At 66.2% G+C, this 57069-nt stretch carries 54 protein-coding genes (2 of these 54 running past the window's edge); 40 read left to right on the forward strand and 14 right to left on the reverse strand.

Annotated elements, in window-relative coordinates:
- Positions 1-110: the end of a flagellar type III secretion system pore protein FliP gene (gene fliP / locus E6C48_RS09025; RefSeq protein WP_136356282.1), read on the forward strand. It extends 622 nt beyond the left edge of the window; only the last 110 of its 732 coding nucleotides appear in the window; its start codon lies beyond the left edge, outside the window; the stop codon is at positions 108-110.
- Positions 111-315: 205 nt separating this feature from the next.
- Here fliP and E6C48_RS09030 read toward each other — a convergent pair whose 3' ends face one another.
- Positions 316-1950, reverse strand: coding sequence for a tetratricopeptide repeat-containing glycosyltransferase family protein (locus E6C48_RS09030; RefSeq protein WP_136356285.1), 1635 nt, complete (start codon positions 1948-1950; stop codon positions 316-318).
- 254 nt (positions 1951-2204) lie between these two features.
- On the opposite strand from E6C48_RS09030, the gene E6C48_RS09035 reads away from it, so the two are divergent.
- The 18 genes from E6C48_RS09035 to E6C48_RS09120 all read left to right on the forward strand — a co-directional run bounded on the left by E6C48_RS09035 (position 2205) and on the right by E6C48_RS09120 (position 19893).
- Positions 2205-3140, forward strand: coding sequence for a flagellin N-terminal helical domain-containing protein (locus E6C48_RS09035; RefSeq protein WP_136356287.1), 936 nt, complete (start codon positions 2205-2207; stop codon positions 3138-3140).
- Between the two features lie 191 nt (positions 3141-3331).
- Positions 3332-4264: a flagellin N-terminal helical domain-containing protein gene (locus E6C48_RS09040; protein ID WP_136356289.1), complete on the forward strand. Its 933-nt coding sequence runs from the start codon at positions 3332-3334 to the stop codon at positions 4262-4264.
- A gap of 154 nt (positions 4265-4418) precedes the next feature.
- Complete coding sequence (gene fliF, locus E6C48_RS09045; RefSeq protein ID WP_136356291.1) at positions 4419-6062, forward strand: flagellar basal-body MS-ring/collar protein FliF; 1644 nt, start codon at positions 4419-4421, stop codon at positions 6060-6062.
- Positions 6035-6682, forward strand: coding sequence for a hypothetical protein (locus E6C48_RS09050; protein ID WP_230978703.1), 648 nt, complete (start codon positions 6035-6037; stop codon positions 6680-6682). Before fliF ends, E6C48_RS09050 begins: the two co-directional genes overlap by 28 nt.
- Positions 6679-8061: a MotB family protein gene (locus E6C48_RS09055; protein WP_136356293.1), complete on the forward strand. Its 1383-nt coding sequence runs from the start codon at positions 6679-6681 to the stop codon at positions 8059-8061. Before E6C48_RS09050 ends, E6C48_RS09055 begins: the two co-directional genes overlap by 4 nt.
- Entirely contained in the window at positions 8058-9476 is a 1419-nt protein-coding gene (locus E6C48_RS09060; protein ID WP_136356295.1) for a chemotaxis protein MotC, read from the forward strand. Before E6C48_RS09055 ends, E6C48_RS09060 begins: the two co-directional genes overlap by 4 nt.
- Positions 9473-10879 carry a flagellar hook-length control protein FliK gene (fliK, locus tag E6C48_RS09065; protein ID WP_136356297.1) on the forward strand — a complete coding sequence of 469 codons (1407 nt, stop codon included), beginning with the start codon at positions 9473-9475 and terminating at the stop codon, positions 10877-10879. The genes E6C48_RS09060 and fliK overlap by 4 nt, the downstream gene beginning before the upstream one ends.
- Complete coding sequence (locus tag E6C48_RS09070) at positions 10806-11399, forward strand: transglycosylase SLT domain-containing protein (RefSeq protein ID WP_136356299.1); 594 nt, start codon at positions 10806-10808, stop codon at positions 11397-11399. Before fliK ends, E6C48_RS09070 begins: the two co-directional genes overlap by 74 nt.
- Before the next feature lie 214 nt (positions 11400-11613).
- The gene (locus tag E6C48_RS09075; protein WP_136356301.1) at positions 11614-12282 is read left to right on the forward strand and encodes a response regulator transcription factor; all 669 of its coding nucleotides are present in this window, start codon (positions 11614-11616) and stop codon (positions 12280-12282) included.
- 100 nt (positions 12283-12382) lie between these two features.
- Positions 12383-13639: a flagellar hook protein FlgE gene (locus E6C48_RS09080; RefSeq protein ID WP_136356303.1), complete on the forward strand. Its 1257-nt coding sequence runs from the start codon at positions 12383-12385 to the stop codon at positions 13637-13639.
- Between the two features lie 40 nt (positions 13640-13679).
- Entirely contained in the window at positions 13680-15128 is a 1449-nt protein-coding gene (gene flgK, locus E6C48_RS09085) for a flagellar hook-associated protein FlgK (RefSeq protein WP_136356305.1), read from the forward strand.
- 4 nt (positions 15129-15132) lie between these two features.
- Complete coding sequence (locus E6C48_RS09090; RefSeq protein WP_136356307.1) at positions 15133-16185, forward strand: flagellar hook-associated family protein; 1053 nt, start codon at positions 15133-15135, stop codon at positions 16183-16185.
- Positions 16186-16204: 19 nt separating this feature from the next.
- Entirely contained in the window at positions 16205-16552 is a 348-nt protein-coding gene (gene flaF, locus E6C48_RS09095) for a flagellar biosynthesis regulator FlaF (RefSeq protein WP_136356309.1), read from the forward strand.
- The gene (flbT, locus tag E6C48_RS09100) at positions 16549-17001 is read left to right on the forward strand and encodes a flagellar biosynthesis repressor FlbT (RefSeq protein WP_136356311.1); all 453 of its coding nucleotides are present in this window, start codon (positions 16549-16551) and stop codon (positions 16999-17001) included. The genes flaF and flbT overlap by 4 nt, the downstream gene beginning before the upstream one ends.
- Positions 17002-17003: 2 nt before the next feature.
- Positions 17004-17411, forward strand: coding sequence for a flagellar hook assembly protein FlgD (flgD, locus tag E6C48_RS09105; RefSeq protein ID WP_136356313.1), 408 nt, complete (start codon positions 17004-17006; stop codon positions 17409-17411).
- Between the two features lie 38 nt (positions 17412-17449).
- Positions 17450-17716 carry a flagellar biosynthesis protein FliQ gene (fliQ, locus tag E6C48_RS09110; protein ID WP_136356315.1) on the forward strand — a complete coding sequence of 89 codons (267 nt, stop codon included), beginning with the start codon at positions 17450-17452 and terminating at the stop codon, positions 17714-17716.
- Between the two features lie 145 nt (positions 17717-17861).
- Positions 17862-19520, forward strand: a complete 1659-nt coding sequence (locus tag E6C48_RS09115) for an MFS transporter (protein WP_230978704.1) — start codon at positions 17862-17864, stop codon at positions 19518-19520.
- 52 nt (positions 19521-19572) lie between these two features.
- A complete protein-coding gene (locus tag E6C48_RS09120; RefSeq protein ID WP_136356317.1) occupies positions 19573-19893 on the forward strand; it encodes a hypothetical protein in 321 nt (106 codons plus the stop codon).
- A gap of 3 nt (positions 19894-19896) precedes the next feature.
- Here the strand turns inward: E6C48_RS09120 and E6C48_RS09125 are convergent, their stop codons facing one another.
- Positions 19897-21735, reverse strand: coding sequence for a chloride channel protein (locus E6C48_RS09125; protein WP_136356564.1), 1839 nt, complete (start codon positions 21733-21735; stop codon positions 19897-19899).
- A gap of 127 nt (positions 21736-21862) precedes the next feature.
- On the opposite strand from E6C48_RS09125, the gene flhA reads away from it, so the two are divergent.
- The 6 genes from flhA (at position 21863) to E6C48_RS09155 (ending at position 26720) form a co-directional block, all read left to right on the forward strand.
- Positions 21863-23950, forward strand: a complete 2088-nt coding sequence (gene flhA, locus E6C48_RS09130) for a flagellar biosynthesis protein FlhA (protein WP_136356319.1) — start codon at positions 21863-21865, stop codon at positions 23948-23950.
- A 40-nt stretch (positions 23951-23990) separates the two neighbouring features.
- Positions 23991-24752, forward strand: a complete 762-nt coding sequence (gene fliR, locus E6C48_RS09135) for a flagellar biosynthetic protein FliR (RefSeq protein ID WP_136356321.1) — start codon at positions 23991-23993, stop codon at positions 24750-24752.
- Positions 24753-24756: 4 nt separating this feature from the next.
- Positions 24757-25137 carry a hypothetical protein gene (locus E6C48_RS09140; protein WP_136356323.1) on the forward strand — a complete coding sequence of 127 codons (381 nt, stop codon included), beginning with the start codon at positions 24757-24759 and terminating at the stop codon, positions 25135-25137.
- A gap of 78 nt (positions 25138-25215) precedes the next feature.
- Positions 25216-25758 carry a rod-binding protein gene (locus tag E6C48_RS09145; protein ID WP_136356325.1) on the forward strand — a complete coding sequence of 181 codons (543 nt, stop codon included), beginning with the start codon at positions 25216-25218 and terminating at the stop codon, positions 25756-25758.
- 10 nt (positions 25759-25768) lie between these two features.
- Positions 25769-26194 (forward strand): hypothetical protein, encoded by a 426-nt coding sequence (locus E6C48_RS09150; protein ID WP_136356327.1) that lies wholly within the window; start codon positions 25769-25771, stop codon positions 26192-26194.
- Between the two features lie 7 nt (positions 26195-26201).
- Positions 26202-26720 carry a hypothetical protein gene (locus tag E6C48_RS09155; RefSeq protein WP_136356329.1) on the forward strand — a complete coding sequence of 173 codons (519 nt, stop codon included), beginning with the start codon at positions 26202-26204 and terminating at the stop codon, positions 26718-26720.
- 119 nt (positions 26721-26839) lie between these two features.
- Here the strand turns inward: E6C48_RS09155 and denD are convergent, their stop codons facing one another.
- Genes denD through E6C48_RS09175 form a run of 4 tightly spaced genes read right to left on the reverse strand, consistent with a single transcriptional unit; the run spans position 26840 to position 29816 of the window.
- Positions 26840-27805, reverse strand: a complete 966-nt coding sequence (denD, locus tag E6C48_RS09160; RefSeq protein WP_136356331.1) for a D-erythronate dehydrogenase — start codon at positions 27803-27805, stop codon at positions 26840-26842.
- A complete protein-coding gene (locus E6C48_RS09165; protein ID WP_136356333.1) occupies positions 27805-28014 on the reverse strand; it encodes a hypothetical protein in 210 nt (69 codons plus the stop codon). The genes denD and E6C48_RS09165 overlap by 1 nt, the downstream gene beginning before the upstream one ends.
- A 55-nt stretch (positions 28015-28069) precedes the next feature.
- The gene (locus tag E6C48_RS09170) at positions 28070-29101 is read right to left on the reverse strand and encodes a cation diffusion facilitator family transporter (RefSeq protein WP_136356335.1); all 1032 of its coding nucleotides are present in this window, start codon (positions 29099-29101) and stop codon (positions 28070-28072) included.
- Positions 29102-29141: 40 nt separating this feature from the next.
- Complete coding sequence (locus tag E6C48_RS09175) at positions 29142-29816, reverse strand: GNAT family N-acetyltransferase (protein ID WP_136356337.1); 675 nt, start codon at positions 29814-29816, stop codon at positions 29142-29144.
- Between the two features lie 85 nt (positions 29817-29901).
- Between E6C48_RS09175 and E6C48_RS09180 the strand changes: the two genes are divergently transcribed.
- On the forward strand, positions 29902-31083 hold the full coding sequence (locus E6C48_RS09180) for a pyridoxal phosphate-dependent aminotransferase (RefSeq protein WP_136356339.1): 1182 nt from the start codon (positions 29902-29904) through the stop codon (positions 31081-31083).
- 16 nt (positions 31084-31099) lie between these two features.
- Here E6C48_RS09180 and E6C48_RS09185 read toward each other — a convergent pair whose 3' ends face one another.
- The 4 genes from E6C48_RS09185 to trhO all read right to left on the reverse strand — a co-directional run bounded on the left by E6C48_RS09185 (position 31100) and on the right by trhO (position 34769).
- Positions 31100-31975, reverse strand: a complete 876-nt coding sequence (locus E6C48_RS09185; RefSeq protein WP_136356341.1) for a bifunctional helix-turn-helix transcriptional regulator/GNAT family N-acetyltransferase — start codon at positions 31973-31975, stop codon at positions 31100-31102.
- A gap of 79 nt (positions 31976-32054) precedes the next feature.
- Positions 32055-32810 (reverse strand): SDR family oxidoreductase, encoded by a 756-nt coding sequence (locus E6C48_RS09190; protein WP_136356343.1) that lies wholly within the window; start codon positions 32808-32810, stop codon positions 32055-32057.
- Positions 32811-33003: 193 nt separating this feature from the next.
- Positions 33004-33720: a tellurite resistance TerB family protein gene (locus E6C48_RS09195; protein WP_136356345.1), complete on the reverse strand. Its 717-nt coding sequence runs from the start codon at positions 33718-33720 to the stop codon at positions 33004-33006.
- A gap of 119 nt (positions 33721-33839) precedes the next feature.
- Positions 33840-34769: an oxygen-dependent tRNA uridine(34) hydroxylase TrhO gene (gene trhO, locus E6C48_RS09200; RefSeq protein ID WP_136356347.1), complete on the reverse strand. Its 930-nt coding sequence runs from the start codon at positions 34767-34769 to the stop codon at positions 33840-33842.
- Positions 34770-34907: 138 nt separating this feature from the next.
- Between trhO and E6C48_RS09205 the strand changes: the two genes are divergently transcribed.
- Positions 34908-35819 carry an N-acetylmuramidase domain-containing protein gene (locus E6C48_RS09205; protein WP_136356349.1) on the forward strand — a complete coding sequence of 304 codons (912 nt, stop codon included), beginning with the start codon at positions 34908-34910 and terminating at the stop codon, positions 35817-35819.
- A gap of 102 nt (positions 35820-35921) precedes the next feature.
- Positions 35922-36590: a 2-dehydro-3-deoxy-phosphogluconate aldolase gene (locus E6C48_RS09210; protein WP_136356351.1), complete on the forward strand. Its 669-nt coding sequence runs from the start codon at positions 35922-35924 to the stop codon at positions 36588-36590.
- Positions 36591-36687: 97 nt separating this feature from the next.
- Here E6C48_RS09210 and E6C48_RS09215 read toward each other — a convergent pair whose 3' ends face one another.
- Together E6C48_RS09215 and E6C48_RS09220 are read right to left on the reverse strand one after the other, a co-directional pair.
- Complete coding sequence (locus tag E6C48_RS09215) at positions 36688-38595, reverse strand: DUF882 domain-containing protein (RefSeq protein WP_230978705.1); 1908 nt, start codon at positions 38593-38595, stop codon at positions 36688-36690.
- Positions 38596-38898: 303 nt separating this feature from the next.
- The gene (locus E6C48_RS09220; RefSeq protein ID WP_136356353.1) at positions 38899-40431 is read right to left on the reverse strand and encodes a sigma-54-dependent transcriptional regulator; all 1533 of its coding nucleotides are present in this window, start codon (positions 40429-40431) and stop codon (positions 38899-38901) included.
- 144 nt (positions 40432-40575) lie between these two features.
- On the opposite strand from E6C48_RS09220, the gene E6C48_RS09225 reads away from it, so the two are divergent.
- The 10 genes from E6C48_RS09225 to E6C48_RS09270 all read left to right on the forward strand — a co-directional run bounded on the left by E6C48_RS09225 (position 40576) and on the right by E6C48_RS09270 (position 52296).
- Positions 40576-42426 carry a M3 family oligoendopeptidase gene (locus E6C48_RS09225; RefSeq protein WP_168734492.1) on the forward strand — a complete coding sequence of 617 codons (1851 nt, stop codon included), beginning with the start codon at positions 40576-40578 and terminating at the stop codon, positions 42424-42426.
- Between the two features lie 45 nt (positions 42427-42471).
- Positions 42472-43641: an aminodeoxychorismate synthase component I gene (locus E6C48_RS09230; protein ID WP_136356355.1), complete on the forward strand. Its 1170-nt coding sequence runs from the start codon at positions 42472-42474 to the stop codon at positions 43639-43641.
- Complete coding sequence (locus tag E6C48_RS09235; protein ID WP_136356357.1) at positions 43575-44249, forward strand: aminotransferase class IV family protein; 675 nt, start codon at positions 43575-43577, stop codon at positions 44247-44249. The genes E6C48_RS09230 and E6C48_RS09235 overlap by 67 nt, the downstream gene beginning before the upstream one ends.
- A 64-nt stretch (positions 44250-44313) precedes the next feature.
- Positions 44314-45237, forward strand: a complete 924-nt coding sequence (locus tag E6C48_RS09240; protein ID WP_136356359.1) for a heme-dependent oxidative N-demethylase family protein — start codon at positions 44314-44316, stop codon at positions 45235-45237.
- 119 nt (positions 45238-45356) lie between these two features.
- Positions 45357-46802 carry a homospermidine synthase gene (locus E6C48_RS09245; protein ID WP_136356361.1) on the forward strand — a complete coding sequence of 482 codons (1446 nt, stop codon included), beginning with the start codon at positions 45357-45359 and terminating at the stop codon, positions 46800-46802.
- Between the two features lie 86 nt (positions 46803-46888).
- Complete coding sequence (locus E6C48_RS09250; protein ID WP_136356363.1) at positions 46889-47266, forward strand: hypothetical protein; 378 nt, start codon at positions 46889-46891, stop codon at positions 47264-47266.
- A gap of 225 nt (positions 47267-47491) precedes the next feature.
- On the forward strand, positions 47492-49474 hold the full coding sequence (locus tag E6C48_RS09255) for a 5'-nucleotidase C-terminal domain-containing protein (protein ID WP_136356365.1): 1983 nt from the start codon (positions 47492-47494) through the stop codon (positions 49472-49474).
- Positions 49475-49613: 139 nt separating this feature from the next.
- Positions 49614-50672, forward strand: a complete 1059-nt coding sequence (gene hemH / locus E6C48_RS09260) for a ferrochelatase (protein ID WP_136356367.1) — start codon at positions 49614-49616, stop codon at positions 50670-50672.
- A gap of 187 nt (positions 50673-50859) precedes the next feature.
- Positions 50860-51813: an SPFH domain-containing protein gene (locus E6C48_RS09265; RefSeq protein ID WP_136356369.1), complete on the forward strand. Its 954-nt coding sequence runs from the start codon at positions 50860-50862 to the stop codon at positions 51811-51813.
- 15 nt (positions 51814-51828) lie between these two features.
- Positions 51829-52296 (forward strand): NfeD family protein, encoded by a 468-nt coding sequence (locus E6C48_RS09270; protein ID WP_136356371.1) that lies wholly within the window; start codon positions 51829-51831, stop codon positions 52294-52296.
- 57 nt (positions 52297-52353) lie between these two features.
- On the opposite strand, the gene E6C48_RS09275 is transcribed toward E6C48_RS09270, so the two are convergent.
- A complete protein-coding gene (locus tag E6C48_RS09275) occupies positions 52354-53355 on the reverse strand; it encodes a KpsF/GutQ family sugar-phosphate isomerase (RefSeq protein ID WP_136356374.1) in 1002 nt (333 codons plus the stop codon).
- A 383-nt stretch (positions 53356-53738) separates the two neighbouring features.
- Between E6C48_RS09275 and E6C48_RS09280 the strand changes: the two genes are divergently transcribed.
- Positions 53739-55211, forward strand: coding sequence for an outer membrane beta-barrel protein (locus E6C48_RS09280; RefSeq protein WP_330998594.1), 1473 nt, complete (start codon positions 53739-53741; stop codon positions 55209-55211).
- 54 nt (positions 55212-55265) lie between these two features.
- On the opposite strand, the gene galU is transcribed toward E6C48_RS09280, so the two are convergent.
- Complete coding sequence (gene galU / locus E6C48_RS09285) at positions 55266-56168, reverse strand: UTP--glucose-1-phosphate uridylyltransferase GalU (RefSeq protein ID WP_136356378.1); 903 nt, start codon at positions 56166-56168, stop codon at positions 55266-55268.
- Between the two features lie 202 nt (positions 56169-56370).
- On the opposite strand from galU, the gene E6C48_RS09290 reads away from it, so the two are divergent.
- On the forward strand, positions 56371-57069 hold the 5' portion of the coding sequence (locus tag E6C48_RS09290; protein ID WP_136356379.1) for a lytic murein transglycosylase. Its footprint extends 528 nt past the window's final position; 699 of the gene's 1227 nt are visible here — the first part of the coding sequence; its start codon is at positions 56371-56373; its stop codon lies off the right edge, out of view.

The raw sequence follows: 57069 nt of genomic DNA on the forward strand, positions 1-57069 counted from the left end.
TGATGATGCTGCCGCCGACAGTGGTGTCGCTGCCCTTCAAGATCCTGTTCTTCGTGCTGATCGACGGCTGGAACCTTTTGATCGGCTCGCTGGTGCGGTCGTTCAATTAGGGCGATTGGCGGCCGGGAAAAGCGTCCGGCGGCGCCCGGACACGGCCAAGGGTATGGCTCTCAGAGCCTTTTTGAAAAACCGTCAGGCCGTCGCGAAAACGGTGGCCGGCGAGCACCGGAGCGGAGCGTACATCAAGTACGTGAGCACCGGAGCACAGTCGGACGCCGTTTGCAGCCCGGCCTCACGGAATTTTCAAAAAGGCTCTCAAGCCGCCCCCGGATAGGACAGCCGCCAGTCGGTCGGCCGCCCCGACGTGCTCGCCTTCCCTGCCCATATGGCAATGGCGTTCCAGTCGAACAGGACGGATTTGGCGACACCGATCGGGTCGTCGGCGTCCAGCGGCAGGAACCGGGTCGCCGGATGCCACGGCACGCCGTCGGTGCCGAGCTGGATCTGCGATCCGCTCTGCCCGAACAGGACGGTGGGGACGCCGAGGCCCGCTGCCAGCTCCAGGGTCGCGGTGCCGGCGGTGACGACAAGGTCGCAGGCTCCCGTCAGATAGGATGCCGACACGAGGTCGTTCATCTGGTCGATGGCCGGGAAATCGTAGATGGGCAGGCCCATTTCGCGCATCGCCGCGACTTCCTCGCGGCATTCGTCATATTGCAGGCAGACGAACTTCGTCGTGCCGAGCAGCTTCAGCGGCGCGAGGAACTCCGCCTTCACATATTGCTGGTTGCGCTGCACGTTGCGGTTGGACGAGCGCCAGCACAGGCCGATGACCGGCTGATGCGGCGCGACGTTCATGTCGGCGCGCAGTCGCTGCTCGATCTCGCCGTCGCGCTTGAGCCATGGCCGGCTTTTCGCCTGCATCGCCGCTACGGTCGGTCGGAAATGGCGGGCCAACGAGCCGATCGGAACCTCGAAGTCGAAGCCCGCATAGTCTTTCGGTTTGCGCGCGTCGGGTCCCAGCTCGGGCCGCACCTCGATATCGGGGAAAGATATGCGGAAAAGCGCCGCGAGCTTCGGCGCACATTCGAAGGTGATACGGGCGCCGGTGGCGATCAGGTCCGGCAGGATGCTGGCAAAACGGATTTCATCGCCGATGCCCTGTTCGCGCCACACCAGCACCCGCTTTCCGGCGAGGGCTTCCCCTTGCCAGCGCGGTATGGCGAAGGTCCGGCGCTCCGAGGGAAAATCCGGCCAGTCCCAGCGTACCTCGTAGTTGTCGAAGGCTTCGGGCAGTTCGCCCGCCTCCAGTTGCTGGATCGCGAGATTCCACCGCGCCAGGATGTGCGACGGCTCCTTCTCGAGAACCGATTTCTGGATGGCGATCGCCTTTTGGAGATTGCCGAGCCGGGCATGGATGACGCCCGTGGCGGACATGATGGAAGCCTGGTATCTGGTGCCCCGCGCCAGCAGCGCCTCGGCTTCCCGCAGCGCCTCATGCAGGAAACCCGCCGAGGTCAGGCAGTCGATCCAGGCACGATCGACCACCACCATCTCGTCCTCGGTGGAGACGAGGGCGCGGATGCGCTGGTAGTTGTTGACGACATATTCGTAGTTGGCCGCCTTGGACGCGGCGACCAGGCGATAGCACCACAAAAGCGAGGGTGGATTGTCCAGCAGGGCGAGGCCCTCGTCGAAGAGCGCCTCCGAAGCCTTGAAACGGCGCGCGTCCAGGGCTTCGACAGCCTGTTTGAGGAGATGCCCAGCCTTCTTGATCGCCTTGCGGTCCTGCGCGGAAGCAGCCTGATCGATCGATGGCATGGACGCGGCCCCTGCCCCGCCGCCGGCCAGCGCCCGCACCAGCGCGTCCGCACCGCGCACATTGTCGGTCGCGAAAGGTTGGGCACCTGCTGGCGACTCGCTTTTGCGGGCGTTCGTTGCTGACGGCATCCACGTCTCCAATGCGCCTGTGCCCATCCGGCACCCGGACGCCATCGTAAGTCGCATGGGTTGCGCGAGGCTTTCGCCGGAAGGCGAAGTTTCACCTTCCGTTAACCATAAAGCTTAGCTCTTTTTCAGGGAGTGCCTGCCATTGTCCCGACAATGGCGGGTGGTCGCTGGATCGACCATAGGCATGATGCCGTACCGTCATACCGGTCGAGCCGGTATGCCAAAAAAATCCATATAGTAAGGTACGTGTACTCATGTCGAGCATCAACACGAACGCGTCTGCGCTCACCGCACTGCAGAGCCTGAACGCGACCAACAAGGCACTCGAGACCACGCAGTCGCGCATTTCGACCGGCTTCCGCGTTTCTTCGGCGTCCGACAACGCCGCCTACTGGTCGATCGCCACCACCATGCGCTCCGACAACAAGGCCAACTCCGTCCTCCAGGACGCCCTCGGCCTCGGCGCCGGTAAGATCGACACCGCCTATACGGCAATCAATTCGGCCATCGACGTGGTCGACCAGATCAAGGAAAAGGTCCTGCTGGCCAAGACTTCCAGCACCGACGACCGCGCCAAGATCCAGTCGGAAATCACCGCGCTGCAGGACCAGCTCAAGGACAATATCGGCGGCGCCAGCTATGCCGGCTCCAACCTGCTGAAGACGGATTCTTCGGTCGCCGGCACCAAGCTGACGGTCATGACGTCCTACAACCGCGACTCGACGGGCAAGGTCTCGACCGGCACCATCGATGTCACCAACGACAGCACCCGCCTGATCGACAGCCGCAGCACCGCGGCTTCCAGGACCGGCATCCTCGACAAGCAGTTCGCGGTCGGCGCGGCCACGGCGACCAAGTCGTCGATCCTTGACCTCAAGGTCACGGGCACCGGTTCCGCCGGTACCAGCACCGCCTTCGACAACATGCTGACCGGCATCGAAACGGCGCTCAAGGGCATGGCCACCGGTGCTGCGACCCTTGGTGCAGCCAAGGCCCGCATCGATCTCCAGAAGGACTTCGTCTCGAAGCTCTCCGACTCGATCGATCGCGGCGTCGGCCAGCTCGTCGATGCCGACATGAACAAGGAATCGACCCGCCTGCAGGCCCTCCAGGTGCAGCAGCAGCTCGGCATCCAGGCGCTGTCGATCGCCAACTCGAACACGCAGCAGATCCTGTCGCTGTTCCGCTAAGGCTGGCGCCGGCGACAGCCGGCAACATCAGGCCGAAAGGGCCGCGCTTCCCCGGGAAGCGCGGCCTTTTTCCTTTCCGCTATCGTCTCACATCCCTTTAATCGGCTGTTAACCATGACGGGCTAGTTATGGTTAACCGATCGTATCCGTCGCGCCCCGGCCCGGCGGAATGTCCGAGGAAAGGGTGGCCCGTGGCAAGCATCATGACGAACGCCTCTGCGATGACGGCATTGCAGAGCCTCAATGCGACCAACAAGCAGCTCGAACAGACGCAGAGCCGCATTTCCACCGGCTTTCGCGTCTCGACCGCGTCCGACAACGCCGCCTACTGGTCGATCGCCACCACCATGCGCTCCGACAATAAGGCGAATTCGGTCGTGCAGGATGCGCTCGGCCTCGGCGCCGGCAAGGTCGATACCGCCTATACGGCGATGAATTCCGCCATCGACGTCATCGACGACATCAAGGCCAAGGTCCTGCTGGCCAAGACCTCGAGCGCCGAGGACCGCGCCAAGATCCAGAGCGAGATAAAATCCTACCAGGACCAGCTCAGGGATTCGATCGGCGGCGCGACCTATGCCGGAGCCAACCTGCTGCAAACTGATTCGGCGTCCACCGATACGACGCTGCAGGTCATCTCCTCCTACAACCGAGACTCGACCGGCGCCGTCGTCACCGGCTCCATCGACATCGCCTACAAGAACATCCGCCTGATCGACGCCAACGCAACCGCCAGCACGGGTATCCTCGACAAGGCCGGCTCGGCGTCCAGCGTATCGTTGCTCGATATCAGCCTGTCGGCGACCGGCATGTCCGCCATCACCGGCACCGGCGACGTCGCCAAGTTCGACAACCTCCTGACCGACATCGAAAAGGTGCTGGGCAAGATGACGGCCGCGGCCTCCGAACTCGGCGCCGCCAAGTCGCGCATCGACATGCAGAAGGATTTCGTCTCCAAGCTGATGGACTCCATCGACCGCGGCGTCGGCCAGCTCGTCGACGCCGACATGAACAAGGAATCGACCAAGCTCCAGGCGCTTCAGGTGCAGCAACAGCTCGGCATCCAGGCGCTGTCCATCGCCAACACCAACTCGCAGAACATCCTCGCTTTGTTCAAGGGCTGACGCCGGCACCGGCAAACTTTCGCAAGGGCCGCGGCTTTCGCGGCCCTTTTCCTTTGCGCGGTCCCGTTCGAGCCGCGCGCCCGGCCCATAATTTTCGCACAAGCTTCGCGCCTTAGGCTGAAGGCAGGGCAATCATGCCGGGAGCAGAGCTGCCGTGCCGGAGCAGATCAAGACCATCATCGCCAACCTGCAAGGGTTCGGTACGAAACGGCTGGCCATCATGGGCGCCATCGCCGCACTGGTGATCGCCGTCGTCGGCATAGCCTCGGTCTATCTCAACCGGCCCGCCTACGAGACGCTCTATGTCGGGCTCGACCGCGCCGATGTGAACCAGATCGGCATGGTGCTCGGCGAAGCCGGCATCGCCTTCGACGTCGGCTCCGACGGCACCAGCGTGCTGGTCGCCGCCGGCAACACCGCGCAGGCGCGCATGCTGCTTGCCGAAAAGGGTCTGCCGACCAGCGCCAACGCCGGCTACGAACTTTTTGACAATGTCGGCTCGCTCGGCCTCACCTCCTTCATGCAGCAGGTCACCCGCGTGCGCGCGCTGGAGGGCGAGATCGCCCGCACCATCCAGTCGCTGCAAGGCATCAAGGCGGCGCGCGTTCACATCGTCATGTCCGAGCGCGCCAATTTCCGCCGCGACGAGCAGCAGCCGTCCGCCTCCGTCGTCATCCGCTACGCCGGCACCGACGCCACCAAGACGGCCATGTCGATCCGTCACCTGGTCGCCGCCGCCGTGCCGGCGCTGTCGGCCGACAAGGTGACGGTGCTGGATTCGACCGGCAACCTCCTGGCCGCCGGCGACGACCCGTCCAACACAAGCGCGGCCCGCTCGCTCGGCGTCGAGCAGACCGTCGAGACGCAGATCGAGGACAATATCCGCCGCGCCCTCAGCCCGTATCTCGGCCCCGACAATTTCCGCGCTTCGGTGAAGGCCGACGTCAACACCGACACGCGCCAGACCGAGGAGACGATCTACGATCCGAACTCGCGCGTCGAACGCTCCGTGCAGACGGTGAAGTCGAACGAGAACAGCAACCAGAAGCAGGCTTCCACTCCGACCACCGTCGAGCAGAACCTGCCAGAGACGCAGGCCGCCAGCACGGACGGCCCGCAGTCCAGCTCGCAGAACGACCGCAAGGAAGAGATCGCCAACTACGAGATCAGTTCCAAGAAGATCGCCACCGTCTCCAACGGCTACAGCGTCGACAAGATGTCGATCGCCGTGGTGGTCAACCAGCAGCGGCTGAAGGACATCCTCGGCAAGGACGCGACGCCCGAGCAGATCGCCCAGCGCGTCGCCGACATCCAGAAGATGGTCGCTTCCGCCACCGGCTTCGACGAAAAACGCGGCGACATCATCGACGTCTCGGCCGTCGAGTTCATCGACGGGCTCGACGGCGTGCCGCTCGAACAGCCGGGCATCATGGAGCGCATCGGCCACTACACCGGCACCCTCATCAACGCCGCAGCCTTCGTGGTCGTCGTCTTCCTGCTCGCCTTCTTCGGCCTGCGGCCGATGGCGGCGGCACTGACCGCCAGGCCCGCGGCGCTGGCCGGCCCGAGCTTCGAAGAGGTGCAGCGCTCGCTGCCGACGCCCGATCCGGCGGTCACCGGCGCCATAGCCGGCCCGGAAACCGCAGGCGCGCGTCCCGTAGTCCAGACCCCACTCGACGACCTGCGCCAGAAGCTCAGGCCCGCGCCGCAGGAGCGGCTGGCCCGCATGGTCGACCTGAATGAGGAACGCACGGCGCAGATCCTGCGCAAATGGGCCGCGCAAGAGGCGACGGCCTGATGCGCTCGGCCGCCCTGTTCGACCTTCTGCCCGACTTCGGCACGAGACCCGAACCCGCTGAAGCGGCGGCGAAACCCGTCGAGCAGCCGGCGCCCGAGGTCGTTCCCGAGCCGGACATGGGCACGATCATCGCCGAGGCGGTAGCACGGGCCGAGCAGGAAGCCGAGGCGAGGCTTGTTGCCGCCCATCAGGCGGAGCTGACAGCGCAGCTGGAGGCCAAGCAGGCGGAAACCGACGCCTTCCTGCAAACGCTGGGCGGCGACATCGGCGCCGCCGTCGCCGCTCGCATCGACCTCATGCAGGCGGCTGTCACCAACCTCGTCGCCGACCAGGTCGCGCGCGTCGTCGGCGGCCTGCTGGGCGAGGATTTGCAGAAACGGTCGCTCGCCGCGCTCGCAGGCGCCGTGCGCGAGGCGATCGGCGACACCGACGCGGTGCGCATCCGCGTCAGCGGCCCCTCCTCGCTCTACGAGATGCTGAAGGCCGCGCTCGGCGAGCGTGCGGCGAACCTCGACTTCACCGACGCTCCGGGCTTCGACCTCACCGTCGCCATCGACGACGCCGTCTTCGAGACGCGCATGGCCGAATGGTCCGCCGCATTGTCCGAGGTGTTGGCATGAGCATGGCCGGAGCGGCTGAGGAGAAGCACGAGATCATCATCGTGCGGCGCGGTCACGACGATGACGACGAGGGTCATCACGGCGGCGTCTGGAAGATCGCCTTCGCCGACTTCATGACGGCGATGATGTGCTTCTTCCTGGTCATGTGGCTCATCAACGCCGCCAACGAGCAGACCAAAGCCGCCGTCGCTTCCTATTTCAACCCGATCAAGCTGATCGACCGCAATTCCAGCCGCAAGGGACTGGAGGATCTGGGCAACGGCCCCTCCCCGGTCGGGATGACCGCGCGCAATCCCATTCCCGACGCCGACAAGAACGGCAAGAGCGGCAAGGACGGCACCGCTCCCCAGGACAACGACGAGGGGCAGAAGGAAGAAAGCAAGAAGTCCGACCAACAGCTGTTCGCCGATCCCTATGCGGTGCTGGCCGAAATCGCCTCCGACACCGGCATCATGCAGAACGTCAGCAAGAAGGGCGACGGCGGCGCGCAAGAGGCCGGCCCCGCTTCCGGCGCCGATGGCGGCCAGTCCTACCGCGATCCGTTCTCGCCCGACTTCTGGTCGCAGCAGGAAACGACACCTGCCGCCGAGGCGAGCGCCGCCCGCGCCAGGATCGACGGCGAACCGGCCAAACCCGGCGACAAGATAGCCGAGGTCGCCGTTCCCGAAGTCAAAGCGGTGGCGCCGGCAGCCCAACCTGAAAAGATGCCGGCACAGCCTTCGCAGATGACGGGGGCAGGCAAAACGGAACAGGTTGCGGCGAACGCACCGAAAGAGATCCGGCCGGCCGCCGCATCCGCCGACAGGATCGAGGCAGACAGCGGCCCGACCGCCGCCAAGCCGACCGAGAGCGGGCCGGCCAAAACCGAAGCGGCGAAACCGGACGGGAACGAGGCGCCGAAAGGTCCGTCCGCTGCCGCGCTGCGCGCAGCCGCCGAGGTCAGCCGGGAAATCGCCGATACCTTCAAGCTGAACGACAAGATGCTGAACGGCATTTCCGTCGAGGCCACCGACAAGGGCGTCGCCATCTCGATCACCGACCAGCTCGATTTCGGCATGTTCGAGATCGGTTCGGCCGTACCCAGCCGCGACCTTGTGCTGGCGATGGACAAGATCGGCCGCATCGTCAACGCGCAGAAAGGCTCAATCTCCATCGAGGGGCATACCGACGCTCGCCCCTTCCACTCGGCCACCTACGACAACTGGCGCCTGTCCACCGCGCGCGCGCATGCCGCTTATTACATGCTGGTGCGCGGCGGCGTCGACGAAGGCCGCATCTCCGAAGTGGCGGGCTTCGCCGACCGCCGGCCGAAGGACAAGGCCGACCCCTATGCTGCCGTGAACCGCCGCATCGAGATCATCCTGGAGACGGGAGGATGAGACGGATCGCGGGGCTTTGCCGCGCCGCCGGCTTCCTGCTGACAATGGCCGCGGGCACCGGTGCCGGCCACGCCACGGAGGCGCTGGCGCCCTACCAGATGGTGCGCTCGCTGCAACTGGTGCAGGACCGTATCGCCTCCGGCGACCAGGCGGCGCTGCCGATGCAGGCCAAGCTGCTCGAACTGACCGACGCGCGCCTGCGCAAGCTGAGCGCCGAGGACCTGAAGGACCCGAAGAACCTGCGCGCGCTTCTGGTCTACGGCATGAGCGGCGGCAATCCCGCGACCGTCAAGGCGGCGACCGCGCATATCGAGATGGATGCCGGCATGCAGGCGATCTCCACCGGCATCCTCGCCTATCTTGGCGGCCGCCCCGCCGATGCCATCGAGGCGCTGAAGCCGGTCGACCCGATGACGCTGCCGAGCGATCTCGGCGCCTTCGTCGCCCTGGTGAAAGGCTCGCTGCTCGCCGGCGAGGACCCGGCACAGGCGCTCCCCCTTCTCGACAGGGCGAGGTTGCTCAGCCCCGGCACTCTGGTGGAGGAAGCGGCACTCCGGCGCACGATCGGCATCACGGCGGCGAACGGCGACGCCGCCCGCTTCGCCCATGCCTCCACCCAGTATGTCCAGGGTTACCTGCATTCGCCCTATGCCAGCCAGTTCGCCGACTCTTTCGTCTCCGGCGTCATTTCCATGGACCAGGCGCTCGGCCGCGACAGGCTCGCCGACATCACCTCCATGATGGACGCCGAGCGCGCTCGGGTGATCTATCTGCGCATCGCCCGCCGCGCCGCCATCGACGGCCTGAACGACCTGTCCGCCTTCGCCGCCGCCAAGGCCGAGCAGAAGCGCGGCAAGGACACGGACAACGATCCGCGCGCGGCTCTCTATGCCAGCCTTTCGGCGGTGACGTCGGCGACGGTCGACGACCTGCGCGAGACGTTGAAGACGATCGACCGCAGCCGTCTGTCCGAGAGCGACCGCGCTTTGTTCGATGCCGCCGAGGCTGTCACCCGCGAGATCGTCGCCCCGCCTCCCGCCGGCACCACGGCGCCGGTGCCGCCACTGGCCGAGGCCGTCCCCTCGACCGCCCGGCCTGCCGCCGCCGATCTCGCGGATGCGAAAAGCCCTGCCGCGCAGGAATCGACGGACGACCTGCCGCCGGTCGAGGGCGCGGTCTCCGAACGCCCGGCCGAGCAGGCAGTGTCCGAGCAGGCCACGTCGGAGCCCGCCGGCGAACAGGCCGCCGCGCAGCAACCTGTCGCCGACGCATCCCCGCCGGCTACCGAACCTGCACCCGTGACATCGGATGCCTCCGCGGGCAGGCAACCCGCCGATGCCGCGGACGCGACCATCGCCGACGCGCGACGCAAGCTCGATCAGATCGACCAGATGCTGGGAACCTCCCCCCAATGACCGTCACCATGACCACGACCCCTCCTGGCATGGCGACCGGCCCTTCGGGCTCCGCGCCGGCACGCGAGCCAGCACCGGGCGAACCCGCCTTCCGCGACGTGCTCGACGGCAAGGATCGATCCACGGCGGATACGAAGACAACGCCGGAAAGTGCCGCCCGCATCCGCTCGGACGAGGACGGCCGGGCAGCCGGTGCGGCGCACGAAAAACATCGCCACGGCAAGCACCGGGATGACGCCGATACGGCGCAGGACACACCGCCGCTGCGCGACAGGCTGCCGCTGCTGATCAGCCTGAACCGTCTCGGCGCCGCCAAGGATGGACAGCCCGGCGCAGTGGACGACGGCAAGCGCAACGAAGCTGCCGACAAAAATGCGACCGTGGACGACGGCACGGCAATCGCCGCGTCGATGATGCTCGATGCGGCGGCCGGCAATTCCGCCAAGGCTGGCGAACGGAAGGCGGATGCCGCCTCGCCCGCCGAACGGATTGCCCAGCAGGACCCGCCTGCCGGAAAGACGGAACCCGAAGCGAAAACGCATCCCGCGACGGCGCAAGCCGCCGACGCGGCCACTCGCGCCGCAATCCATCTCCAGCCGGAACAGGCAGCGGCGGGCAAGCGCCTGGCGCTGCCTGGAGCGGCCGTTGCCGGGACCTCGGAAACAGAGGGGGTCACCGACGCGCCCCTGACGGACGCCAGCGACGCCTCGAAAGACGCTCCCCCGCCACGCATCCGCGAAGTCTCGCCGGAACGGAAAGGCGCAGACGGCGATGCGTCGCAGCAGCGCGCCGGCGAGCGCCGCCAGGACGAGACCTTGCGCACCGTCGCGGTCACTGCCAGCCAGTCCTTCGCGGCGCCCGCTTCCCACCCGATGAGCCAGACGACGGCCGCGCTTGTCGCCACCATTTCCGCCGACAACGGCTTCAGGCAGGCCGCCGCGATGCAGGCGGCCACCCCCTCTGTTGCCCTTCCGACACACGTCCTCAAGATCGAGCTCCGCCCCGCCGACCTCGGCTCCGTCACCGCCAGCCTGCGCATGACGGGACAGCAATTGACGGTTGAGCTGAAGCCCGAGACGCATGAGGCCTATCGCCGTCTGGAAGCGGAGAAGGACGACATCGCCAAGTCGCTGAAACGCCTCGGGCTCGGCGTCGACAGCGTCACCGTCCTGCAACCACAGATGGCGGCAACGCCTGCCGCACGCGCCGATGCGGCATCGTCGGCGACCGCGGCACCCTACCGCGACTCCTCGTCCTTCCAACCTGGCAATCCGAACGGCGACGGAGCGGCCGGACGGCAGGCGGGCCACCAATCGGAAAGGAACGGCAATGACGGCAGGCAGGACGCCCCGCGCAACGCGCAGGCTTCTCGCATCGGCACTGGCGGTAATCTGTTTATCTAGCTTGGCGGCCGGGCCGGCAAAGGCCGCCGCCAACCCATGCGAGGCGGAAATCCTGCGCGCTGCCGACCGCTACGGCATTCCGGCCGGCATCCTCTACGCGGTCGGCCTGACGGAAACCGGCAACAAGGGCAGCCTCCAGCCCAACGCCTTGAACATAGAAGGAAAAGCCGTCTTCCCGCGAAGCCGATCGGAAGCGCTGGCGGACTTCGAGCGGGCACGCAGCGACGGCAAGACGCTGATCGATCTCGGCTGCATGCAGATCAACCATCACTACCACGCCTCGCAGTTCCGCAGCGTGGCCGACATGCTCGATCCGCATCGCAACGTCGACTATGCAGCCCGCTTCCTGGCCAGCCTTCATGCCCGCCACCAGACATGGTCGATGGCGGTCGCCCGCTACCATGCCGGCCCCGACAACGATCCCGCGCAGAAGGTCTATGTCTGCCGCGTCATCGCCAACATGGTCGCCGTCGGCTTCGGCAAATGGACGGCCAACGCCCGCACCTTCTGCAAACCGTAAGTTGCACGATCTGCCGCGCCGAATAAAGCTGACGGCATCTCGGACGACGAACGGCAGCCACCCTGCCGACGCTTACATATTTGTCGGATAATACAACCATAGCGATTCCCGACTCCCAAGAAACTATCCGCAAGATTTGATGGTGGTCACGATTCCCGGCCGCGATTACCCATTGTTGCAACGGGGCATAAAAGTTGATTCGGAGGGCGGGCCGATGATCGTGATCGTTGACGAGCGCGAACTGGTGACGGAAGGGTATCATTCCCTTTTCGATCGCGAGGGCGTGGCGAGCGCCGGCTTCGCGCCGGGCGAATTCGGGGAATGGGTCGAGAGCGCGCCCGAAGACGACCTAAAATCGGTCAGCGCCTTCCTCATCGGCGATTGCCGCGAGGGCTCGGTCTCGCCGCGCCAGATCCGCGGCCGTACCGGCGCCCCGGTGATCGCGCTCAGCGAACAGAACTCGCTCGAAAACACGCTACGCCTGTTCGAATCCGGCGTCGACGACGTCGTGCGCAAGCCCGTCCACATCCGCGAAATCCTCGCCCGCATCGCCGCCATCAGCCGCCGCGCGCAGGACGAGGCCGCCTACACCGAAATCGGCGCCATGCGCATCTTCATGGACGGCCGCGACCCCGAGATCGACGGCGAGCCGCTGCCCCTGCCGCGCCGCGAGCGCCGCATCCTCGAATATCTCGCCGCCAACCGGGGCCGGCGCGTCACCAAGACCCAGGTCTTCAACGCCATCTACGGCATCTTCGACGAAGAGGTCGAGGAGAACGTGGTGGAAAGCCACATCAGCAAGCTGCGCAAGAAGCTGCGCGAGAAGCTTGGCCACGATCCCATCGATTCGAAGCGCTTCCTGGGCTACCGGCTGGTAGCCTGATGCGGCCTGCCCGTTCGCATCGCCCCGGCCGCGACAGCTTCGCGCAAGACAGGACGCGTATCCTGAAGGCCGCTCTTTCGCGGTACCAGGAGACGTTTCGATGAGCTTGTATGGAATGATGCGAACCGGCGTTTCCGGCATGAACGCCCAGGCCAACCGCCTGTCCACCGTCGCCGACAACATCGCCAACGCCGACACCACCGGCTACAAACGCTCCTCTACCGAATTCTCCACCCTGGTCATGCCGACCACCGGCGGCGCCTACAATTCCGGCGGCGTCACCACCACGGTGCGCTCCTCGATTTCCTCGCAAGGCGTGCTGCAATACACGACTTCAGTGTCCGACCTCGCCGTCAACGGCGACGGCTTCTTCGTCGTCCAGGACGCCAGCGGCACGCCTTACCTCACGCGCGCCGGCGCCTTCGTGCCGGATGCCGAGGGCAGGCTCGTCAACGCGGCCGGCTTCCAGCTGATGGCCTACAGCTTCGAGAACGGCGTGCCGGCGGCGACCGTGAACGGCTTTGAAGGCCTTGTGCCGGTGGTCATTTCCGAGCAGGGCATGACGGCGACGCCCAGCACCGAGGGCAGCTTCGGCGCCAACCTACCCGCCTCGGCGACGCCCGTCGCGGCGGGCGACCTGCCCTCCACCAACAGCGCGACGGCGCAGTACACGGCCAAGTCCTCGCTGGTCGCCTACGACAACCTCGGCAACAAGGTGCTCCTCGACGTCTACTTCACCAACACCGGCGCCGGCAGCTGGCAGGTTTCGGTGTTCGACCAGTCGAAGGCGACGCCCGGCACCTCCTTTCCCTATACCGGCGGCGCGCTCGGCTCGGCCAATCTGAGCTTCGACATGACCACCGGCAAGCTGACGGGCGCCACCGACAGCGTTTCCTTCACCGTGCCCAACGGCGCGGCCATGACGCTCGACCTGTCGACGCTGACCCAGCTGGGCGCCGCCTACACGCCGACCGAACCGACGGTGAACGGCAACGCTCCCGGCACCATCGACAAGGTCGAGATCAGCAAGGACGGCACCATCTACGCCCGCTACAAGGACGGCTCCTCCAAGGCGCTCTACAAGATCCCGCTGGCCGACGTCACCAGCCCGGATCAGCTCTCGGCGCTCGCCGGCAACGTCTACGCGCAGAGCTCGGAATCGGGTGCCGTCACGATCGGTTTCGCCAATCAGGGCAAGGCCGGGGCGATCATTTCGGGCGCGCTGGAGAACTCCGACGTCGACATCGCCGAGGAACTCACCTCGATGATCGCGGCGCAGCGCAGCTACACGGCCAATTCCAAGGTGTTCCAGACCGGTTCCGACCTGATGGACGTCCTCGTCAACCTCAAGAGATGAGTGGCCGCGGCGGCGCGGCGATTGAAAGACGCTAAGAAGAATGTCCCTTTCATCCGCATTGAGCATCGCTCAGTCGTCGCTGCTGACCACCTCGCGCCAGACGTCGGTGGTCTCCCGCAACGTCGCGGATGCCGCCAATCCCGATTATTCGCGCCGCACGGCGCCTGTCGTCTCGACCGACCCCGGCGCGCGCGCCGTCCAGATCCAGCGCGCCGCCAACGAGCAGCTTTTCCGCCAGAACCTTGCAGCACTGTCGGCCTGGGCGGGCCAAAGCGCGCTTTCCGGCGGCCTCGACCAGCTCGAACTGGCCGTCAACGGCGTCGACAACGCCTCCTCGGCATCGACCGCCATCGGCAAGCTGCATGAGGCGCTGCAACTTTACGCCACCTCGCCGTCGAACCAGAATGCCGGCACCGCCGTCATCGACGCCGCGCGCCAGGTCGTGCGCTCGCTGAACGAGGGCACCGAAGCCATCCAGAAATTCCGCACCGACACCGATGCTCAGATCGCCACCGCGGTCGGCGACCTGAACTCGCTGCTCTCCCAGTTCCAGGACGTCAACACGGCCATCGTCTCGGGCAGCCGTTCGGGGGCCGATGTCTCCGACGCACTCGACCAGCGCGACGCGCTTTTGAAGAAGATCGGCGAATACGTGCCGATCTCGACCTTCACGCGCGGCGACAACGACATGATTATCACCACCGGCGACGGCACGACGCTGTTCGAGACGATCCCGCGCTCGGTGTCCTTCCAGCCGCTGGCCGGCTACGCGGCCGGCACCCAGGGCAACGCCGTCTACATCGACAACGTACCCCTCAAGGCCGGAGCCGGCGGCGACACCGACGCCGGCGGCAAGCTAGCCGGGTTGATCCAGCTTCGCGACAACGTCACCGTCACCATGCAGGCCCAGCTCGACGAGATCGCGCGCGGCCTGATCGGCGCCTTCGCCGAGACGGCGCCCCCCAATCCCGACGCGGCCGGCCTGTTCATGCAGGCGGGCACCTCGTCCATTCCCAGCACGTTGACCACCGGGCTGGCTGGCCAGATCAGGGTCAACGCCGCCATGGACCCCGCCGCCGGGGGCAACGTCACCCTGCTGCGCGACGGCGGCGCCAACGGCGCGGCCTATGTCGCCAACACCTCCGGCGGCGCGTCCTATGCCGACCTGCTCATCGGTTATGCCAACCGGCTCGACCAGCCGATGGCGTTCAGCCCGGCCGCCGGCATCAACACCACCGTCAGCGTCACGACCTACTCGGCCAGCTCCATCGGCTGGTTCGAGGGCATCCGCCAGCAGGCTTCGACCGCCGCCGACGCCAAGGAGGCTCTGGCGACCCGCACCGCCGAGGCGCTGTCCAACGACACCGGCGTCAACGTCGATACCGAAATGTCGCTGCTGCTCGACCTCGAGCACACCTACCAGGCGTCGGCGCGCATCCTCAGCACCGTCAACCAGATGCTGGATTCGCTGATGGAAGCGGTGAGGTAAGATCATGAAGGCGTCAGGCGTTTCCTCCGCTGCCATCTCCAGCGCCATGCGCTACTCGCAAACGCGCATGCAGGTCGACCTCGTCAAGGCGCAGAAGGAGATGGACACCGGGCGGGTCGCCGATACCGGGCTGGCGCTCGGCACGCGCACGGCCCAGTCGGTCACCTTTGCGCGCGACCTCGACCGGCTGAACGGCATCGTCGATTCCAACGCGCTGGTGGCGTCGCGGCTGTCGTCCACCCAGGATGCGCTGGGCCAGCTCACCGACGTCGCACAGGCGCTGCTCGGCGCCATGGCGACGGCCTCCTCCGGCGACATGACCGACGCCGTCGCCCACGACAGCGGCAACGCGGCGCTGCAGTCGATGACGGCGATCCTCAACACCTCCGTCAATGGCGAATACCTGTTTGCCGGCACCAACACCGACGTCAAGCCGATCGATGATTTCACCGCCGCGGGTTCGCCGGCGAAGGCCGCGCTAGACGCCGCCTTCTTCGCCCGTTTCGGCTTTACGCAGGACGACCCGGCCGCCGCCTCCGTCACCACCGCCCAGATGGACGACTTCATCACCAACGACGTCATGCCGCAGTTCTTCGGTACGGGCTGGCAGACGAACTGGTCGAGCGCCACCGACGAGCAGATCGTCAGCCGCATCGCCCTCAACGAGAAGACCGAGACCTCGATCAGCGCCAACAACGACGGCGTGAAAAAGCTCGCCATGGCCGCCGCCATGGTGTCCGACTTCTTCTCCTCTTCAACACTGAGCGCCGAGGCGAAGAAGACGGTCGCCTCGCGCGCCCTGTCGCTGGCGGGCGAGGCGGTGAGCGATCTCGGCCAATCCCAGTCGCAGGCCGGCATCATCCAGAAGCGCGTCTCCGACGCCACCGACCGCATCAAGACGCAGGCGGACCTGTTCGAAAAGCACATCCTCGACCTCGAAGGCGTCGATCCCTACGAGGCGGCCAACCGCGTCAACGACCTGATGTCGCACATCCAGACCTCGTTCGCGCTTACCGCACGCATCCAGCAGCTGAGCCTGCTGAACTTCCTGACCTGAACCACGGACTTTGCCAGCGATGTATCAATTCTCATACGCCGACATCCAGACAGACTCCGTGGCCGACGCCAAGGAGCGCGAGCGACAGCTGCTCACCCGTTCCATCGAGATGCTGACGGCCGCCGCCGCCGCCGGCACGCAGTCGATGGAGGCGATCGAAGCGCTGCATTTCACCAATCGCGTCTGGACCAGCTTCGTCGAGGACCTTGGTTCCGACGACAACGCGCTGCCCAAGGAACTGCGTGCCAACCTGATCTCGATCGGGCTCTGGCTGCTGCGCGAAACGGAAGACATCCGCCAGGGCCGCGCCGACAATTTCGAGGGATTGATCGAGGTGTCGCAGATCATCCGGGACGGGATCCAATGACCAACACGCTGAAGCTGTCGCTCAAGCCGAACGAGAAGATCTACATCAACGGCGCCGTCGTGCGCGTCGACCGCAAGGTCAGCATCGAGCTGATGAACGACGTGCAATTCCTGCTGGAAAGCCACGTGCTTCAGCCCGAGGATGCCTCCACGCCGCTGAAGCAGCTCTATTTCATCGTCCAGGTGATGCTGATGAACCCGCAAGGGGCCGCCGACGCGCGCGACATGTTCCGCCGCTCGCTGCCACTGCTGCTCGCCAGCTACCACAACGAGCAGATCCGCTCGACGCTCAAGCACGTCGACCAGCTTGTCGGCGAGGATCATGTCTTCGAAGCGCTGAAGGCGATCCGCTCGCTTTACGGACTGGAGCGCAGGCTGGTCGCCCCGGACGCCGGGGACGGCGCGAGCGAGGATATGGCGGCACGGCCGCTGGCAGTCGGAGCACGATGACCATGAACGTCGATATGACCACCACGATACCGGCCGGCGCCAACCAGACGACGCCCAAGTCCAAAGCGTCGGTCGACTACCAATCCTTCCTGAAGCTGCTCATCGCGCAGATGAAGAACCAGGACCCGACGCAGCCGATGGATTCCACGCAATATGTCGCCCAGCTCGCGACCTTCTCGCAGGTCGAGCAGTCGGTGCAGATGAACACCAAGCTGGACAGCATCCTGCAATCGTCCGCGCTGTCGCAGGCCGACGCGCTGATCGGCCATTCGATCACCTCGGCCGACGGCAAGACGACCGGCACGGTCTCGGAGGTCCGGCTTTCTTCCTCGGGGCTGATCGCGGTGCTGGAGAACGGCACGGAAATGGCAGTCGGGCCGGGCGTGACGGTGGGACCGGCGGCGAGCTAGGATAGACGTCCGCAACAAGGCAAGCGCAGGCTGGCATCATGAACGAAGCCGATGCCCTCGACCTCGTCCAGTTCGCAGTGTGGACCGTGCTCACGGCCTCCGCGCCGGTGGTGCTCGTCGCCATGGTGGTCGGCATCGGCATCGCGCTGATCCAGGCGCTCACCCAGGTCCAGGAAATCACGCTGACCTTCGTGCCGAAGATCGTCGCCATCATGCTGGTGGTGGCGCTGACCGGCCCCTTCATCGGCGGCCAGATCTCGGCTTTCACCAACGTCATTTTCGAGCGCATCCAGACCGGCTTCTGACAGAGCGCGAAAAAATCGTGACCGGCCGTCCGCTGGACCATGATCTTTCTCGCAAAGGCGTTCGCCTTTTTCCCCGTGTCGGCTAACGTCGTGTCGGCTGGTTTCGGCCCCACGACCACCACCGAACGAATGCGACGGAGACGGCATGCCGCATCACGGCGAGGCAGTGATCGAAGACGAACCGGAGGCGGAACGCTCCGCCGCGCTGGCGCCGTTCCGCATCGGCATTTTCCGTGCCGTCTGGTCGGCCAACCTCGTCTCCAACTTCGGCGGCCTCGTCCAGGGCGTCGGCGCCGCCTGGATGATGACATCCATCGCCACCTCGTCCTACCAGGTGGCGCTGGTGCAGGCGTCCACGACGCTGCCGATCATGCTGTTTGCGCTGGTCGCCGGCGCCATCGCCGACGGCTTCGACCGGCGCAAGGTCATGCTGGTGGCGCAAGTCTTCATGCTGGTCGTGTCGGTACTGCTCACCGTCTTCACCTATCTCGACCTGATCACGCCGTGGACGCTGCTCGCCTTCACCTTCCTGATCGATTCGGGCACCGCGCTGAACAGCCCGTCCTGGCAAGCTTCCGTGGGCGACATGGTGCCGCGCGCCAAGGTGCCGGCGGCGGTGGCGCTGAACTCCATGGGCTTCAACATCACCCGCTCGGTCGGCCCCGCCATCGGCGGCATCATCGTGGCGGCTTTCGGCCCGGCGGCGGCCTTCGCCGCCAACGCGGCGAGCTATCTCGGCCTCATCACCGTCATGGCACGCTGGAAGCGCGAGGAGCAGGTCTCGCCCCTGCCGCGCGAATCGCTCGGCGCGGCGATGGGCGCCGGCCTGCGCTATGTCGCCATGTCGCCCAACATCGGCAAGGTGCTGGCCCGGGGTGCCGCCTTCGGCGCCACCAGCGGCGCCGTGCTGGCGCTGCTGCCGCTGGTGGCACGCGACGTCATCAAGGGCGACGCGCTGACCTACGGCATCATGCTCGGCGCCTTCGGCGTCGGCGCCGTCGGCGGCGCGCTGACCAGTGTCAGGCTGCGCCAGTTGCTCTCCAGCGAAACGATGGTGCGCGCCGCCTTCGCCGGCTTCGCCTTGTGTTCGCTCGTCTGTGCGTTGAGCACCCACGCCTGGGCGACGGCGCTCGGCCTCGTCGTCGGCGGCGCCTGCTGGGTGATCGCCCTGTCGCATTTCAATGTCACCGTGCAGATGTCGACGCCGCGCTGGGTGGTGGGGCGGGTGCTGTCGATCTACCAGATGGCGACTTTCGGCGGCATCGCGCTGGGAAGCTGGATCTGGGGCCTGGTGGCCGATCATCACGGCGCGCCGGTGGCGCTGATGGCGGCAGCGGTCGCCATGCTCGCCGGCGGCGCGCTCGGCCTTGTCCTGCCGCTGCCGCAGCACACGCCGCTCAACCTCGATCCGCTCAACCGCTTCCGCGAGCCGACGCTGGCGCTCGACCTGCAATCGCGCAGCGGGCCGATCGCCATCATGATCGAGTTCATCATCCGCGAGGACGACGTACCGGAATTCCTCGCCCTGATGACGGAACGCGGCCGCATCCGCCGCCGCGACGGCGCGCGCAACTGGGTGATCGCGCGCGATCTCGAACACCCGGACGTCTGGCTGGAAACCTACCATACGCCGACCTGGCTCGATTACATCCGCCACAACACCCGCATCACGCAGGCGGATGCGGCCATCACCGAACGTATCCGCGAACTGCACGCGGGCGAAGAGCGGCCGCGCGTGCGCCGCTGGATCGAGCGGCCGACCAGCACGGTCACCGGCGTGGTCAAGAAGCGGGCGCATGAATAGGGACGCCCCCTTCCGGTTTGCAACCAATCCTCGCCTTGATTATTTTGCCGCCATGAGATTGCTGCAAGCTCCGCCCGTCTCGGCGGCCGCCATGCTGGCGGTGCTGCTTACCGGTTGCGCGTCCGGATCGACCGACGGTGCGAACACGCCCTGCGCCGACATCAATGTGAGCATCGGCGAGACATCGAAGGACCTTTCGGCCGCTGCCATCAGCCGCGGCAAGATCAGCAATTTCGACGTGCCGTTCTGGGTGCCGGGCGGCGTCAAGGCCCGCTCCGCACTGGAGGATCGCCAGACCCGCAAGATCGAGGGACTGGAAACGGAGCTTGCGGCAAAACGGCAGGAACGTGCCTCACGCTGCCAGCGGCCCTGAAGCTTATTCCTCGCCGGACAGGTCGCGGCGTGCCTTGTCGAGTTCCTCGGCGTAGCGCCGCATCAGGTGCCCTTCGGTCAGCAGGCCGACCACCGCGCGCTCGGTGAAGTCCTTGACCACCGCCAGTTCCTCTGCGCCGGCGCGCTGGAAGGTTTCGGCCGCCGACTGCACGTTCATGGTCGGCACCAGCACCGAATCGCGGAACTTGGCGAGCGTCAGTACAGTGGAGCCCGGATTGCCCTGTTCGCTGTAGACCTCCGCCACGATCAGCACGCCGGCATAGCGTCCGTCCGCGTCGACGGCGACGACTCGCTGCGCGGAGCCGAGCGGGATCGCCTTGCGGAATTCATCCAGCGTGGTGGACGAATCGATGATGCGCACGTCCTTGCGCATCATCGAACCAACGGTCAGGCTGCGCATCCAGCCGACGTCGTGGGCGCTGCGGATCGTCTCGCCGCGCAGGTGGAAACGCCAGGTCGAGAAGGAGTAGCCGAACGTCTCGCGCACCAGCATGGCCGACATGATCGAGGCGGCCAGCACCACGCCGGAAAGCGTGATGTCGCGCGTCGATTCCAGCGCCATGAAGGTCATCGTCAGCGGTCCGCCGACGACGCCGACGGCCAGCGACGTCATGCCGACGACGGCGGCGACATCGGCGTCGAAACCGCTGGCCGGGAAAAAGAAGACCATGATGCCGGCGAAGATCTTGCCCATCAGCGCGCCGAGGAACAGCGAGGCGAAGAACAGGCCGCCGCGAAAGCCCGACCCCAGCGAGATCGCCGAGGCGGCGAGCTTGAGCAGGAAGACGCTGGCGATCACCGCCAGCCCGTAGCTCATGGCGAATTCCCGGTGCAGCGCGCCATGGCCACTGGACAGGACCTGCGGCGTCACCAGGCCGAGCAGGCCGACGATGCAGCCGCCGAGGAACGGCCTGAGCGAAGCGTCGATCGAAAGCCGGGCGAACAGCCGCTCGACCGACGTGACGAAGTACATGATGGCGATCGACACGCCGCCGCCGACCAGACCGAGCAGCAGGAACGGCACATAGAGGCTGGGCGTCAGTTCCGGCAGGCCGGAAAGCTCCATCGGGAACGGCACCCCGCCGAACACTTCCGCCGTCAGCGACGCGCAGATCGCGGCGGCCATGACCGGGGCGACATTGCCGACCGAATAGGTGCCGATCACCAGCTCGAAGCCGTAGAAGGCACCCGTCAGCGGTGCGTCGAAGGCAGCCGCGATGGCGCCCGCCGCACCGCAGCCGACGAGGATGCGCACGTCGTTGCGCCGCATCCTGAGAAACCGCGCCAGCCGCGAGGCGAGGCCGGAACCGACTTGCGTGTAGCCCGCCTCGAGCCCTACGGATGCGCCGAAGCCTGAGGAGATCATCGTCTGGCCGGCGATGATGAAGGTGTCGGTGAGCGACATGCGCCCGCCATAGAGCGCGTTGGCCTCGATCGGGTCGACGGGCGTGCGGAACTTGCGCCTGCGCAGCCAGACCACGGTGAGCCCGAGCAGGATGCCGCCAACCGCCGGCACCAGCGCCTGCACCGGGCGCTGCAGGGAAAACATGCCGGACAGCCGGCCGCCCGGCTGGACCTCGAACAACAGCACATGCAGCCACTGCACCAGCGCGCTCATCGTCGTCACCAGCGTGCCGGCCATGACGCCGACCAGCCCGCCGAGCAGCACCACGACGATGCCGCGCGCTTCCAGCACCGGCAGCGATCGCACGAGGAGCGCGCGAAGCCGGCGGGCGTGGACTGGCAACTGTGCGGCGGATAGCAAAGGGCGGCTCGCGGAAATCCCGATGGAAGGAGCCTGATACTTCGGCCTCGCGCACATGACAACGCGTGGCGGCATCACGGTCAAGCGAGGCGGCGCCATCCACCCCCACCTTCGCGCAAGCTTGGGCCATTAGGGTCGCAGGCTCGGGCATCCGTGCCCGCTTGCATGGCCGGCGGAGACGACAGTGGCGATCAGTGAAACCTTCTCGGCGCGCAACGCCGTCAAGAACGGCCGCGACGTCTTCTTCGCCGCCGGCATCGTCATCATCCTGGCCGTCCTGTTCCTGCCCATCCCCGCCTTCCTGATCGACATGGGGCTAGCCATCTCGATCGCGCTGTCGGTGCTGATTCTGATGGTGGCGCTGTGGATCCAGCGCCCGCTCGACTTCTCGTCGTTTCCGACGGTGCTGCTCATCGCCACCATGCTCAGGCTGTCGCTCAACATCGCCACCACCCGCATGATCCTGTCGCATGGCGACCAGGGCACGCATGCCGCCGGCTACGTCATCAGCGGCTTCTCCAACCTCGTCATGAGCGGCGATTTCGTCATCGGCCTGATTGTCTTCATGATCCTGATCGTGGTGAACTTCATCGTCATCACCAAGGGCGCCACGCGCATCGCCGAGGTGGGCGCCCGCTTCACCCTCGACGCCATCCCCGGCAAGCAGATGTCGATCGACGCCGACCTGTCGGCCGGCATGATCGACGACAAGACCGCGCAGCTGCGCCGGCGCGAACTGGAAGAGGAATCCTCCTTCTTCGGCTCCATGGACGGCGCCTCGAAATTCGTGCGCGGCGACGCCATCGCCGGCCTCATCATCACCGCCATCAACATCGTCGGCGGCATCGCCATCGGCTACCTGCGCCACGACATGAGTCTCGGCAAGGCGGCCGACATCTTCGTCAAGCTTTCGGTCGGCGACGGCCTGGTGACGCAGATCCCGGCCCTGATCGTCTCGCTGGCGGCTGGCCTACTGGTCTCCAAGGGCGGCACGCGCGGCTCGGCCGACAAGGCTGTGTTCGGCCAGCTCGGCGCCTATCCGCGCGCCCTCTACGTCGCGGCGGCACTGCTGGCCCTGCTCGGCCTGATGCCCGGCCTGCCGATGTTCCCCTTCGTGACGCTGGCCGGCGCCATGGCCGGGCTCGGCTACGTCATCCCCCTCCAGCACAACCGGCGGATCGCGGAAGAGGAAGCCGGCAGGAAAAAGGAAGAAGCCGCCAAGGCCGAGGAGGAGAAGAACTCGGTCAAGGCTTCGCTGGCCACTGCCGAGATCGAGCTCCTGATCGGCAAGCAGCTTTCCACCCGCCTCATCAGCGCGCACCAGGAACTCGCCTTCCGCATGTCGAAGATGCGCAAGAAGTTCGCCACCCAGTACGGCTTCGTCGTGCCGGAGGTAAAGCTCACCGACGATTTCGCCATCCCGCCCAAAAGCTACCAGATCAAGGTGCACGGTACCGTGGTCGCCGAGCACCAGATGCGGGTGGGCGAACTGATGGTGCTGCTCGGCACCCGCGATATCCCCGACATTCCGGGCGAGGAAGTGCGCGAGCCCGCCTTCGGCATGCGAGCCTATTCGGTGATGGAGACCTTCGCCGAGGACCTGAAGCGCGAGCAGTTCACCTATGCCGACAACATGTCGGTGCTGCTCACCCACCTCTCCGAGGTGATCCGCAACAACCTGCCGCAGCTTCTTTCCTACAAGGACATGAAGGCGCTCTTGGAGCGGCAGGACCCGGAATACCGCAAGCTGGCCGACGAGATCTGCTCGCAGCACATCTCCTATCCCGGCCTGCAGGCGGTGCTGAAACTGCTGCTCGCCGAGCGCGTCTCCATCCGCAACCTGCACCTCATCATCGAGGCCATCGCCGAGATCGCGCCGCATGTGCGCCGCACCGAGCAGATCGTCGAGCATGTGCGCGTGCGCATGGCGCAGCAGATCTGCGGCGACCTGACCGAAGGCGGCGTGCTCAAGGTGCTGCGCCTCGGCAACCGCTGGGACCTCGCTTTCCACCAGAGCCTCAAGCGCGACGCCAAGGGCGAGGTGCGCGAATTCGACATCGACCCGCGCCAACTGGAAGAATTCGGCCAGGAGGCGACCAAGGCGATCCGCAAGCATCTGGAGGCCGGCGAGCGATTCGTCCTCGTCACCGCGCCGGACGCCCGGCCCTACGTGCGCATGATCATCGAGCGGATGTTTACGACCCTGCCGGTGCTTTCCCACGTCGAGATCGCCAAGGGCGTCGAGATCAGGGTGCTGGGAACGGTTTCGTGAGGACGACAGAAAACGGCGGACACCGCTGCACGGACTCTCTGTGAACGCCCTCTCCGCCCTCACGCAGACGACCATCCTGGCGGCGTTCCTCGCCTTCTGCCGCGTCGGCGCCTGCTTCATGGTGATGCCGGGCCTTTCCAGCGTGCGCGTGCCACTGCATGTGCGCCTGTTCGCGGCCATCGCCGTCACCGTCGGCCTGCTCACCTTCCTGTGGGACCGCATCTATCCTTTCGTTGACCCGCATCCCGCGGTGCTGGTGCCGATGATCGCCTCGGAACTGCTGGTGGGCGGCCTGATCGGCATCATGACGCGCCTCTACATGGAGGCATTGCGCTTCATCGGCGCTGGGCTTGCCATGCTGATCGGCTTCAACTCGAATGGCGGAACGGCCGTCGAGGAGCCGGAGCCGCAGGCCCCGCTTGCGGCGCTGATCTCGCTTTCGGCGCTGTTGATGCTGTTCGTCTTCGACTTCCACCACGAGGTGATCCGGGCGCTGGTCGCTTCCTATCAGGTCGCCCCGCTCAACGTCTTCTTCAACCCGCAGGCCGCGCTGGTCGACGTCGCCGACACCATCTCGGACGCCTTCTTCCTCGTCATCCGGCTCGGCAGCCCCTTCGTCGCCTACGCCATCATCGTCAACCTGACGGTCGGTTTCGTCAACAAGCTGACGCCGCAGATCCCGGTCTACTTCATCGCCCAGCCGATCATCATCGTCGGCGGCATCGTCATGTTCTATTTCGCCGCCGCCACCATGCTGTCGCTGTTCGCCGACGGCTTCATCGACCTGGCCCTGTCGAGATAGGCCGATGACCGATCGCAAGAACCGCCTGAAGAAGCTGGTCGAGGTGCAGGAGCAACTGAAGGCCCTGCACGAGACGCGCCGCGCCGGCTTTCTGGCCGAGGCGAACGCCGCCAAACAGGAAGCCAAGGCGCTGGCCGAACGCTTCGACGCCGAGGGTTCGCTGGCCGGCCTGTTTCCGGAACTCTACCACAACCGCATCGCCGGCGCCCTGAGGCGGCAGGATGAAAGCCTGGAAAAGGCCCGCGCCGAGGCGGCAAAGGTGGCCGCCGCCACGGCGCGCACCAACATGGTCGAGCGCGCCTACAAGGCGGCACGCCGCGACGACGAACGCCGACGCGGCGACCGCGAGCGGCTGGAGATCATCGAGCAGAAGCGCGGCAGATAGCCAGGCCGCGCCGGCAAGCCTGCGGCAAGCTTGTTCGGCGATGATCGGTCGACGGAAACGGCAGAAGGCAGCTTCGGCTTGGCGATCTCTCCCCCCAGCGACATCGTGCTCGACGTCGCCCGCGCGGCGGAGCCTCAGGACATCGAGGCCGCGCGCGCGGCGCTGACGAAACGCGCCGGCGGCGCGGCCGCCGCCTTCACCGTCGAAGCGGCAGATGCTGCGCGCAGGACGGACACCGAGCAGGCCGGCCCGGCCAGGAACTACCAACGCTTCGAGGCGATGGTGCTGCAGACCTTCATCCAGAACATGCTGCCCAAGGATGCCGAGGGCGTCTACGGCAAGGGCCTTGCAGGCGACATGTGGAAATCGCAGCTCGCCGAGCACCTCGCCGACGTGATGGCGGATCGCGGCGGCATCGGCATCGCGCGCTCGATGCTGGCCGACCACTATCTCGAAGGCAAGCGCGTGGTGCCGGTGGGCGCCGTCTCCGGCGGGCCGGAACAGGCAGCGCGGGACGCCCAGTCCAGCCTCTCCAATTCGCTCGTGCAGGAAATTCAGCGCCGCATGGTCCGCTCCCTGAGCGACGACCCGGCAGCGGCGGCCGCGGCAACGAAGATCTGACAGGGTCACCATGAACGAGTATTCCGAATTCGCCTCCAACCTGCCTGCCCGCACCGGCGTTGCGGATGCGGTGTCCGGCCCGGCCCGGCCCGGTAACCTCGCCGCCATCATCGGCCGCATCGAGGAAGCGGTGGAGGAGGAGACGGCCGGCATCCGCAGCGGCGTTTCGTTCGACCTCAAGGCCTCGAACGCCCGCAAGAGCCGCTACCTCTACGAGCTGAACCGCGCCATGAAGGGACCCGGCCAGGCGGAATTCCTCGCCGAGAACAGCGAGGGACTGACGCGGCTGCGCCAGAAGCTGGCACGCAACGAGGCGGCGATTCTCGCCCACCTCAACGCCGTCAACGAAGTGGCCAACCTGCTCAAGAGCGCCATCCAGAACGCGGAAGCCGACGGCACCTATTCGGCCGGGGAATTCGGCTGGGCACGCCCGTGAGCGGCCGATGATCAAGTTCATCATAGCCGCCGTCTGGATTTGCGCCGTCACCGCAGGTGCTGCGATCTATTCGTTCCAGAACGCCGGCGCCAAGGCCGACGATACGCCCAAGCCGCTGCTGGGCGGCCTCGACTACATCAACACCGACATGATCTCGGTGCCGATGGTCAAGGACGCCACCATCCAGGGCTATTTCCTGACCAAGCTGGTCTACACGGTCGATCCGGCGGAAATGGCCAAGCTGTCGGTCCCGGCTTCGGCGCTGATGACCGACCAGGTCTACTCCTACCTCTATTCCAATCCGCAAACCGATTTCACCAACACGGCCGACCTCGACCTCGACGCCTTCCGCAACAACATCCGCGACACCCTCAACAAGCGGATCGGCGCCGACATCGTCCACGACGTGCTGATCGACCAGGTCAATTTCCTGTCCAAGGACGAGATCCGCGACAACGCCGTGCGGCGCAAGGAAGCGCCGAAACCGGCGCCCAAGGAAACGGCCGAGGCCGCGAAGGGCCATTGAGGCCTAAAGCATGTCTCCCGAAAGTGGGACCCGGTTTCGGGACAAAGACATGCGTAAAATCAAGACTCTAAAGCGTGCGGAGCGAATCTGAAAGATCGCGTGACGCTTTAGCGTCGCCCTCAGGCGCCGCGTTCGTCCTCGATATGGGTGCGAATAATCTCGTCGAAACTCTGCTCGGCCGTAAAACCCAGTTCGCGCGCGCGTTTGGCCTCGAAGCGGGTCGGCCAGTTCTTCACGATCGCCCACACCGCCTCGTCCGGCTGTTCGCGGATCAGCGCCACAGCCTTCGCTCCCGCGATGCGGCGCAGCGCCTCGATCTGCTCGCCGACGCTGACGGCCACGCCCGGCATGGTGAGGTTGCGGCGCGGTCCGACCTTGTCGCCGTCGATCTCCGCCGCGTGGACGAGGAAATTCACCGCCGAGCGCGGGCTGGCGTGGGTATGCACGACCGAGCGCGGCACCGGCAGGATCGCCTCCAGCCCCGCAAGCGGCTCGCGGATGATGCCGGAAAAGAAACCGGAGGCGGCCTTGTTCGGCTTGCCGGGCCGGACGCAGATGGTCGGCAGGCGAATGCCGATGCCGTCGAAGAAGCCGCGCCGCGTGTAATCAGCCAGCAGCGCTTCGCCCATCAGCTTCTGCGTGCCGTAGGAGGTGAGCGGGGTGGGATGGAACTCGTCCGGGATCACGTCGGGAAACGGCGCGCCGAACACCGCGATCGAGGACGTGTAGACGACGCGCGGCGCATTCTGCGTCAGCCGCAGCGCGTCGAACAGCGCGCGCGTGCCGTCGAGGTTGACGCGGTAGCCGAGGTCGAAATTCGCTTCCGCTTCGCCCGAGACAACGCCGGCCAGATGAAACACCACGTCGGGCTTTTCGGCTGCCAGTTCTTCCGCCACGCCCTGCCGGGCAAGGTCGCTGGCATGGGCCGTCACCGCCACGCCGTCGAAGACCGGCACCGGCGGCTCGACGATGTCGTGCAAGGCGAGCGCGGTGATCTTCTGCCCGCGCAAAGTGCCGTCGCGCACCAGCCGCTCGGTCAGCTTGCGGCCGACCATGCCTGCCGCCCCGGTGATCAGGATGCGCATCAGCGGTTCTCCTTTCGGCGTTGCGCCCTGCCGCGCAGCCAAAGCACGATGAAAAGGGCGAGGCCGAACAGAACCGCCGCGAGGGCCGCCAGCACGGTCGAGACGCCGCCGAGCGCCAGCATGATCGTCGGCAGCCAATAGGCAAGCACGCCGAAGCCGACGAGAATGACGAGCGCCGCAATGGCAGCGTTCCTGTTTTCGCGATCCATGGCTGTTCTCCGGCCCAAACCCGCGCGCACCTATACGGGGCTTGTAACAATCCGGCTAGTGATAGTGGCGGCGGTCGGCGGGAGCGCCCTGCAGCGCGCCGTGGGCATGACCGTGATGATCTCCATGATCATGGTCATGACCGCTGCCGCCGTGATGGTGGTCGTGGTCTCCGTCCCCGTCGGCACAGTGGCCGTATTCAGGTTCCACCGTGGCATGCTCGATGCCGTGCTCGGCCGCCAGCCGCGCCTTAATGGCGGTGACGGCGCCATGCGCGTCAATCCCCTCGTTCAGGCAAGCGTGCAGGGTCGCCATCGTGCGGCTGCCGTCCATCGACCAGACATGCATGTGATGAACCTCGCGAAGGCCCGGGACGCTCTCCACGAGGTCGCGCGCCATGCCATCTCGGTCGAGATGCGGCGGCGTGCCTTCCAGAAGCACGTGCGCGGCATCGCGCATCAGCCGCCAGGCCGTCGTCAGGATCAACACCGCCACCAGTACGGAGAGGATCGGATCGATCGGCGTCCAGCCGGTGGCGAGGATGACCAGCGCGGCGGCGATCGCCGCCACCGAACCGAGCAGGTCACCAAGCACATGCAGGATGGCGCCGCGCATATTCAGGCTGTCGCGATCGCCGCCATGCAGGATGAGGAAGCCGGCGATGTTGACCACCAGCCCGAGCACGGCGACGACCAGCATCGGGCCGCCCAGGATCGGCGGCGGCGCCTGGAAGCGCTGCCAGGCCTCGTAGCAGATCCACAATGCGACAACGAAGATGGCGATGCCATTGGTGTAGGCCACCAGCGTCTTGACCCGGCCGAAGCCATAGGTCAGGCGGCTGTTGGCCGGCCGCTCGCCGAGGTGAAAGGCATACCAGGCCAGCCCAAGCGCCAGGCTGTCGGTCAGCATGTGACCGGCATCGGCAAGCAGCGCCAGCGAGCCGGTCAGCCAGCCGCCGAGGGCCTCGGCGATCATGAAACCACCGGTCAGGCAGGCGGCGAGCAGAACCCGGCGCTTGTCGGTCGAACCGTGGACATGGCCCGCGCCATGGTCATGCGAGTGTCCTTCGTGGGAATGACCTTGCGCCATGACGGAACCTTTCGCGTAACAAAATAACCTTACGCCTCAATCACTTACGGAAATCCTCGAGGCGTTTTTTCTGTACGCCTTCGCCGTCGAAGTTGCTAGGGGCGAGCCAGTCCTCATAGGCTTTTTTGAGTACCGGCCATTCCTTGTCGATGATCGAGAACCAGGCCGTGTCGCGGTTCTTGCCCTTGACGACCTTGTCTTGCCGGAAGATGCCCTCGAAGGTGAAGCCGAAACGTTCCGCCGCCCGCTTGGAGGGACGGTTGTCGTTGTCGCACTTCCATTCGTAGCGCCGGTAGCCGAGCTCGTCGAAGGCATAGCGGGTGAACAGGAACTGCGCTTCGGTCGCCGCCGGCGTGCGCGCCATTTGCGGCCCCCAATAGATGTTGCCGATCTCGATGACACCGTGCGCCGGCTCGATGCGCATCAGCGTCTGGCGACCGACCACCTTGCCGCTGGCCTTGTCGATGACGGCGAAGTGCAGCGGATCGGGACTGGCCTCGGCCTTCTCCAGCCACGGCTGGAACTCGGCGCGCGTCTTCGGCGGATAGTCCGGCAGCCAGCGGAACCGTTCCATCGCGTCGGGCACCGAGGAGGCCGCGAACAGATCGTCCCCGTGTCTTGCCGCGCTCAATGGCTCCAGCCGGACCAGCCGGCCTTCCGTAACCTTGCGCTCGGGCCGCGGCCGCGGCTGCCAGTCTTTCAGATCTTCGGACATGGGAATGACTTTCTGGAGTTTGACAGATGCCGCGAAGCCTCCCAAAAATGCCGGCCCGCCATTAGCGCCAATCTGGACCAACAAAATGCTCCACACGATCGCAGCCTTCGACCGTCTCGGCGAGGAAAACGCCTTCGCCGTGCTGGCGCGGGCGACCGCGCTCGCCCATGAGGGCCGCGACATCGTCAACCTCGGCATCGGCCAGCCGGATTTCCGCACGCCCGACCATATCGTCGAGGCGGCGATCAAGGCGTTGCGCGACGGCCACCATGGCTACACGCCGGCCAATGGCCTTTTGGCGACGCGTGAGGCGGTGGTGCGCCGCACGTTGGCGACGACCGGCGTGGAGGTCTCGCCCGAGAGCGTCATGATCCTGCCCGGCGGCAAGCCGACCATGTTCGCCGCCATCCTGATGTTCGGCGAGCCGGGCGCGGAAATCCTCTATCCCGATCCCGGCTTTCCCATCTACCGCTCGATGATCGAGTTCACCGGGGCGAGGCCGGTGCCGGTGCCGATCCGCGAGGAAAACGGCTTTGCCTTCTCGGCGGAAGAAACGCTGTCTCTGATCACGCCGAGGACGCGGCTGCTGATCCTCAACTCGCCGGCCAACCCGACCGGCGGCGTCACCCCGCGTGCCGAGATCGAGAAGCTGGTGAAGGGGCTGGAGAAGCACCCGGACGTCGCCATCCTCTCCGACGAGATCTACGACGTCATGACTTATGACGGCGAGAAACACACCTCGCTGCTGCAATTCCCCGAAATCCGCGACCGGCTGATCGTGCTCAACGGCTGGTCGAAAACATGGGCGATGACCGGTTGGCGCATGGGCTGGTCGATCTGGCCAAACGGCGAGAAAGGCGCCCATCTCTACGACAAGGTGCGCAAGCTGGCGGTCAATTGCTGGTCCTGCGTCAACGCGCCCAGCCAATATGCCGGCATCGCTGCCATCGACGGGCCGCAGGACGAGGTGGAGAAGATGATGGCGGCCTTCGATCGCCGCCGCCGCATCGTGGTCGAAGGACTGAACGCCATTCCCGGCATCTCCTGCGTCACGCCGAAAGGCGCCTTCTATGCCTTCCCCAACGTCTCGGCCACCGGCCGCAAGGCGAAGGAACTGGCCTCGGCGCTGCTGGAGGAAGCCGGCGTCGCGCTGATCGGCGGTCCGGATTTCGGCGTGCTCGGCGAAGGCTACATGCGCCTGTCCTACGCCAATTCCGAGGAGAACATTTTACGCGCGCTGGAGCGCATCGAGGCGTTCTTGGCATAAGCCACGGCTGCGTAGCTTACAGCCGCTTCTCGAACCAGTGGTCGGCGTAGGGGTTGTCGTTGTAGCGGCCGATCTCGCTATAGCCGCGCTTGAGATACATGGCCTTCGCCTCCGTCAGCGTCCGGTTCGTGTCGAGAAGAACGCGCCGGCAGCCGATCTCGCCGGCCAGCGCCTCCAGCCGGTCCATCAGCCGCCCGGCGACGCCCATGCCGCGCGCGGTGGGCGAAACCCACACCCGCTTGATCTCGCCGGTCGTCGCATCGAGCCGCTTCAGCGCGCCGCAAGCGATCGCCTCGCCGTCCAGCCGGGCCAGCAGAAGCCAGCCGACAGGCGGCGTCATGTCAGCCGTGCCGAAGGAGCCGCCCTCGAAGCCGCCTTCGAAACGGTCGGCCAGTTCGCCGATATAGGCATCGAGGCAGCGGCGGGCGTCGGCACTATCGGCGGCTTCCGGGGCGATCGTCACGGAAGCCGCCCGCAAAAGCTGTTCGACCTCGCCCATCGCGGCGACGAGGCGCTGCCGCTGCGCATCGCCGAGCGGCGCCAGGAGATCGCGGGCGAAGGTGTCGGACAGTGTGTCGTAGGCGGAAAATTCCTCCCTGCCCTTTTCCGTCAACACGACGTCTCGGGCGCGGCCGTCCTCAGCCTTCTTGCGCAATTCAAGCACGCCTTGGCCTTCGAGCGAGCGCAGCAGGCGGCTGAGGTAGCCGGAATCGAGGCCGAGCCGCTGGCGCAACGCCGCGAGATCGGTCGCACCCGAACTGCCGAGTTCGAAGATCAGCCGCGCCTCGCCGAGCGGCCGCCCGCGCGCCAGATAGCTGTCGCCCAGCGCGCCGATGCGCTGGGTGACGAGCCGGTTGAAGCGGCGGACTTGCTGGATGTCTTGCGATTGCATTACCTGACTTTAGTCAGATATTTTTCGCTGCGCAAGAGCGGCCGCGTAAGATCGAGATCGGACGAACCGGCGCCGGGCCTCAACCGCGCCCGACATAGGGCATTTTGGTCGCCATCACCGTCATGAACAACACGTTGGCGTCGAGCGGCAGGCCGGCCATGTGCAGCACGGCGTCGGCCACGTGCCGCACGTCCATCACCGCTTCGGCGGCGACCGCGCCGTTGGCCTGCGGCACGCCCACCGTCATCGGCACGGCCATGTCGGTCAGCGCGTTGCCGATGTCGATCTGCCCGCAGGCGATATCGAAGGGCCGCCCGTCCAGCGCCAGCGTTTTCGTCAGGCCGGTGATGGCGTGCTTGGTGGCGGTGTAGGGCACCGAGCCGGGGCGCGGCGCGTAGGCCGACACGGAGCCGTTGTTGACGATGCGGCCGCCCTGCGGGCTCTGGCGCCGCATCTGGCGGAAGGCGGCGCGTGCGCACAGGAAGGAACCGGTTAGGTTCACGCCGACCACGTCGTTCCACACCTCCACCGGAATTTCGTCGATCGGCGTCGACTTGTAGCCCATGCCGGCATTGTTGAAGAGCAGGTCGACGCGGCCGAACGTCTCGACCGCCTTGGCAAACAACGCGTCCACTTCGTCGGCCTTGCTGATGTCGCAGGCGACCGCCAGCCCTTGCCCTTGCGTGGGACCTGCGGCGGCGATCGCCTCGTCCAACAGTGCCTTGCGGCGGCCGCAGAACACCGTATTCCACCCGGCGTTCAGCAACGCGCCGGCGACGGCCTTGCCGATGCCGGTGCCCGCGCCGGTGACGATGGCTGTCTTGCTTGCGCTCATGAGATCCTCCCGAAACGACCGTGGCATCGCAGATGCCGCCGCCGCTGGCAACCCGCTCGCGGATCGCCGCACAAAAAGGGCGGTCATTGGCGACCGCCCTCTAATCTGAACCGGCTTGGGAGGAGGAAAACCGATCCGACTGGTGAAAATGATGCGCTTGTTCGGTTAACGAAAGATTAACGATGAAACCGCCCTACGCAGCCGGCACCTTGGCCGCCGACACCGTCGCCTCGATATGGTCGACCAGCGCGTCGGGCAGGCCGAGGCGGCCGGCGAGCAGGTCGAGATAGCCGCGTTCGGCGCGCGTGTCCGGCTCGATGGCCAGTCGCGAGGCGGTGTAGAGTTCGACCTTCTGCGCCTCCGTCCGCGCCGCCGCGACCAGCGCGCCGAGATCGAGCGGCGCTTCGAGTTCCTTGCGCATGAAGGCCTCGGCCTCGCTGCCGATGCCCGACAGGCTGAGCTTGTCGCCGATCTTCTTGCGTTCCTCGTCGTCGATATGGCCGTCGGCCTTGGCCGCTGCGATCATGGCGCGCACCAGCATCAGCGCGAACTCGTCCTCGCCCTGCGGTGCCGAGGCGGGGTGGAAATCCGTGCCGGCCGGCGGCGGCAAGAGCTCCGGCTGGCGCGCCGCCGGTGCGTCGGCCGCGGCCGGCTGTTCGCCGTTCTTGTAGTTCTGGTACGCCTTGTAGGCGAGCCCGCCGATAGCGGCGATGCCGCCAAGCTTGATCGCCGTGCCGGTCAATTGCCGTCCGGCACCGGTGCCAAGCAGCACGGCCGCCAGCGCGCCGGCTGCGAGCGGATTATCCTTCGCCATCTGCACCGCCTGCCCGGCCTTGTCGCGCACGGTTCCTTCCGTGCCGGGGATTTTCGAGCCGAGCAGGTCGTCGAGCAGTTTCTTGGGATCGAACATCAAGTCCTCCGGGTCAGGCGCCGTCGGCGCGGCAGGGATCGATTGCCTGGCAGACATAGGTGGCCTGTCGCCGACTTTCCACCGAAACGCGCGACAAGCTTGGCGTCGCGCCGGCCGGGTCAGCTGCCGATATGCGCCGCCGCGCCGCGTTTGCGGGCGAGCTCCACCTGTCGATGCCGCTCGGCGTAGCGGTCGCGGTCAGCATCCGAGCGCTCGTTATGGCAATAGACGCACGAAACGCCGGCGGCATGATGCGGCGAATGCCGGTCCTGCGGCGTCAGCGGTCGGCGGCAGGCGCGGCAAAGCTCCGCCTCGCCCTCTTCCAGTCCGTGCGACACCGAGACCCGCTCGTCGAAGACGAAACATTCGCCCTGCCACAGGCTCTCAGCCTGCGGCACCGCCTCCAGATATTTCAGGATGCCGCCCTTGAGGTGGAAGACCTCATCGATGCCGAGCGCCTTCACATAGGCCGTCGCCTTCTCGCAACGTATGCCGCCGGTGCAGAACATGGCGACCTTCCTGCCCTCCAGGTTGGCGCGATGCACGTCCACCCAGCCGGGGAACTGCCGGAAGCTGGCCGTTTGCGGATCGAGCGCGCCGCGAAAGCTGCCCAGCGAGACCTCGTAGGCGTTGCGGGTGTCGATGACGACCGTATCGGGATCGGAGATCAGCGCGTTCCACTCCGACGGTTCGACATAGGTGCCGGCGCTCATGGCCGGGTCGATGCCCTCGACGCCCATGGTGACGATCTCGCGCTTCAGCCTGACCTTCATGCGGTGGAACGGCATGTCGGTCGCATGGCTGTACTTTACGTCGAGGCCGTCGAGGCCGGGCAGCGCTTGCAGATGGGCGACAAGCTCGCAAATCGCTTGCGCGCTCCCGGCGACAGTGCCGTTGATGCCCTCGGACGCCAGCAGCAGCGTGCCCTTGATGCCTCGCGCGCAACAGAAGGCGGCGAGCGGCGCGCGCAGCGCTTCATGCCCGTCCAGGCGGGCGAAGCGATAGAGCGCGGCAACGCGAAACGGTGGCTCGGACGGGGATGTATCCATGGTCGCTCCGTAACCGCTCGGTCGACCCGTTTCAAGCTGGACAGGCTTTCCACGCCGGATAGGGCATGGCGAAAACGCGCAAGATATTCACGCCTTTCCAAAACGGACGATACTTGGTCTTCAACCGAAGGGCCAAAAATGTTCAGCAAAGACGTCGTCAGCGAGATAACCGAAGCCGCCAAGGCGCTCGATCTCGAACCGGCTTCGCTGCTGGCGGTCGCCGAGGTCGAGAGCGGCGGCAAGGCCTTCGCACTCGTAGCCGGTCGACGCGAGCCGCTGATCCGCTTCGAGGGCCACTATTTCGACCGCCGGCTCGACGAAGATCGGCGCGCGCTGGCCCGCGACAAGGGGCTAGCCTCGCCGGTGGCTGGCGCAATCGCCAATCCCGCCACGCAGGAAGCCCGCTGGCGCATGCTCGAGGCGGCGGCGACGATCAACGCCAAGGCCGCCTACGAGTCGGTTTCATGGGGCCTCGGGCAGGTGATGGGCGCGCATTGGAACCGGCTGGGATTTGCCAGCGTCGATGCCTTGGTGGCTGAAGCCCGCTCCGGCATCGCCGGCCAGACCCGGCTGATGGCGCTCTATATCGAAAAGGCCGGGCTGGCCGGCGCGCTGCGCGACGGCGACTGGAACGCCTTCGCGCGCGGCTACAACGGCCCCGCCTACAAGCAATATGGCTATGACACCAAGATCGCCGCCGCCTATGCGCGCTATGGCGGAAAGAACGTCGGCAAAGACAGCGTCGCCACGGACGGCGTCATGGGCTCCGGTCCCGTCCTGCTCGGCCGCGGCGCGAAAGGCGAGGCCGTGACAGAATTGCAGCGCGACCTCCTCGCGCTGGGCTACGCGCTCGACGCCGATGGCGCCTTCGGCCCGGCAACGGCCGCAGCCGTCATGCGCTTCCAAGAGGACAATGGCCTCATGGCGGACGGCATCGCCGGGCCGGCGACGCAGGCGGCTCTTCGCGCCGCGCTGAGCAGGAACGGCCCCCTCGTCCGGCTCTGGAGCTGGCTCAGGCAACGGCTTTCCGGCTTGCTCGGAGGCGCCTGATGCAAGACGCCGCGTGGACTTCACCGGATCGGTCTGCTAGACGGACGCTAAATCGGTTGAAAGCAGTTTCGACCGAACTAGCCGCAGCATCGGAGGCTCGACATGGCGACCAAGGGAACCCAGAGCGGAGCGAGCAAGACCGAAAGGCTGCTGGCGCTGCTGGACGGCCAGCCTGTCATCCCGGTGCTGAAGATTACGGATGTGGCGCATGCCGTGCCGCTGGCGCGTGCGCTCGCCCGCGGCGGGCTGAAGGCGATCGAGATCACGCTGCGCACGCCGGACGCGCTGGAGTGCATCCGCCGCGTCGCGGCCGAGGTGCCGGAAGCGGTTGTCGGCGCCGGCACCATCCTGTCCGCCAGCCAGTTCGACGAGGCGGCCTCGGCGGGCTCGAAGTTCATCGTCAGCCCCGGCATCACACGCGAACTGCTTGCTGCGGCCAGGGACAGCGAGGTGCCGCTGCTGCCGGGCGCCATCACGCCCGGCGAGATCATGGCGGCGCGCGAGGCGGGGCTCGACTTCCTGAAATTCTTCCCGGCGGAACAGGCCGGCGGCGCCGCTTTCCTCAAGGCGCTCGCCTCGCCGATCGCCGATGTCAGGTTCTGCCCGACGGGCGGCATCGGCCCGAAGAACGCGGCCGACTATCTCAGCCTGCCCAACGTGCTATGCGTCGGCGGCTCATGGGTGGCGCCCGACGATCTGGTCAAGGCCGGCCGCTGGGACGAGATCGAGGCACTGGCCAAGGCGGCGAGCGCCTTGCGCAAGGCGCCCTGATCCGGCTTGACCGCTCCCGGAAAAAACAAAGCCGCAACGGGACTTCCGCTGCGGCTTATTGTTTCAAACTTCCGAGGCAAATGCACCCGGCCTGGAATTACTTCTGGCCGAAGCGGGCCACCGAGATGAACTTCACGGCCGAGCCGGTGAAGCGGTGCGCTTCGCCCATTTCGTCGGTGTCGGTGAACCCGGTGGTGTAGACCTCGACGGGCGCGGTGCGCACCAGATTGTAGGCCAGACGCGGCTGCGCATCCGTTTCGGCGGCGGCCGGTTCGTTGACCGCATCTTCGCCGTCGAGCGCCCAGCGCGCCAGTTTCGGCGGAGCCGGCAGCACTACCGCCTTCGGGCCGGGCTTGGCGTCCCGGGCGCTGGCGCGCGCTTCCTTCGGCGTCGTCTTGACGCTGCCGCCGACCGCCGCGACGGGATCGGAACCCGCCGGACGGGCCGCAACCGCCAACCGCGGCGACGCATCGACGCCGGACGGATCGCTGAAGGCCGAGCGCGGCGGCATCACCGTCAGCGAGGCGACCTGGTAGTCGTCGGTCGAAACCTTTTCAAGCATGGCCTTGACCTCGTCGGGCTTTGCCACGTCGGGCCGCTCGGACGGCAAGGTGGACAAGGCCTGCGCCGACAGAGCCTGGCTGGCGCCGTTACCCTGTGCGGTGTCGGCCAGCGCCAGAAGCACGGCCTGCTGGTTGCCGATCTGCAGATCGGGGGCGGACGAATGTTGCGGACGCCAGGTCGGCAAGGGCACGCCGGCAACGGTCGCCTGCTCGTCCTGCACGGAAGCCGTCGCATCGGCCTTGCCGAACGGCATGCTGTCAGGCGTCGGCGCGGCGGAAGCCACCTGCACCGGCTGGACATCCTCGGTCGGACGCGGCGCGGATGCGTCGGCCATGCCGAATGGAACCGTTTCAGGCGTTTCGGCCTGCGCCACCGCAATAACGCCGACATCGGCCTTGGGCCGCGGTGCGAAAGCCGGCAGCGGCACGTCGCGCGCCGGCAGCGCCGCGATGATGGTTTCCGGTGTCGCCGGCGCTTCCTGCTCTGCCGTCGGTGCCTCGTCGGCAGCGTCCTCGACCATCGGGATGTCGGCGCGCTGCGCCCTGTCGGGCGAAACGATGGCGATGCCCGGCTGTGCCTTGGCGGCCGGAGCCGCCTTGGCGACCCTGGCCTTCGGCGCCGGGGCGGCGGAGGCCACATCTGCCTCGTCTTCCGCCTCGTCGGCACCGCCGCCGAACAGTGCCGTCCACAGCGTGCCGGACTTCCCGGAACCACCGGCGCTGGCCAGTTCGATATTGGGCGTGCCGCTCGCCTTGCGCGACTTGTAGGCGGCCAGGGCTTGCTGGTAGCCGGGCAGCGGCTTGCCGTCGGAAGGCACGTGCAGCGTCTTGCCGTTGGGGAACACGCTCGCCAGTTCCTGGCGGCTGATGCCCGGCCAGTGACGCACGTTGCCGACGTCCATATGCACGAAGGGCGAACCCGAGGTGGGATAGTAACCGACGCCACCGCCCTGCATCTTCAGGCCGATGTTGCGCAGCTTCTTCAGGGGCACGCCGGGGATATAGAAATCCAGCGCCTTGCCGAGCATGTGCTGGCTCTTCTGCGCCACGCCCCTGGAACGGCTGCGCAGCATGGAATTGGTGGCCGGCGCGCGATAGCCGCAGATGACCTGGATGTAGCTGGTGGCGCCGCTCTCGCGATAAGCCTCCCAGACCAGGTCGAGCAGGCGAGGGTCCATCTTGACCGGCTCGTTGCGGCGCCAGTCGCGCAGGATGTAGTTGATCTTCTTCAAGCCTTCGGGGACGTAGCGGCCGTTGCGCTTGTAGACGATCTCCGCCTTCTCGTGCGTATGCAGATGATAGAACTTCAACGACCGCGTCTCGGCGCTGGCCGTGACCGCCGTCGTCGAAAGGAAACCAAAGGCGAGAGCCGCCGCCGCCAGCCATTTCGGCCAGCCCGCGTTGAAGTGCCGCCCGTTTGTGAGTCGTTCGATTCTGTTCAAATCAAAAGGCCTTGCAGGCTGCCGTTTGTCCCCGGATTTGACCAAACGGACGTGAGTACGTCCGAATATCGATCCTATTGGTTAATCATCGCTTATTGAAGCAAATTGCGCCAACACCATGGCGGCAACGCGGCGAAAAAGCTACTCCGCCACACTTGGTAAACCGCTGGTTTAGATCACAATTCCCCGTTTTCGCGAACACGATCCGTTACCGGCTGCCACATTGCGTGAAAAGACCTGTGGCAGCACGCGACGCCGCCATCCGGCGGGCGAGGAGATCGGCGGCAGCCGGCCGATTCGTTCTCAGGAGGCGAGCCGCTCGAGCCGCCCGGCTTCGGGATCGATGCCGTATTCCTTGAGCTTGCGATAGAGCGTCGAGCGGCCGATGCCGAGACGCCTGGCCACCTCGCTCATCTGGCCGTTGTAGCGGTCGATGGCGAGCTTGATCATTTCGAGTTCGACGGCGGCGAGCGAGCGCACGTTGCCGCGCTCGTCGAGCGCGCGCAGCGAACCGAACGGCTCGGCCGGCGGCATCGGCGGCTCGCTGGCCGGGGCTTCGATCTCACGACGTTCCGGTGAAACCGCGACGGCCGCCATGTCGGCCTTGACCCCTTGCGAATCCGCGTCGGCGCCGAGATCGACGATGCCTTCTACCTGGGCGCGGATCTGCGGAAATTCTTCCGGTGTCAGCATCGTGCCTTCGGCCAGCACCGAGGCACGGTAGACGGCGTTTTCGAGCTGGCGGATGTTGCCCGGCCAGTCGTAGGCGGCGAGCATCGCCAGCGTCTCGCCGGTGATGCCGTCGATGCGCCGGTGCGGATCGGTCGCGCCGACCCGCTGCATGAAGTGCCGGACCAGATGCGGAATGTCGTCGCGGCGTTCGCGCAGCGGCGGCACGTGGATGGGATAGACGTTGAGGCGATAGAACAGGTCCTCGCGAAAGGCGCCGTCCCTGACCCGCTGCAGCAGGTCGCGATGCGTCGCCGAGATCAGCCTGATGTCGACCTTGACGGTGGTCCGGCCGCCGACCGGGTCGACCTCCCCTTCCTGCACGGCGCGCAGGAGCTTGACCTGCACGTCGAGCGGCAGGTCGCCGATCTCGTCGAGGAACAGCGTGCCGCCATGCGCCTCGACGAACTTGCCGGTGTGCCTTTCCGTCGCGCCGGTGAAGGAGCCCTTCTCGTGGCCGAACAGGATCGATTCCACCAGATTGTCGGGTATAGCCCCACAATTGACGGTGACGAAGGCCTTCGAGCGGCGCTCGCCCGACCCCTGGATGGCGCGCGCCACCAGTTCCTTGCCGACGCCCGATTCACCCTCGATGAGGATCGGAATGTTGGAGGCCGCCGCCTTCTGGCCGAGCCGGATCACGCGATCCATGGCGGGGCTGCGGGTAATCATGTCCTTGAAGGTGAGCGTGCCGCCGCTGCGCCGAGCGCCGCGTTTCACCTCGCCCTCGACCGCCTCCACCTTCAGGGCGTTGGCGATCGCCGTTTGCAGGCGGTCCGGCGAGGCCGGCTTGACGACGAAGTCGAAGGCGCCATGGCGCATCGCCTGCACCACCGTTTCGATGCCGCCCTGCGCCGTCTGCACGATGACGGGCACATGGATGGCGCGCTCGCGCATCGCCTTCAGGACGCCGATGCCGTCCAGGCCCGGCATGGCGAGATCGAGGATCATCGCCGAGATCTCGCGGGCGCCGGGGCCGTCGAGCGCGCTCAAGCCCGCCTCCCCGCCCTCGGCAACGACGGTAGCGTGGCCGAAGCGCGTCACCGCCGCCTCCAGCAGGCGCCGCTGCACCGGGTCGTCATCGACTATGAGGATGGAACCTGTCATCGGTCGTTCGAATTCTCAGGCTGCACGGTTCTGCCCTATGGATCATCCTGGCACAGGGTTCTAAATAAGCTTTCAAAAAAGCCGGTGAACGAATTGCTTCGCATTTGACCGGCTTTCCGTCCCACCCTCGCTGAAGGTACTGGCATGAACATCATCTCGCGCCGCCGGCTCGCCGCGGCTTCCACCGCTCAGGGCACGGCGGCGACTATGGGAGCGACCATGGGCGATCTGCCGGAATGGAACCTCGCCGATCTCTACAGCGGCATGGAGGCGCCGGAACTCAGGCGCGACCTGGAAAAGGCGGCCGCCGACGCAATCGCCTTCGAAAGCCGCTGGAAGGGGACGCTGGCCGCCGAGGCCGGACGCGGCAGCGACGGCAAGCTCGGCGAGGCCCTGAAGCAATACGAGGCGCTGGAGGAGCTGATCGGCCGCATCGTCTCCTATGCCGGCCTCGTCTATGCCGGCAACACCGTCGATCCGCACCGCGCCAAGCTCTACGGCGACGTGCAGGAGAAGATGACGGACGCCAGCGCGCATCTGCTGTTCTTCGCGCTGGAGCTCAACCTGATCGAGGACGTGGCGATCGAAGCAGCCCTCGACGCCGATCCCGCCTTCGGCCACTACCGGCCGTGGGTGCTGGACCTCAGGATGGACAAGCCCTACCAGCTCGAAGACCGCATCGAGCAGCTTTTCCACGAAAAGTCAGTGACCGGCCGCGGCGCCTGGAACCGACTGTTCGACGAGACGATGGCGGACCTGCGCTTTACCGTCGACGGCGAGGAACTGACTCTGGAGCCGACGCTGAACCGTTTGCAGGACGCCGACGGCGAGGTCCGGCGCGAGGCGTCCGAGGCGCTCGCCGCCACCTTCTCAAAGAACCTGCGAACCTTCACGCTGATCACCAACACGCTGGCCAAAGACAAGGAGATTTCCGACCGCTGGCGCGGCTTCAAGGACATCGCCGATTCCCGCCACCTCGCCAACCGGGTGGAGCGCGGCGTCGTGGATGCGCTGGCCGCCGCCGTTCGCGAAGCCTATCCGCGCCTGTCGCACCGCTACTATGCGATGAAGGCGCGCTGGCTCGGCATGGAGGCAATGAACCACTGGGACCGCAACGCGCCGCTGCCCGAAACGCCGAAGGCAACGATCGCATGGGACGACGCGAAAAACACGGTGCTGTCGGCCTACCACCGCTTCTCGCCGCAGATGGCGGACATCGCGCGCACCTTCTTCGACCGCAACTGGATCGATGCGCCGGTGCGGCCCGGCAAGTCGCCCGGCGCCTTCGCCCACCCCACCGTCCCGTCGGTCCATCCTTACGTTCTGCTGAACTATATGGGCAAGCCGCGCGACGTCATGACCCTGGCGCACGAGCTTGGTCACGGCGTCCATCAGGTCCTGGCAGGCGGGCAAGGCGCGCTGATGGCCTCCACCCCGCTGACGCTGGCCGAGACGGCCTCCGTCTTCGGCGAGATGCTGACCTTCCGCTCGCTGCTCGACGCCACCGCCGACAAGCGCGAGCGCAAGGCCATGCTCGCCCAGAAGGTCGAGGATATGATCAACACGGTGGTGCGCCAGATCGCCTTCTACGAATTCGAGCGCAAGGTGCATGCCGAGCGCCGCAACGGCGAGCTGACGTCCGACAAGCTCGGGCAATTCTGGCTGGAAGTGCAGGCCGAGAGCCTTGGCCCCGCGATAAAACTGCGCGAAGGCTACGAGACGTTCTGGACCTACATACCGCACTTCATCCATTCGCCCTTCTACGTCTACGCCTATGCCTTCGGCGATTGTCTGGTGAACTCGCTTTATGCCGTCTACCGGGGTTCCGAGCGCGGCTTCCAGGAGAAGTATTTCGACATGCTGAAGGCCGGCGGCACCAAGCACCATTCGGAATTGCTAAAGCCCTTCGGCCTCGACGCCACCGATCCGTCCTTCTGGCAGATCGGGCTCGGCGTCATCTCCGGGCTGATCGACGAGTTGGAAGCGCTGGATTGAGCTTGGCGAACAAGCGGACAGTTCTCGTCTCCGTGGTGAGCGACGATGTCTTCCCCTGACGCGCCATTCATCCTCTTCCGCGACGATTTTTCCGGCGAAGAAACGCTCTTCGACCGGCCCCGCAAAATCATCGTCGCGGAACGGACGGAGGACTTCTTCCCCGCGCTGGAGGAAGCGCAGCGCGCACACGAAGCCGGCCGCTGGCTGGCCGGCTATTTTTCTTACGAGGCCGGCTACCTGTTGGAACCGAAGCTCGTCCCGATCATTCCCGAAAGGCGCGACGTGCCGCTGCTCGTGCTCGGCGTCTTCGACGGCCCCTCCGACAACGCCCTGCCTGCCGACCGCCGCCCCGCCACCAACGGCCCGATCCATGGCGTGCGCGCGACATGGTCGTTCGAGGATTATCGCCAGCGCTTCGACACGCTGCACCGGCACCTCAGGCAGGGCGACTGCTATCAGGGCAACCTGACCTTTCCCGTCGAGGCCGGATGGAGCGGCGACCCGCTGTCAGGCTTCGACGCGCTGGTCGCGCGCCAGAAGGTCAAATACGGCGCGCTGGTCGATCTCGGCGGCCCGGTGATCCTGTCACGCTCGCCTGAACTGTTCTTCGAGGTGGATGCCGACGGTTGGATCGAGACGCATCCGATGAAGGGCACCGCGCCGCGCGGCGCCACTCCGCAAGAGGACGAACGGCTGAGGGAATTCCTGCGCAACGATCCGAAGAACCAGGCCGAGAACCGCATGATCGTCGACCTGTTGCGCAACGACATCTCGCTGATCTCGGAGGTCGGCAGCCTCGACGTGCCGGAACTGTTCCGCATCGAAAGCTTCGCCACCGTGCACCAGATGGTGAGCCGGGTGCGGGCGAAGCTTCTGCCCGGCCTGGCCATCCGGCAGATTTTCGCGGCACTTTTTCCCTGCGGGTCCATCACTGGCGCGCCGAAGATCCGCGCCATGGAAATCCTGCGCGAACTGGAAGGCACGCCGCGCAACGCCTATTGCGGCGCCATCGGCTGGATCGCGCCGGGCGGCCGCATGCGCTTCAACGTCGCCATCCGCACGATCACCCTCTTTCCCGGCGGCCGTGCCGTCTACAATGTCGGCGGCGGCGTCGTCTTCGATTCCACGGCGCAAGAGGAGTACGCCGAATGCCTCTTGAAGGCGCGCTACGCGACGGGACAGGCCCCGACAGCGGACAACTCGACTTCGAACTGATCGAGACGATGCGCTGGGAGCCGGGCGCCGGCTTCCTGCGCCTGGAGCGGCATCTGGCAAGGCTCTACGCCTCGGCGGCCGAACTCGGCTTCGCCTGCGATCCGCGGCGCATGGGCGAAGCCTTGTCTCATGCCGTCGCTCAATCTGGCACCCTGCGCGTCCGCCTCGCTTTGTCGCGCAACGGCGAGGTGACGGTCGCGGCACATCCTTACGAACCCCTCCCCGCCGGTAAGGTCTGGACAGTGCGGCTCGCCCGCTCCCGGCTCGATTCGGCCGACCCCTTGCTTCGCCACAAGACCAGCCAGCGGCAGGCCTACACCCACGCCCGCTCCGAATACCTCGTCACCCAGGCCGACGAGGTGCTGCTCGCCAACGAGCGCGGCGAACTTTGCGAAGGTACCATCACCACCCTCTTCGCCGATTTCGGCGGGCCGACGCTGGCCACGCCGCGCCTCGACTGCGGCCTGCTCGCAGGCGTGCTGCGCGCTGAGATGCTGGATCAGGGCAAGGCCAAGGAAACGGTGTTGTCCTACGACGACCTCAGATCGGCCAAGGCGGTCCTCGTCGGCAATTCGCTGCGGGGATTGATCACGGCACGGCTGGCCTAACCGCGCACCGTTGCGGCTTTTCGTCCGGCAAGTTATCGGCGGAACAGATAGCGAGGTTTTTGACGTGGCCGCCACTCCCGCCCATGCCCCATACGATGGTTCCTCAAAACCCTTCACCATCGGGCTCAAGCCGCTTGCCATTGGCGACTGGATAGAGGTCGACGAGAACCTTTTCGCCCACCTCGCGGAAAAGCACCGCCTCTATGCCGAGATGCCGGAAAAGGTCTTCGTCGAGGAGCCGGACACCCGCGCCGCCCAGCAGGAAGTGCTGGATATGCTGACGGCGCACCTGCCCGAGCGTTTCCCGCGCACCCATGCGGTAGCCGGCGACGGGGTCACTGCTGTGCGGGATCTGCCCCCCACCCCGCCTCTCGCCCTCGACGCTCCGCTGGTGGCCGCCTCGCTTCTGGTGCAGGAGGACCTGATCCTCATGCGCCGCGGCGGCGACGGCTGGCGGCTGGCCGCCGGCTCGCTGTGCTTCCCCTCATCCTGGATGCTGACGGAAAAGTTCGGCAAGACGCTGCACACCATCCACATCCCGGTGCCGGGCTTCGGCCCCGGCTCGCGCCCGGACGAGCTGATCGCGCGCATGTTCGACGGCTTGCAGGGTCAGGCGATGGAGCGCTTCAACTGGTCGATCCAGGTCGGCGATGCTCTCTACCACCCACTGTCCAACATCCAGCGCGACGACCGCGCAACGACCCGTCCCTCGCGTTTCGCCGACGAAGGGGAGATAAACGCCAGCGCCTTCATCCGCGTCGAGCGGCAGACCTTGCGCAAGCTGCCCGTTTCGCGCGACGTGCTGTTCACCATCCGCATCCATCTCGACCCATTGGCCGTTCTGGCAAGGCATCCCGACAAGGCGAGGCTGGCCGCCTCCTTTGCCGCTCAATTGACGGCGCTCGACACCGCCCAGCTCGACTACAAGGGCCTCACCGCCGACCGCGACCGGCTGGTCAACTGGCTGCAAGCAGCCGCTGCCGCATAGAAGTCAGCCAGCGTAGATTCGCTTTAATCCGGGCGAGCGTGTATGGAGGCGCCTCCAGCCGGGCGCCCGCGCCCGGCTTTGTTGTAATTCCGCTTGTTCGAAAAGGAGTGCCCCGAAAAATGGCGAATGAAAAATGGCCCGTCTACGGTGAGATTACCGGCCCCATCGTGATGATCGGCTTCGGCTCGATCGGTCGCGGAACGCTTCCTCTCATCGAACGCCATTTCAAGTTCGACAAGTCGCGCATGGTGATCATCGATCCCAGCGAGGAAAACCGCAAGCTGGCGGACGAACGCGGCATTACCTTCGTCAAGGAGGCCGTCACCAAGGACAACTACAAGGACCTGCTCACGCCCTACCTGACCAACGGCGAAGGCCAGGCCTTCTGCGTCAACCTGTCGGTCGATACCGGTTCGGTCGACCTGATGCGGCTGACCCGCAAGCTCGGCGCGCTCTATGTCGACACCGTGGTCGAGCCGTGGCTGGGCTTCTACTTCGACGCCGACGCCGACAACGCCGCGCGCACCAACTACGCGCTGCGCGAGACGCTGCTGGCGGAAAAGCGCAAGCATCCCGGCGGCACGACGGCCGTCTCCACCTGCGGCGCCAATCCGGGCATGGTGTCCTGGTTCGTCAAGCAGGCGCTGCTCAACCTCGCCCGTGACCTCGGCCTGAAATTCGCCGAGCCGGCCACCGACGACCGCGAGGGCTGGGCGAAGCTGATGAGACAAGCCGGCGTCAAGGGCGTCCACATCGCCGAACGCGATACCCAGCGCGCCAAGAAGCCCAAGCCGATGAACGTGTTCTGGAACACCTGGTCGGTCGAGGGCTTCATCTCGGAGGGACTGCAGCCGTCGGAACTCGGCTGGGGCACACACGAGAAATGGATGCCGAAGAACGCCCGCAAGCAGAAGCACGGCTCGCAGGCGGCGATCTTCCTGGAGCAGCCGGGGGCCAACACGCGCGTGCGCACCTGGGTGCCGTCCGCCGGGCCGCAATATGGCTTCCTCGTCACCCACAACGAGGCGATCTCGATTTCGGAGTTCTTCACCGTCTACGGCAAGGACGGCAAGGTGAAGTACCGGCCGACCTGCAACTACGCCTACCACCCCTGCAACGACGCGGTGCTGTCGCTGCACGAAATGTTCGGCGCCGGCGGCAAGGCGCAGCCCGTCCTGCATGTGCTGGACGAGAACGAACTGGTCGACGGCATCGACGAGCTCGGCGTGCTTCTCTACGGGCACGGGAAGAACGCCTACTGGTTCGGCTCGCACCTCTCGCTGGCGGACGCGCGGCGTCTGGCGCCCTACCAGAACGCCACCGGCCTGCAGGTGTCTTCCGCCGTGCTCGCCGGCATGGTGTGGGCGCTTGAGAATCCGAACGCCGGCATCGTCGAGGCCGACGAGACGGACTATCGCCGCTGCCTCGAAGTTCAGTCGCCCTATCTCGGCCCGGTCGAGGGCCACTATACCGACTGGACGCCGCTGGAGGGCCGCCCCGGCCTGTTCGCAGAGGACCTGGACGAGAAGGACCCGTGGCAATTCCGCAACATTCTCGTCCGATAGACCAATCCCCACCCTCGAACCACGCCTTGCAATCGCTCGGAAATCGGGCGATTGAAGGATGCGGACCGAGGAGAGGATTCCACCTGATGACCATCGTGCGAAGAATGCTTGGCTTTGGCATGGCGGGCCTTGCCGTGGCTGCGCTCGCCGCCTGCACCACCGCCGGCCCCGGCGAGCCGCCGGCAAGCGCGGCCCCCAAGGGCGTCGAAGGTTCATGGATCGACGCGCAGGGCACCGGCCTGTCCACCCTGTCGGCGGGCCGCTTTCAGACGGTCGCGACCGACACCGGCCAGAAGCTCGCGGACGGCAGCTACAGGCTGACGGGCGCCACCTCGGTCGAGATCACCGGCACATCGCTGATCCGCCAGACCGGCATCAGCTTCAACTGCCTGCTCGTCTCGACCAGCCAGCTCAACTGCACCAGCGCGACCGGACAGAACTTCGTCCTGACCCGCCGGGGCTGAAAAATCGCATCGGCATGACAGAAGGCAGCGGACTCCGGTCCGCTGCCTTTTTCGCGCGCGCCGCCCTTTTTATTTCCGATAGCGGCTGTCTGCGACGGCAGGAGCCGGCCGCGATTCCGCTTGCATCGAAAAAAGCGCGGTGTGAACATGCCTAGGGACGGGCTGTAGAACTCCGGTCAAACAAGGCTCTTAAAGTCTGTATCGACTTCATCCGGGAGAGGAAGAATGAAGAAGATCGCTGTCATCGCCGCGCTGTCGGCTTCGACGCTCGGGCTGTCGGCCGGCGCATCCTTTGCCGACTACACGCTCAACATCCTCCATTTCAACGACTGGCACAGCCGCATCGAATCCAACAACAAGTACGAATCGACCTGTTCGGCGGAAGAGGAGACGAAGGGTGAATGCGTCGGCGGCGCCGCCCGCCTGATCACCGCCATCCGTCAGGAGCGCGACAAGCTCAAGGGCCAGAACGTGCTGCTGCTCAACGCCGGCGACAATTTCCAGGGCTCGCTGTTCTACACCACCTACAAGGGCGCGGCGGAGGAGGAATTCCTCAACCAGATGGGCCTCGACGCCGTCACCCTCGGCAACCACGAATTCGACGACGGCGAGACCGCGCTGGTGCCCTATCTCGACAAGGCGAAGTTCCCGGTCGTCAGCGCCAACGTCATTGCCAACGAGAAGTCGGGCGCCCACGGCAAGATCAAGCCGTCCATCGTCGTCGAGATCGGCGGCCAGAAGATCGGCATCGTCGGCGGCATCACCAACGACACGCCCGAGATCGCCTCGCCCGGCCCCAACATCGCCATCGAGGACGACGTGAAGTCGATGACGGCGGCGGTGGAGGCGCTCAAGGCCGAGGGCGTCAACAAGATCATCGCCGTCACCCATATCGGCTATCCGCGCGAGCGTGACGTCATCGCCAAGATTCCGGGCGTGGACGTGGTGGTCGGCGGCCACTCGCATTCGCTTCTGTCCAACACGGACCCGAAGGCGGAAGGCCCCTACCCGACGATGGTGGACAACCCCGACGGCTACAAGGTGCCCGTGGTGCAGGCGGCGTCCTATTCGAAATATCTCGGCGAGGTGAAGATCGTTTTCGACGACAACGGCGTCGTCAAGGAAGCGAGCGGCGATCCGATCCACCTCGACAAGTCGATCACGCCCGACCCGCAGGTACTCGCCCGCATCAAGGAACTCGGCGCGCCGATCGAGGAACTGAAGGCCAAGGAAGTCGGCGAGACGACGGCGGCAATAGACGGCAGCCGCGAAACCTGCCGCGCGCGCGAATGCTCGATGGGCAATCTCGTCTCCGACGCCATCCTCGACCGGGTCAAGGACCAGGGCGTCACCATCGTCTTCTCGAACGGCGGCGGCCTGCGCGCCTCCATCGACCAGGGCAAGGTGACGATGGGCGAAGTGCTCACCGTGCTGCCCTTCCAGAACACGGTCGCCACCTTCAAGCTCGCCGGCAAGGATGTCGTCGCCGCACTTGAGAACGGGACGAGCCAGTTGGAAGACGGTGCCGGCCGCTTCGCCCAGGTGGCGGGCCTGAAATATTCGTTCGACAAGTCCAAGGCGCCAGGCAGCCGCATCAGCGACGTGCTGGTGGCCGACGGCTCGAACTGGGTGCCGATCGACGAGAACAAGGACTATATCGTCGCCACCAACAACTACGTGCGCCAGGGCGGCGACGGCTACAAGATCTTCGCCGAAAAGGCCAAGGACGCCTACGACTACGGCCCCAGCCTGGAGCAGGTCGTGGCCGACTATCTGAGCGCCCACAGCCCCTATACGCCGAAAGTCGAGGGCCGCATCACCGAGATCGCCGCCAATGCCGCAGCCGAACCCGCAAAGCCGGCGGAACCGGCCAAGCCTGTGGAAGCCGCGCCTGCCGAACCGTCCATGCCGGCGCTGCCGGCCGGCTCCAACGACATCGCCAACTCGCCGCCGAGCCTGCCGGCCGATGGTGCGGCACCTCCGGCCAAGCCTGCGGAAGCGGCCCCGTCCGAACCGGCAAAGCCGGCCGAGGCCGCACCCGGCGCCGAGACCAGCCATGTCATCGCCAGGGGCGACACCTATTGGGATCTGGCGGTGAAATACTATGGCGACGGCACCAAGTGGAGGAAGATCGCCGATGCCAATCCCGGTCAGGAGCCGCGTCGCCTGCTGGTCGGCACGACGCTGAAGATCCCGGCGGCGAAGTAAGGCCCCAGGTTCAGTCACGAACGCCCGCCTCGGACCGGGGCGGGTGTTTGCCTGACGGAAGGTGCGGCCAGACGCGGCATTGCATCGCTGGCGGACATGGTTAGACCGTCCGCCAAGTCCAGCAGGCCGGAGAGCCGAAATGCCGTCAGCCAGAACCGCCGTCGCCGAAGCGCCGAAAAAAGCCGCATCCGATGCGCCCCTTGCATCCGCCAAGGACAAGGTCGGCATCATGCTGCTTAACCTCGGCACGCCGGACGGCACCGACTACTGGCCGATGTGGCGCTATCTCAGGGAATTCCTGTCCGATCCGCGCATCATCGAGCTCAACAAGGCGATCTGGTATCCGATCCTCTACGGGCTGGTGCTGACGACGCGGCCGCAGAAATCGGGCGCCAACTACGCGCGCATCTGGAACCGCGAGAAAAACGAGTCGCCGCTGCACACCTTTACCCGCGCCCAGGCCGAGAAGCTTGCGCCGGCGCTGGCCGACCTGCCGAATGTCACGGTCGACTGGGCCATGCGCTACGGCAATCCCTCGACCGGCAGCGTTGCCGAGCGGCTGGTAGCGCAAGGCTGCGACCGCCTGCTCGCCTTCCCGCTCTATCCGCAGTATTCGGCGACCACCACGGCGACCGCCAACGACCAGCTCTTCCGCGCGCTGGCGAAGATGCGGCGCGCACCGGCGGTGCGCAGCGTGCCGCCATATTATGCCGAGCCCGTATACATCGAGGCGCTGGCCGCCTCGATCGAAAAGCACCTTGCGACCCTCGACTTCGAGCCGGAGGTGGTCATCACCTCCTATCACGGCATCCCAAAACCCTATTCCGACAAGGGCGACCCCTATCACGCGCACTGTCTGGAAACGACGCGGCTACTGCGTGAAAAACTCGGTTGGGACGAGAAGAAGATGATCGCCACCTTCCAGTCACGCTTCGGCGCGCAGGAATGGTTGCAGCCTTACACCGACAAGACGGTGGAACGGCTGGCGAAGGAAGGCGTCAAGCGCATCGCCATCGTCAATCCGGGCTTTTCGGTCGATTGCATCGAGACGCTGGATGAGATCGGTCGCGAGGTGCGCGACGAATTTCTGCACGCCGGCGGCGAGAAGTTTTCCCATATCCCCTGTCTCAACGACAGCCCCGAAGGCATGACGGTGATCGAGACGCTGGTCAGGCGCGAACTCGCCGGCTGGGCCTGAGGGACGGCGGGCCGGCTTGTCGGCTCGGACCATTCCACGCGGCGCAGCGATTGTAACGCCGCAAAATCCCCCCTAAGTGTCTTATGATCGGCGAACGGGATGGGCCTTGCCGCCGGCGCTATTCTACGCATGTCCTTGTCCCGGAACCGGTTCTCGCTTCCGGAAACATGCCTTGAGGGAGTGACGCATGGGTTTCACCGGCTTCGACGTGGTAATTCCGGTTCTTGTCGTTCTCGTCCTGCTGATCCTTTTCACCGGCATCAAGACCGTTCCGCAGGGCTATAACTACACGGTCGAGCGCTTCGGTCGCTACACCAAGACGCTGAGCCCCGGCCTCAACCTGATCATTCCCTTCATCGACCGCATCGGCGCTAAGATGAACATGATGGAGCAGGTGCTGGACGTTCCCACCCAGGAGATCATCACCAAGGACAACGCCATCGTCGCGGTGGACGGCGTCGCCTTCTACCAGGTGCTGAACGCGCCGCAGGCCGCCTATCAGGTGGCCGGCCTGCAGAACGCGTTGCTCAACCTCACCATGACCAACATCCGCACCGTCATGGGCTCGATGGACCTCGACGAGCTGCTCTCCAACCGCGACGCCATCAACGAGCGGCTGCTGAGGGTGGTGGACGAGGCCGCGCATCCGTGGGGCATCAAGGTCACCCGCGTCGAGATCAAGGACATCAACCCGCCGGCGAACCTGGTGGATTCGATGGCCCGCCAGATGATGGCCGAGCGCGACAAGCGCGCGCAGATTCTTGCCGCCGAGGGTCTGAAGCAGGCGCAGATCCTCGAGGCAGAAGGCCGCCGCGAGGCCGCCTTCCGCGACGCCGAGGCGCGCGAGCGCGCGGCCGAGGCCGAGGCCAAGGCGACTCAGGTCGTCTCCGAAGCCATTGCCAAGGGCGACACCCAGGCACTCAACTACTTCGTCGCGCAGAAATACACCGAGGCGCTGACCCGTATCGGATCGGCGACCAACTCCAAGATCGTGCTGATGCCGCTCGAAGCCTCCTCGCTGATCGGCACGCTGGGCGGCATCGGCGAGATCGCCCGCGAGGTGTTCAAGAACGACGGCTCCTCGACCCCGCAGCGGCAGGCGGCGCGCCCGCCGCTGGTGCGCCCCGGCGAGACCTCGTAGGCGCGGAGGCCGGCCATGCTGGAGCGCATCTTCGCCGAACTCGGGCCGTGGAACTGGATGGTGCTCGGCTTCATCCTGCTGGTGCTGGAGATCGCCGTTCCCGGTGTCTTCCTCCTGTGGATCGGCATTGCGGCGCTCATCGTCGGCGCCGTCTCACTGGCGCTGTGGGACGCCGGCTTCTGGATCTGGCAGGTGCAGGTGGTCGCATTCCTGGCGCTGTCGCTGGTCTCGGCCTATGTCGGCAAGCAGATCGTCGGCCGGCGCGAGGGCGAGAGCGACCAGCCGCTGCTCAACCGCCGCGGCGAACAGATGATCGGCCGCACGGCGACGCTTGTCGAGCCGATCCGCGAAGGCCGCGGCCGCATCCAGCTCGGCGACACGCTATGGCGCGTCTCCGGTCCCGACCTGCCGGCCGGCACCCGCGTCAGGGTAACGGGCACCACCGACACCGACCTTGAACTGAAGGTCGAGCCGGTTCCGTAGGGGTCGCGGCGGATATTCGTACCGTCAAATAATTTCAAAGACGAGCCGGTTTCCGCCTCACGCAGCACCGATGCGCAAGAGATCGTGGAAATGCACCAGGCCGATGGGACGCCCGCCTTCGACGACGACGAGCGCGCCGATCTTGTTCTCGTTGAGATAGGCGATCGCAGCTCCCGCCGACATGTCGGGAGAAACGGTCTTGGGCGTCCGCGTCATCACCTCCTCCACCGCCACGTCCTTGAGGTTGCGGTGCAGGTTACGCGCCAGGTCGCCGTCGGTGATGATGCCGGCCAGCCGGCCGGCCTCGTCGACGATGACGACGCAGCCGACCTTCTTGTTGGACAGCGTCATCACCGCTTCCGGCATCTTGGTGCCGAGCGGTACCAGCGGCAGGTCGTCGCCGGTGCGCATCACCTTGGCCAGATGCGTCAGCGTCGCGCCCAGCTTGCCGCCCGGGTGGTAGCCGAGGAAGTCTTCCGGCGTGAAGCCGCGCGCTTCCAGCAGCGCCATCGCCAGCGCGTCGCCCACTGTCAGTTGCAACAGCGCCGAGGTCGTCGGCGCCAGTCCGTGCGGGCAGGCTTCGGGCGCATGCGGCAGCGCCAGCACGACATCGGCCTCGCGGGCCAGCGACGATTTCACGCCCGAGGTCAGCGCGATCAGCGGGATGCCGAAGCGGCGCGAATAGCCGACGATGCCGCGCAGTTCCGCGCTCTCGCCCGACCATGACATGGCAAGAATGGCGTCGTCCGGCGTGATCATGCCGAGGTCGCCATGGTTGGCCTCGACCGGATGGACGAAGAAGGCCGGCGTGCCGGTGGAGGCGAGCGTCGCGGCGATCTTGGAGCCGATATGGCCGCTTTTGCCGACGCCGGTGACGATGACGCGGCCACGGATGCCGGCGATCATCTCGACCGCATCGGCGAACGGCTCGGCCAGCCCGTCGGCCAGGGCCTGCGACAACATGGCAAGGCCGGCCTGCTCGGTGGACACCGTTCGCAAGGCCGAGGCGATGGAGGCCTGCCGGTCGGGTTTCCTGTTCATCGACGCTCCCGCAAACATGACGACGCGCTTACTGCTTCGGCCCCGCTTTGTCCAATGCAATCGCCTCGGCCAGCCGCCTGAGAGACACCTCCTCAACGCTCCGTTAACCATCCCCATTTACGGTCCGGTAAGCATGGCGCGCGCGCGCCGCCGAGGTGACGATGTCGCATGCCCAGCCCCTACAAGGACCACGCAGAGGCCGAAAGGCCGCGCGTGCGCTGCTTCTGGCGGCTGGCACGGCCGTGCTCCTTTGTCCCCTTCCGCTTGCGGCACAACAGGCGGGCACGAATACCTCCGCGACCGATCCGACACTTCTGAACACCGGCGCCGCCAGGCGCCCGGCGGCAACGAACGGGGTTCGGCCTGCCACCGCGAACGCGCCGAGCCAGACCGCGACCGCGATGCCGACCTATCAGCCCGTCAGTCCGGGCGCCGTGCCGGAGGCAACCGATCCGGCCGGGAGCGACGATGCCGATGCCATCCCCGTCGACGACGGCACCGACACCGGTGCAGCGTCGCTTGTTCCAGCCGTTCCGGCCCCCCCGCGCCCGAACGGGACCGATGACCAGACGACGGCGACCACACCGGCGAGGACGCGCGCGGCGACGGCCGATCCCGATGCGGCGCCCGAACCGACCAACCGGCGGGCCCGCAGCGTCGACGCCGACGACCGCCAGCCCCTCGATCCGCGCACCGAAAGGACCGGCTCGATCGAAGGCGGCCAGATGAGGCCGGACGACGACCCTTTCGCGCCGGTCGGCATCCCCTTCGGCAGTTTCGTGCTGAGGCCCTCGATCGAGCAGGGATTGACGGCCACCACCAATGCCAGCGGCGGCCCCGGCGGCAGCTCCGCCATCCTGTCGGAAACGACGCTGCGCCTCAACGCCACGTCGGACTGGGTGTCGAACTCGGCGACGATCGACGCATCCGGCACCTTCCGCGAAAGCCTTTCGGGCGAAAGCCTGGACGACGCGCGCGGCCGCATCGACGGGACGCTCAACCTCGATCTCGATCACGAATGGCGGGCCACCGCCAAGGCCGGTTATGAAATCGCGCCCGAATCGGCGTCTTCGCCCGTCGTCATCGGCGATGTCGCCTCGCAACCGTCGCGCCAGTCGCTGGACGGCAGCCTGGCCATCGCCAAGGATATCGGCAAGCTGCGCTTCGGCCTGACGGGTGCTGCTCAACGCGACACCTACGGCGACGCCGACCTCCTGGGCGGCGGCGTGCTTTCGCAGAAAGACCGCAACGAAACGCTCTACACCACGACGCTGCGCGGCGGTTACGAGATTTCTCCCGCCCTGACGCCGTTCGCGGAACTGGAGGTCGGGCGCCGGATCTACGACCAGCGCGTCGATGCCAGCGGCTACGCGCGCTCGGCCGACCGGCTGGGCATCCGCGCCGGAACCGAACTCGACCTCGGCGAGAAGCTGAACGGCGAAATCTCGGCCGGCTGGTTGAGCGAGAACCCCGACGACAACCGGCTGGCGGCGGTTTCCGGCGCCTCGATCAATGCCGACTTCAAATGGTCGCCCGAACGCGGCACCACCATCGGCCTGCTCGGCAACACCACGATCGAAGGCACGACGACGCCCGGCGAAACCGGCGATCTGCTCTATTCCGGTCAGCTGACGGGAGAACGTCGTATCCGCGAGGACCTAACCGCCAATGCATCGCTCGGCGCCGCCTGGCGCGACTATGCCGGTTCCAGCGACCACGACCTGATCCTGAGCGCCGAGGCAGGCCTGACATGGTGGCTCAACCGCTATGTCGGCCTGAGCACCAAGGCCCGCTACGAAAAGCAGACGTCGAGCCTGCCCGGCCGCGATTACGACGAGGCCAGCATCTTCGCCGGCATCAAGGTGCAGCGCTGACGCGGCTCCACTTCTGACGGAACAGCCCCTTGCCTGCCTGACGCAGGCGAGCGATCACCCCGCGGCGCGGCGCAGCAGCGGCTCGAACTCGTCGAGCAGGCCGCGGATGACGCCGGCCATGCCCTGGTTGATGTCCTTGCGCCACAGCGCGAAAGCGACGTTGGCCTCGATGAAGCCTTCCGGCGAACCGCAGTCGAATGTGCGCCCCTGGTAGTGGTAGCCATAGAAGGATTGCTTCTGCCGCAGCTTCAGCATGGCGTCGGTGAGCTGGATCTCGTTGCCGGTGCCCTTCTCCTGGCTTTCCAGGATGGAGAATATCTCCGGCTGCAGGATATAGCGTCCGTTGATGAAGAGATTGGACGGCGCCGTGCCCGGTTTCGGCTTCTCCACCATCTCGGTGATGCGGAAACCGGTATGGGCGGCCTCGCCGCGCCCGACGATGCCGTATTTATGCGCTTCCGCCGGATCGCACTCCTGCACGGCGATGATGTTGTCGCCCGTCTGCTCGTAGAGCTCGACCATGTCGCGCGTGCAGCTCTTTTCCGACTGCATGATCATGTCGGGCAGAAGCAGCGCGAAGGGCTCGTCGCCGACCAGTTCGCGCGCGCACCACACCGCATGGCCAAGGCCGAGCGGTACCTGCTGGCGGGTGAAGCTGGTCTGTCCCGGCGACGGCTGCAGGCGTTGCAGGCGGTCGAGCTGGTCGCCCTTCCCGCGCTGCGCCAGCGTGTCGTAGAGCTCGAACTGGACGTCGAAATGGTCCTCGATGACGGCCTTGTTGCGGCCGGTGACGAAGATGAAATGCTCGATGCCGGCTTCGCGCGCCTCGTCCACCACATACTGGATGACGGGCTTGTCGACGACCGTCAGCATCTCCTTCGGGATCGCCTTGGTGGCGGGAAGGAAGCGTGTGCCGAGGCCGGCGACCGGGAAGACTGCCTTGCGAACTTTTCTCATGATGCGACTTTCCATTGGATGGTGCGCAGCCACCCCATAGTGGGACATTTTGACGCCGGAATCGAGGTGTATCGGAATCCGGCGCGAGCGAAACCTACAAGCTTCAAGTTGCTTTTTCGTTCCCAGGGCGGCGCATGGTAAACCAATTCCTAACCGGGTTCGGCGATGAATGACCTTCCTGCGACGATGTAAGGAGGAAAAGATGACCGTTCGCACCGTCACCAGCCGCATGGCCGGGCTGTTTGCGGCCGCCGGCCTCTCAGTGGCGCTCTTGCTGCCCGCAGGCCCGGCCTTCGCCGACGCCGGCTTCCGCCACTGGGTCGCCAGCTTCCGCGCCACCGCCGTCTCCAGCGGCGTGTCCGGCGCCATCTACGACCGCGCTTTCCGCGGCATCAGCGCCCCCGATCCGGAAGTGATCGAGAAGGCCCGCACGCAGCCCGAATTCAAGGCGCCGGCCTGGGATTATTTCGACAATCGCGTCCACGACGAGTCGATCGCCACCGGCCGCGCCATGGCGGCGAAGTGGAAGCCGTGGCTGGATCGCATCGAAAGCCGTTACGGCGTCGACCGTTACACGCTGCTGGCCATCTGGTCGATGGAATCCAATTATGGCGAGATCCTCAAGCGCGATGACGTCATGCGCTCGGTGGTGCGCTCGCTGGCGACGCTGGCCTATGCCGACAAGAAGCGCGCCAAATATGCCCGCACACAGCTCGTCGCCGCCCTGAAGATCCTGCAGACCGGCGATATCGACGAGAGCCACCTGCAAGGCTCGTGGGCGGGCGCCATGGGCCACACGCAGTTCATCCCCACCAGCTACCAGGCCTATGGCGTCGACATGGACGGCAACGGCAGGCGCGACATCTGGAATTCGATCCCCGACGCGCTGGCCACCGCCGCC

Source organism: Ollibium composti (assembly GCF_004801285.1).
GTDB classification, from domain to species: domain Bacteria; phylum Pseudomonadota; class Alphaproteobacteria; order Rhizobiales; family Rhizobiaceae; genus Mesorhizobium; species Mesorhizobium composti.

Bases quoted from the DNA above. Each gene is read 5' to 3' on its own strand.
- fliK (WP_136356297.1), top strand. From the start codon at position 9,473: ATGACCGTCACCATGACCACGACCCCTCCTGGCATGGCGACCGGCCCT.
- fliQ (WP_136356315.1), top strand. From the start codon at position 17,450: ATGAACGAAGCCGATGCCCTCGACCTCGTCCAGTTCGCAGTGTGGACC.
- E6C48_RS09115 (WP_230978704.1), top strand. From the start codon at position 17,862: ATGCCGCATCACGGCGAGGCAGTGATCGAAGACGAACCGGAGGCGGAA.
- E6C48_RS09035 (WP_136356287.1), top strand. From the start codon at position 2,205: ATGTCGAGCATCAACACGAACGCGTCTGCGCTCACCGCACTGCAGAGC.
- flgD (WP_136356313.1), top strand. From the start codon at position 17,004: ATGAACGTCGATATGACCACCACGATACCGGCCGGCGCCAACCAGACG.
- E6C48_RS09250 (WP_136356363.1), top strand. From the start codon at position 46,889: ATGACCATCGTGCGAAGAATGCTTGGCTTTGGCATGGCGGGCCTTGCC.
- E6C48_RS09140 (WP_136356323.1), top strand. From the start codon at position 24,757: ATGACCGATCGCAAGAACCGCCTGAAGAAGCTGGTCGAGGTGCAGGAG.
- E6C48_RS09180 (WP_136356339.1), top strand. From the start codon at position 29,902: ATGCTCCACACGATCGCAGCCTTCGACCGTCTCGGCGAGGAAAACGCC.
- E6C48_RS09155 (WP_136356329.1), top strand. From the start codon at position 26,202: ATGATCAAGTTCATCATAGCCGCCGTCTGGATTTGCGCCGTCACCGCA.
- E6C48_RS09255 (WP_136356365.1), top strand. From the start codon at position 47,492: ATGAAGAAGATCGCTGTCATCGCCGCGCTGTCGGCTTCGACGCTCGGG.
- E6C48_RS09265 (WP_136356369.1), top strand. From the start codon at position 50,860: ATGGGTTTCACCGGCTTCGACGTGGTAATTCCGGTTCTTGTCGTTCTC.
- E6C48_RS09210 (WP_136356351.1), top strand. From the start codon at position 35,922: ATGGCGACCAAGGGAACCCAGAGCGGAGCGAGCAAGACCGAAAGGCTG.
- trhO (WP_136356347.1), bottom strand. From the start codon at position 34,769: ATGGATACATCCCCGTCCGAGCCACCGTTTCGCGTTGCCGCGCTCTAT.
- E6C48_RS09195 (WP_136356345.1), bottom strand. From the start codon at position 33,720: ATGTTCGATCCCAAGAAACTGCTCGACGACCTGCTCGGCTCGAAAATC.
- E6C48_RS09070 (WP_136356299.1), top strand. From the start codon at position 10,806: ATGACGGCAGGCAGGACGCCCCGCGCAACGCGCAGGCTTCTCGCATCG.
- E6C48_RS09030 (WP_136356285.1), bottom strand. From the start codon at position 1,950: ATGCCGTCAGCAACGAACGCCCGCAAAAGCGAGTCGCCAGCAGGTGCC.
- E6C48_RS09170 (WP_136356335.1), bottom strand. From the start codon at position 29,101: ATGGCGCAAGGTCATTCCCACGAAGGACACTCGCATGACCATGGCGCG.
- E6C48_RS09050 (WP_230978703.1), top strand. From the start codon at position 6,035: ATGGGCCGCGCAAGAGGCGACGGCCTGATGCGCTCGGCCGCCCTGTTC.
- E6C48_RS09175 (WP_136356337.1), bottom strand. From the start codon at position 29,816: ATGTCCGAAGATCTGAAAGACTGGCAGCCGCGGCCGCGGCCCGAGCGC.
- E6C48_RS09125 (WP_136356564.1), bottom strand. From the start codon at position 21,735: ATGTGCGCGAGGCCGAAGTATCAGGCTCCTTCCATCGGGATTTCCGCG.
- flbT (WP_136356311.1), top strand. From the start codon at position 16,549: ATGACCAACACGCTGAAGCTGTCGCTCAAGCCGAACGAGAAGATCTAC.
- E6C48_RS09235 (WP_136356357.1), top strand. From the start codon at position 43,575: ATGCCTCTTGAAGGCGCGCTACGCGACGGGACAGGCCCCGACAGCGGA.
- E6C48_RS09230 (WP_136356355.1), top strand. From the start codon at position 42,472: ATGTCTTCCCCTGACGCGCCATTCATCCTCTTCCGCGACGATTTTTCC.
- E6C48_RS09120 (WP_136356317.1), top strand. From the start codon at position 19,573: ATGAGATTGCTGCAAGCTCCGCCCGTCTCGGCGGCCGCCATGCTGGCG.
- E6C48_RS09090 (WP_136356307.1), top strand. From the start codon at position 15,133: ATGAAGGCGTCAGGCGTTTCCTCCGCTGCCATCTCCAGCGCCATGCGC.
- E6C48_RS09185 (WP_136356341.1), bottom strand. From the start codon at position 31,975: ATGCAATCGCAAGACATCCAGCAAGTCCGCCGCTTCAACCGGCTCGTC.
- E6C48_RS09205 (WP_136356349.1), top strand. From the start codon at position 34,908: ATGTTCAGCAAAGACGTCGTCAGCGAGATAACCGAAGCCGCCAAGGCG.
- galU (WP_136356378.1), bottom strand. From the start codon at position 56,168: ATGAGAAAAGTTCGCAAGGCAGTCTTCCCGGTCGCCGGCCTCGGCACA.
- E6C48_RS09055 (WP_136356293.1), top strand. From the start codon at position 6,679: ATGAGCATGGCCGGAGCGGCTGAGGAGAAGCACGAGATCATCATCGTG.
- E6C48_RS09280 (WP_330998594.1), top strand. From the start codon at position 53,739: ATGCCGACCTATCAGCCCGTCAGTCCGGGCGCCGTGCCGGAGGCAACC.
- E6C48_RS09165 (WP_136356333.1), bottom strand. From the start codon at position 28,014: ATGGATCGCGAAAACAGGAACGCTGCCATTGCGGCGCTCGTCATTCTC.
- E6C48_RS09190 (WP_136356343.1), bottom strand. From the start codon at position 32,810: ATGAGCGCAAGCAAGACAGCCATCGTCACCGGCGCGGGCACCGGCATC.
- E6C48_RS09080 (WP_136356303.1), top strand. From the start codon at position 12,383: ATGAGCTTGTATGGAATGATGCGAACCGGCGTTTCCGGCATGAACGCC.
- E6C48_RS09245 (WP_136356361.1), top strand. From the start codon at position 45,357: ATGGCGAATGAAAAATGGCCCGTCTACGGTGAGATTACCGGCCCCATC.
- hemH (WP_136356367.1), top strand. From the start codon at position 49,614: ATGCCGTCAGCCAGAACCGCCGTCGCCGAAGCGCCGAAAAAAGCCGCA.
- E6C48_RS09220 (WP_136356353.1), bottom strand. From the start codon at position 40,431: ATGACAGGTTCCATCCTCATAGTCGATGACGACCCGGTGCAGCGGCGC.
- E6C48_RS09075 (WP_136356301.1), top strand. From the start codon at position 11,614: ATGATCGTGATCGTTGACGAGCGCGAACTGGTGACGGAAGGGTATCAT.
- denD (WP_136356331.1), bottom strand. From the start codon at position 27,805: ATGCGCATCCTGATCACCGGGGCGGCAGGCATGGTCGGCCGCAAGCTG.
- E6C48_RS09270 (WP_136356371.1), top strand. From the start codon at position 51,829: ATGCTGGAGCGCATCTTCGCCGAACTCGGGCCGTGGAACTGGATGGTG.
- flgK (WP_136356305.1), top strand. From the start codon at position 13,680: ATGTCCCTTTCATCCGCATTGAGCATCGCTCAGTCGTCGCTGCTGACC.
- E6C48_RS09275 (WP_136356374.1), bottom strand. From the start codon at position 53,355: ATGTTTGCGGGAGCGTCGATGAACAGGAAACCCGACCGGCAGGCCTCC.
- E6C48_RS09225 (WP_168734492.1), top strand. From the start codon at position 40,576: ATGAACATCATCTCGCGCCGCCGGCTCGCCGCGGCTTCCACCGCTCAG.
- flaF (WP_136356309.1), top strand. From the start codon at position 16,205: ATGTATCAATTCTCATACGCCGACATCCAGACAGACTCCGTGGCCGAC.
- E6C48_RS09150 (WP_136356327.1), top strand. From the start codon at position 25,769: ATGAACGAGTATTCCGAATTCGCCTCCAACCTGCCTGCCCGCACCGGC.
- E6C48_RS09060 (WP_136356295.1), top strand. From the start codon at position 8,058: ATGAGACGGATCGCGGGGCTTTGCCGCGCCGCCGGCTTCCTGCTGACA.